A 56,599-nucleotide genomic window follows, 5' to 3' on the forward strand; every position below is an offset into this window, starting at 1 on the left:
CGTCCGAGCCGCGGCCGCTCCATACGTGCCGAACGTGAGCCGGGTACCGGGTCAGCCCAGCGCCCGCTCCAGGCTGCCCAGCGCCGACGTCAGTTCCTCGGCGGTGATCGTCAGCGGCGGGGCCAGCCGGATCGTCGAGCCATGGGTGTCCTTGACCAGGACGCCTTCCTTCAGCAGACGTTCGCTGATCTCCCGGCCGGTGCCCAGGGCGGGGTCGATGTCGACACCGGCCCACAGGCCGCGGGCACGGAAGCCGGTCACGCCCTTGCCGGTCAGCGCGGCCAGGCCGTCGCGCAGTACGGCGCCGAGTTCGGCGGCCCGGCGCTGGAACTCCCCGGTGGCGAGCAGCTCGGTCACGGCCGAACCCACCGCCGCGGCCAGCGGGTTGCCGCCGAAGGTCGAGCCGTGCTGGCCGGGGCCGAGCACACCGAGCACCTCGCGGCGGGCGACGACCGCGGAGACCGGGACGATCCCGCCGCCGAGCGCCTTGCCGAGCAGCAGCATGTCCGGCACCACGGACTCGTGCTCGACCGCGAGGGTGGTGCCGGTGCGGCCCAGCCCGGACTGGATCTCGTCGGCGATGAACAGACAGCCGTTGCGCCGGGTCAGTTCGCGTACGCCGGTGAGGTAGCCGTCATCGGGAATCAGGACGCCCGCCTCGCCCTGGATGGGCTCGATCAGCACGGCGGCCGTCGTCTCGTCCAGGGCCGCCTCCAGCGCGGCGAGGTCGTTGTAGGGGACGGTGCGGAAGCCGGGGGCGAAGGGGCCGAAGCCGTCCCGGGCGGAGTCGTCGTCGGAGAAGCCGACGATGGTGGTCGTCCGGCCGTGGAAGTTGCCGCCCGCCACCACGATCGTCGCCCGGTCCGCCGGGACGCCCTTGACGTCGTACGCCCACTTGCGGGCGACCTTGATGCCGCTCTCCACCGCCTCGGCACCGGTGTTCATCGGCAGGACCATGTCCAGGCCGGTCAGCTCGGCGAGGCCCTCGGCGAAACCGGCGAGCCGGTCGTTGTGGAACGCGCGGGAGGTGAGGGTGAGTTGATCCAGCTGGCGGTGCGCGGCCTCGATCAGGGCCGGGTGGCGATGGCCGAAGTTGAGGGCCGAATAGCCGGCCAGCATGTCGAGGTAGCGGCGCCCCTCGACGTCCTCGACCCAGACCCCTTCGGCGCGCGCGACCACCACGGGCAGCGGGTGGTAGTTGTGCGCGAGCACCGGGCTCTCGGCCTGGATGAGCTCCGCGGACGAACGGGGAGCCTGAGCCGGGACGGTACGGGTGGGAGCGGTCATCAGCGGATCTCCTGGGTGCAGCACTTGATGCCGCCGCCGGCCTTGTGGAACTCCGACAGGTCGACGGGGACGGGGACATAGCCGTGCGCGCCGAGCTGAGCGATCAGGCCGGCCGCCTGCGGGGCGACGAAGACATGGCGGCCGTCGGAGACGGAGTTGAGTCCGAAGGCCATGGCGTCCTCCCGGGTGGCGAGCACCGCGTCGGGGAACAGCCGCCGCAGCACCTCACGGCTGCCGGACGAGAACGCCTCGGGGTAGTAGGCGATATGCGCCTCGCCGGTCTCCGGGGATTCGCCGAGGACGAAGAGCGCGGTGTCCAGGTGGTAGAAGTACGGGTCCACCAGCTGGAGGCCGATCGTCGGCACGCCGAAGAACTCCTGCACCTCGCGGTGCGCCGCCGGGGTGGTGCGAAAGCCGGTGCCGGCCAGGATGAAGCGCCCGGCCGGGACGAGATCGCCCTCGCCCTCGCACGGTGACTCCGGCCGGTAGACGTCGTAGCCGGCCGCCTTGAACCAGGTCTCGTACTCCGTGGACTCCGGCCGCCGCTGCGGCGCGTGGAAGTGCGAGCCGAAGACCCGGCCGCCCACGACCAGCGCGGAGTTCGCCGCGAACACCATGTCCGGCAGGCCGGGCACCGGAGGCACCGTCTCCACGGTGTGCCCATGGGCGCGGTAGGTGCCCATCAGCGTCTCCCACTGGCGCCCGGCGAGCGCGGTGTCCACGGGCACGTCGGCCCGCATCCATGGGTTGATCGCGTAATGCACGGCGAAGTGTCTGGGCTCGCAGACCAGATAGCGCCGGGGGCGCGACACACGACTCATCGGCACGGGACGATCCCTTCGCTTCCTCGGGCAAATGCGGGGCGACCAGGGTCACAGAGCGTCACCCCGAATGCTTCCAAGGTAAGGAGCGAAGGATTCGGGCCACAAGAAACAAATGCTGCTGAACGGCGCAGTAATGCTGCGTGTCTGCGACCTCTCACGCAGCTTTGCTGCGCACTCCCGGCCCGGATTCCGCTTCTGCGGCCGGTGGGCCGGGACCGCGGCGGCGGTGACGGGCGGCGCGCACCGGGCGCCTCAGCGGACGGTCCCTTCGGATCAGCGGACGGTCCCTCCGGAGGACTGCCGGGCGCCCGCCTCCGGGCTGTCCGGCAGCAGATGGGACAGCACCATGTAACTGATCGTCTTGCGGATGAACGGCTCGGTCCGGATGCGTTCGAGCACCTCCTCGAAGTGCTCCACATCGGTCGCCCGGACGTGCAGCAGCGCATCCGCGCCCCCGGTGACCGTCATCGCCGCCGCGATCTCCGGGTGGTTGCGCACCACCTCCGCGAGCCGGCGGGGCGGCGCCGCGCTGTCGCAGTACACCTCGACGTATGCCTCGGTGAGCCAGCCCAGCGCGGCCGGGCGGACGGTGGCGGTGAACCCCGTGATCACGTTGTTCTCCCGCATCCGGTCCACCCGCCGCTTCACCGCGGTGGACGACAGCCCGATCGCCGCCCCGATCTCCGCGAAGCTCGCCCGGCCGTTGTCGATCAGCGCCGCGACGATCTTGCGGTCGAGTTCGTCGAACGGCACGGCCTTGTGGGTCACTGGGCCTCCCGATTGCTCCCGGTCCATGCCGGTCCTGCTCCATTGCGTCGCCTCACGGTAGCGACACCGGGAGCGGAGGCGGAGGCGGCCGCTCCGGTGGGCGGAGCGGGGCGGCCGGGTGGCGGGGGATGACCGGGATCCTTCGGGCGGCCGGGTGGCCGCCTCGCCGTCCGGTGGGCGGGGCGCGGGAAACCAGTTGCTCCGCGCGGGCGCCGCTGCCAAGGTCGCCGGCATGCCCACCTTCTCCGCGCACGACGGAACCACGCTCGCCTACCACGTGTCCGGAGACGGACCCCCGGTGATCTGCCTGCCGGGGGGACCGATGCAGGATTCCGCATACCTCGGCGACCTCGGCGGCCTTGCCGCGCACCACCGGCTGATCCGGCTGGATCTGCGGGGCACCGGCCGCTCCGCGATACCGGCGGATGCGGCCTCCTACCGCTGCGACCGGCTCGTCGACGATGTGGAGGCGCTGCGCGAACACCTCGGTCTGGAAAGCGCCGACCTGCTCGCGCACAGTGCCGGCGCGAATCTCGCGGTGCGGTACGCGGGCCGCCACCCGGACCGGGTCGGCAAGATGGCGCTGATCACGCCCAGCGTGATGGCCGTCGGGCTCGTCATCACCGGAGACCTCCGGCGCGAGACCGCCCGGCCGCGCCATGAGGAGCCGTGGTTCGCCCCCGCGTTCGCGGCCTTGGAGGCGCTCGTCGCGGGAAAGCCGGCGGACGACTGCCGAGAGGTCATCGCGCCATTTTTCTACGGGCGTTGGGACGCGGCGGCGCAGGCGCACCGGGCCGCGGAGGACGGCCAGCGGAACGCGGCGGCCGCGGCGGTCTTCGGCACCGACGGCGCCTTCGCACCGGAGGCCACCCGGGCGGCGCTCGCCGGATTCGAGCGGCCGGTGCTGCTGCTCGCCGGAGAGGTCGACCTGGGCGCCCCGCCGCCTGCGATGGCGGAGTTCGCCGGCCTGTTTCCGCACGCCCGGCTCGTCGTTCAGCCCGGCACCGGGCACTTCCCGTGGCTCGACGATCCCGAGCGCTTCCGGGCGGCCACCTCGGCGTTCCTGGCGTAGGCGCAGGGGGAGGCGCGGGCCGCCGGAGACGCCTCTGGACGGGCCGGGGCCCGGCGCGTGGGTGCACCGTCCCCGGCGGGCTCCGCATGGGATCCTGGTGTGTCATGGATCTGCCGGACGGTCGGTGGACGTGCGGCGATGACGAGGGTGCCCGATGAGACTCTGCTTCCTGGTGGAGGAGCAGTACCGCCATGACGGCATGCCGCTGGAGGTGATCCACCAACTCCGCGACTGGGGCCACCAGGTGGACGTGCTGTGGCCCGGCCGCTCGCTGATCCGGATGTCCGAGGCGGTCCGGGCCGGCAGCCACGATGCCTGGGTCCTCAAGACCGTCTCCGGCGGTCCGGGCCTGACGCTCCTGGAGGCGGCCGCTTCCGTCGGGCTGACCACGGTGAACGATGTCCGGGCCATCCGTGGCGTACGGGACAAGGCGCTGGCCGCGGTGATCGCCCGCGGCAAGGGGCTGCCGGTCCCCGTGACGTATGCGGCGGCCCGTCCCGAGGAGTTCGCGGAGATAGCCGAGGCGGAGTTCCCGCTCGTGGTGAAGCCCGCGGACGGCAGTTCCGGGCGCGCGGTGCGGCTGGTGGCGACGCCGGACCGGCTGCTGGAGCCGGGCGGCCCGGACGGACCGGCCGGCGGGCTGCTCATCGCCCAGCCGTATATCCCCAACTCCGGTACGGATCTGAAGGTCTACAGCGTCGCCGGTGAGCTCTACGCGACCGAGCGGTGCTCCCCGCTGCACCCCGCGCACGCCGTCCGTGAACGGCAGGTGCCGCTGACCCCCGAAGTCGCCCGGATCACCGCCGAGATAGGCGCCGTCTTCGGCCTCGATCTCTACGGGGTCGACATCCTGCTCGGGCCGGACGGCCCGGTGGTCGTCGACATCAATGACTTCCCCAGCTTCCGTCAGGTGCCGGACGCGGTCGCCCGGGTGTCCGCCGCGGTCCTGGACCTGGCCCGCCGTGGGGGGCGGGAGACGTTCACCACCGGGCAGACGGGCGCGAAGGCGACCCCGCCGCCCCCGTTCACCGCGCCGTCCGTTCCCCGTCCCACCCGGCCCGCGGCGTCGATCGGCGGCGGCCGGTGAGGATCTGTCTGCTCACCGCGGACCCCGGGCACCCGCTGCTGGCCGCGGTCACCGAGCTGCTGACGCCGGATCACCGGGTCGAAACCCTGGACCCGGGCGCCGAAGGGCCGGGTCCCGGCCTCTCCTCCCTCGCCGATGTCTATCTCCTCAAGGCACGGACGCCCCGGGCGCTGGCGCTCGCCGCGCTCCTGGAGGAGCACGGCGCACCGGTGCTCAACTCGGCCGCGGCGACCGCCCGGTGCCAGGACCGGGTGGCGATGGCCGCGGTGGCGCGCGCGGCGGGGCTGCCGTTCGCGGCCACCCGCTCCGTGGCCACCCTGGGGGAGCTGGCCGCGGCCGGTGCCCCGGACGGCCCGCTGGTGATCAAGAGCCGGTTCAGCCGCCGCCGGGACCTGGTGACCCGCGCCGACAGCGCCGTACGGCTGCGGGAACTGGCCGCCGACTGGGCCGAGGAGCCGGTGGTGGTCCAGGACTTCACCCCGAACAGCGGCTGGGACCACAAGCTGTGGGTGGTCGACGGGCAGCTCTTCGCCGCGCTGCGCCGCTCGGAGCTGGCCCCGGACGGCCGCGGTCCGAACCTGCCGCTGCCGGTCGGCGAGCTGCCCGCGAGCTGGACCGCCGCCGCGCTCCGGGTGGGCGAGGTCTTCGGCCTGGACGTCTACGGGGTGGATCTGCTCGACGCCGGGGGCGGTGCGCCGCTCATCGTGGACATCAACGCCTTTCCCGGCATCCGCGGCCAGGCCGGTGCGCCGGAGGCGCTGGCGGCGCTCGCCCTGCGGACCGCGGCGGCGCGCGGCCGGGGCGCCGGCGCGGACGAAAGAAAAGTGCCACAAGTCAGCGAGAAATGAACCCGGTTGGCGTCACCCCGGACCGAAGGAGAGCGGAGGCGGAAGCTCCTCCTCCGTAAGGTCTAAGGCGCCGGGCCCCGGGGTAGCGCAGCCCCGTCAGGGGGGCGTGATCCACCGCGCCGTCCCTCCGTACGCAGGGGAAGAGGCCAGCAACGGTGACCCAGCCATTTGAATTGCCCCACTTCTATACGCCCCATCCGGCGCGGCTGAACCCGCATCTGGAGACGGCGCGTACGCATTCCAGGAAATGGGCCCGCGACATGGGAATGCTGGCGGGCTCGGGCATCTGGGAAGAGCAGGACCTCGACGCCCACGATTACGCGCTGCTGTGTTCCTACACCCACCCGGACTGCGACGCCGACGCGCTTTCACTGGTGACCGACTGGTATGTCTGGGTCTTCTTCTTCGACGACCACTTCCTGGAGAAATTCAAGCGGACGCTGGACCGGAAGGGCGGCAAGGAATATCTGGACCGGCTGCCCGCCTTTATGCCGATGGACCTGACCGCGCCCCTTCCGGAGCCGGCCAACCCGGTCGAGGCCGGGCTCGCCGACCTGTGGCGGCGCACGGTGCCGCGGATGTCCATGGACTGGCGGCGCCGGTTCGCCGAAAGCACCGAGCATCTGCTCAATGAGTCGCTGTGGGAACTGTCCAATATCAACATCCACCGGGTGCCCAACCCCGTTGAATACATCGAGATGCGCCGCAAGGTCGGTGGCGCGCCCTGGTCGGCGGGGCTGGTGGAGTACGCGACCGGCGCCGAGGTGCCCGCGTCCGTCGCCGCGTCCCGGCCGCTGCGGGTGCTGCGGGACACCTTTTCCGACGCGGTCCATCTGCGCAACGACCTCTTCTCCTATCAGCGCGAGACGGAGGAGGAGGGCGAGCTGAGCAATGGCGTCCTGGTGCTGGAGAATTTCCTGCACTGCACCACCCAGGAGGCGGCGGACGCCGTCAACGATCTGATCACCTGCCGGCTCCAGCAGTTCGAGAACACCGTCCTCGCCGAACTCCCCGCGCTCTTCCTGGAAAAGGGGCTCGATCCGGTCTCCTGCGCGCAGGTGCTGGCGTATGCCAAGGGGCTCCAGGACTGGCAGTCCGGCGGCCACGAATGGCATCTGCGCTCCAGCCGCTACATGAACGGCGGCGGGGCGGCGGCCGGCAGCCCGCGGCCCTGGTCGCCCTTCTCCTTCGGCGGCCTCGGCACCTCGGCGGCCGACCTGAAAACCGCCCTGACCACGGCCGGTGCGCTCCGCCTCCGCAGCGGCACCCACGTCCCGCACCAGAAGGTCGGACCGTCCCGACTCCCCGACTTCTGCATGCCGTTCACCACCACCCTCAGCCCGCACCTGGAAGGCGCCCGGCTGCGGGTCATCGACTGGGCGCACCGGATGGGCCTCCTTCAGCCGCAGCCCGGTGTGCCGCTCTCCGACATCTGGGACGAGCCCGCGATGGTCCGGCACGATCTGGCGCTGTGCGCGGCGGGAATCCACCCGGACGCCACCCCGGAGCAGCTGGACCTGGACGCCGCCTGGCTGGCCTGGGGCACCTACGCCGACGACTACTATCCGGCGGTCTTCGGCCGCACCCGCGACCTCGCCTCGGCCAAGGTGTGCACCGAGCGACTGTCGGCCTTCATGCCGCTCGACGCCACCACGTCCCCACCCGAGCCGGTCAACGCCCTCGAACGCGGGCTGGCGGACCTGTGGTCCCGTACGGCGGCCGGTATGGCTCCTGAGGCGCGCCGGGCGTTCCGCGAAACCGTCGACACCATGACCGCCGGCTGGCTCTGGGAGATCGGCAACCAGATCCAGCACCGCATCCCCGACCCGGTCGACTACCTCGAGATGCGCCGGGCGACCTTCGGCGCGGACCTCACCATGAGCCTGAGCCGGCTCGCCCACGGCCGCCGGATCCCGCCGGAAATCCTCCGCTCCGGCCCGCTGCGCTCACTGGAGAACGCCGCCGCCGACTACGCCGGCCTGATGAACGACGTCTTCTCCTACCAGAAGGAGATCGAGTACGAGGGCGAGGTCCACAACGGCATCCTGGTCGTCCAGACCTTCTTCGGCTGCGACTACCCGACCGCGCTGCACATCATCGACGACCTCATGACCTCGCGCATGCGGGAGTTCCAGCATGTCGCCGCCCATGAACTCCCCGTCGTCTACGACGACTTCCAGCTCCCGCCGGAGACGCGCGAGGCGGTGGACGGCTATGTCCGCGAGCTGGAGCACTGGATGGCCGGCATCCTCATCTGGCACCGGGACTGCCGGCGCTACCGGCCCTCCGAGCTGCGCCACCCGACGGGTTCACCGGGCCGGCTGGGGGCGCCGACCGGCCTGGGCACCGCCGCGGCCGGCCTCTTCCGGCGGTCGGTCGCGCGGGCCGGGTAGCACCGGCATTCCGGGACGAGGCACGGCGGCAGGCCAGGACCGGTGGGGATGTAGACCACGCCGGATTCCACGTCCAGTGCTCCACCGTGCTTCGTCCACCACCCCTCGGGGCTCGCCTCGTACGGTGTGCCCGCGAAGGGGTCTGCGGCGACCTTCGCCGGGTCCGGGGGCGTCACGGTTCCCCCTCCCCCTCGGCCTCCCCCTCGGCCTTCCTCTCGGCCTTCCTCTCGGTTTTCTTCTCGACCGGTACGTCGTCGTGCTCCGGGTGCCGACGCAGCAGCACCCGGCAGTCAACGGCCTTCGACCGGTCACCGTTCCGCTCGGCCAACGCCAGCACGGCCCGCAAGGTGTCGCACGTCGTGCACCTCACAGCGACCTCCCCAGCTGTCCGTGGCGCTGCCGCCGCGCGTAGTCCTGGTGCACCCGCGCACGAAGGTGCGTGAGGGTCTCGCTGTCGCTGTCGCTGTCGCTGTCATCGGCCAGTTCGGGGCACTCCGGTTCCGTGTCGTCCGGTAAGCCGGTGTTCACCGCTACATCCTCTGGACCACTCAACGCCCACTCCTCTCCGTAGTCATTCCACTACCAAGGGCGGCCAGAGTGGCCTAGAGTCGGGAGCTACTCAACCTGTCGAAGGAGGGGGAAGCGTTGGTGAAAGCCCGGTGAATCGCAAGGAGTTGACGCCGGACAGTAGTCCGCAAGCGGCCTTCGGGGCGCGCTTGCGCAGCTCACGGGAGGCGCGCGGCTGGACGCAGGACGAGCTCGCCGAGCTGATGGGATATTCCAGTACTCATGTCTCGGCGGTGGAAACTGCGCGGAAACCCCCTACTCTGCGGTTTTCGCGTAGCGCGGACCGCACCTTCGGCACCGAAGGCACCGTGGACACGTTCGAGCGCCAGTGGCGCGAAATCCGCCACGGCAGCCTGCTGGAGGGCTTCCCGGAGTACGTCGGCCACGAGGGCCGGGCGGCGGAGATTCGGCTGTACGAAGTGGGTGTTGTCCCTGGTCTGCTTCAGACCTCGGAGTACGCATCCGTGATCGTCGGGAGTGCCGTCAAGCGAGGAGCGATCACGCCCGAGCAGGCGGACGAACGGGTGTCGCTCGTAGCCGAACGGCAGGCGACACTTGTCCGGACACGCCCGCCGCTGGTCTTCGTGGTGCTGGACGAGAGCTGTATCCGGCGGCCCATTGGCGGACCTGCTGTCATGGACGCGCAGTTGGCGCGGCTGATCGAGTTCGCCGAGCTGCCGAACACCGTGCTCCAGGTAGCGCCGTTCGAGCTGGGAGAACGTCGGCCGTTCAGCCTGCCGATCACTGTGCTGACGCTGCCGGATCGCTCGCTCATGTCGTATGCCGAGTCTGCCCACCGGGGTCATCTCGAACGGGAAAGTACATCGGTGCTCCCCATACTGACGGCCTACCATCAGCTACAGGCCGAAGCTTTCTCTCAGGCGGCATCTGTGGCCCTGATCAATCAGTTGCGAAAGGACATCCCGTGACCGACTCCCTTCGATGGGTCAAATCCTCGTACAGCGAAAACGGCGGACAGTGCATCGAGTGGGCTCCGGAACACGCGGTGGCCACCGGTGAGTTCCTGGTCCGCGACAGCAAGCACCCGGACGGTCCCTGCCTGGCTCTGTCCCGTCAGGGGTTTGCCGGGCTCGTGGAGTTCGCCAAGTCCTACGCGTAATCCGCCGCACCGCGGACCCTCCGCGCCATGCGCCCGTGCCCCGCCCGTGCGCACTTCCGCGTCATGTGCCATCGACCTATGGTTCATGACCCATGTGGTTCATGGCCCATGCGGTGCATGACCCGTGCCTTCGGGGCGAGCGGTGAGGGGGCGAAGGATGGCGGCAGGGAGTGCACCGGGCGGGGCGGCGGGTGCGTCGGCGGCCCGGCGGGCGCAGCAGGCGCGTCGGCAGGAGCGGCTGTTACGGGAGCAGTGGCAGGCCGCCAGGGCGCGGGCCGAGCGCTGGGAGGCGGCGAGCGAGGGGGAGCGGCGGGTCGCCGCCCAGCTGCTGATGCTGGCCGAGCGGGGCTGGCGGCTGCTCGTGGACCGGCGCTGGCCGGGCACCCGCGCGGCCAATGTGGACATGCTGCTGATCGGCCCCGGCGGAGTCTTCGTCATCGACGTCAAGAACTGGCGGGCCGCCCCGGAGACCTGCGCCGGCCGGCTGCGGGCCGGCGGATTCTCCCGTGACGAGCACCGCCGCAAGCTGCTCGCGGTCACCAAGGCCGCGGAGAGCGCGGTGGCGTCCCTGGGGATGTCCCCGGTGGCGGTGCGCCCGCTGCTGGCCTTCGCGGGGCATCAGGTCGACGCGGAGCTGGGCCGGGTGCGGCTGCTGGGCGAGCGCGAGATCGGGCCGGCGCTGCTGTCGGAGCGCACCCGGCTGTCCGCCCAGTCCGTCCGCGCCCTCACCGAGCATCTGGAACGGGTCTTCCCCGAGTACGAGGCCCCGCCGGCCGCCCCCACACCGGACACCGCCCCTCCGGGCACCACCACTTCGGACACCGTCGCCCGAATACCGGACACCGCATCCGACGGCCTCTTCGACCTCGACGGGCTGCGGGATGCCGCGCTCGACGAGGCGCGCCGCGCGCCCATCGAGCAGTGGATGACCTTCCTCGACCCGGACCAGCTCGCCCTCGTACGGCGCAACTGGGCCGGTCCGGCCAGGATCAGCGGCCCGGCCGGCACCGGCAAGACGGTCATCGCCCTGCACCGCGCCGCCTACCTCGCCCAGCGCACCAACGGCCGCATCCTGTACGTCACGTTCGCCAACAACCTGCCCCGCGTCCAGGCCACCTTCCTGAAGACCATGGCCCCGGCGGTGGCCGACCGGATCGACTTCCGCAGCCTGCACTCCTGGGCCCAGGACTATCTGCGCGACCGCGGCGTGCCGGTCCACCTGCACAAGGAGAAGGCGGAGACGGCCTTCAGCTTCGCCTGGAAGCACGTCGGCCGGAACAGCTGTCTGACCGAGATCGACCCGCTGCACCCGTATTGGCGGGAGGAGATCGACTACGTCATCAAGGGCCGCGGCATCACCTCCTTCGACGAGTACGCCGCGCTGCCGCGCCGTCGCCGCCGCGCCGGGCTGCGCCGCCCGCACCGGCAGGCCGTCTGGTCCCTGTACGAGGCGTACGAGGCGGAGCGCACCGAGCGTGCCGTCCACGACTTCAACGATGTGCTCTCCCTCGCGCTCGCCGAGGCGGCCGGCCGGATCGGGCACGGCGGCTACGCGGCCGTCGTCGTCGACGAGGTCCAGGACCTCACCCTCGTCGGGGTGCGCCTGCTGCACGCCCTGGTGGGCGACACCCCCAATGGCCTCCTTCTGGTCGGCGACGGCCAACAGGCCGTCTACCCGGGCGGGTTCCGCCTTTCGGACGCGGGCATCGACATCCGCGGCGACCGCGGCCAGGTGCTGCGGGCCAACTACCGCAACAGCAAGGAGATCGTGGACACCGCGCTCTCCGTCGTCGCCGAGGACGCCTTCGAGGACCTCGACGGGCTGCGTACCCCGGGCCGCCGGGACATCGACCTGACCTACCACGACGGCGAGGTGCAGCGCGCCGTACTGCCCACCCCCGCCGCACACGACGAGGCGCTGCTGACCGCGCTGCGCGGCCTGACCCCGCAGGAGCTGGCCGGTTCCGCCGTCCTCTGCCCCGCGAAGCGCGCCATCGAGCACTATCAGCGCCTCCTCACCCGGGCCGGCCTGCGGGTCTGCTCACTGGACCGCTACGACGGCCACCCGGTGGAGGCCGTCAAACTCGGCAGCTACCGCCGGGCCAAGGGCCTGGAATTCAAGCGCGTCTATCTGCCGCAGCACGACAACCCGCCGCCCATGGGCACCCCGGACGGCCGAACCCCCGCCGAAACCGCCCACGAGCGCGCCGAACTGGCCCGCAGTCAGCTCTACGTCGCCATGACCCGCGCCCGCGACGTCCTCTGGCTGGGCAGCGTCCGGCCGCTGCGGGAGAACTGAGCGACGGGGCCGGCCCCGGCCGTGTCGACCTCGCGGACCCTGCCGGCCCTGTCGACCTCGCCGACCCCGTCGGTCCCACCAGCCCCACCGACCCCACCGATGCCGCCCGTAATGTCCTGCTCCACGGTGAATCTCCCCTTCGGTGGGAATATCCCAAGAGGGCGTCGGGAACCCCACATGGCGACATCCCGTAAGGGCCAGGCCCAGGACCGGCCCGCCGCCATGGCTGACAGGAGTTCCGACTGTGCGACGCAAGATCGCTTTCCTTGGTGCGCTGGCTCTCACCGGGGGGCTCGTCGCGTTCGCTCCCTCCGGCGCGCATGCCGTCACTGGCGTCATCACGTACCACACCCGGCCCGACAACCGGCCGCACGAGATCCTCGACCCCGGCGACGACCACTGCTACGGAGTGGGGGACGGCTACGGCGAGGTGGACAACGACACCCCCACCGACCTCGTCCTGTACAACGGCCGCGACTGCACCGGCTCCGTGGTGACCGTTGTGCGCGCCCGCGGCTGGCTCACCGCCAGATTCGGCAGCCTCCAACTGAGCTCGGACGGCCCCCGGGAGGAGACTCCCTCCGCCGACGATCAGGATCGCCCGGACGATCAGGATCGCCCGGACGACCCGGACCGGTCGGATGACCCGGACCGGTCGGACAGCCCGGATCGCTCGGACAGCCCGGATTCCTCGGATGACCCGGACCGCTCCGACGACCGGGACCCCGCCGCCAACGACCGGGACCCTGCCACCGGCGACCGGGACCCTGCCACTGACGACCGTGACCCCGCCGCCGGCGACCGGGACACCTCCGGCTCCGACCGTCCGAACCGGGCCGATGGCCAGGACCCCGCGGACCGCCCGGACCGTTCCGACACCCCGAACTCCTCCGGCAGCTCCGACCCCTCGGACGACTTGGACCACTCCGACCACCCGGGGGACGCCCAGGCCCCCAACCGCTCGGAGAGGCGTGACCGGCCCGCCAGTTCGGCAAGCCCGGTGGACCCGGTCAACGCGGGGACCCCGGGACGCCATGGACGACCGGGACGCCCGGGGGCTGCGGGCTGAGGTGGGATGAGGTGGGGCTGAGGGGGCGGGCCTCTGGGGGCGTCGCAAGGGTGATCGCGTAGGAGGAACGCCGGCGTCCGGCCCCGGCAGGCCGGACGCCGCGTCAGATCGGGGATCTCACGCGGCCGGCGTTCCCTTCGGCGTTCCCCGCCCACGGCCGCCCTGCCACCAACGTTCCGCGTGGGTGCGGAAGCTGCGTGGGGGGTGGCCGGTGAGGTGTTCGACGGTGGGGGTGAGGTGGGCTCCGGCGCCGTGGGCGAGGGCGTGGTCCAGGTCGGCGAGGAGGGTGGCGAACTCCGTGGGCATGGTGGAGGCGAGGTGGTCGCGGAGCTGTGCGGGGGTGACGGGGTGGTGGCGGGCGGGACGGCCGGTGACCGTGGTGAGGGTGGCGGCGATGTCGTCGTAGCTCAGCGCCTCGGGGCCGGTGAGTACCAGGTCGTGGTCGGGGAGCGGGGGCGCGGTGAGGGCGTGGGCGGCGACCGCGGCGATGTCGTCGGCGTCGATGAAGCCGACCCGGCCGGTGCCGGTCGCGGTCATGAGGGTGCCGTGGGTGCGGAGGGCCTCCGCGTGCGGATGGCTGCCGGTGAAGTTCTGCATGAACCAGGAGGGTCGCAGGACCACCCACTCGTCGAAGAGGCCGGGGAGCGCGGCATGCACCTGCCCCACGCCCGGTCCGCCGGCCGGGATGGCGGAGGAGCTGAGGAGGACGACGCGGTGCACCCCGGCCGTACGGGCGCGGGCCAGGAACGGCAGCATGACGGCGGCCGGGTCCGGGGCGGCGGTGGGCGGGACGAGGTAGAGCCGGGCCGCTCCCCGCAGGGCCGCGTCGTGGGTGGCGGGGTCGTGCCAGTCGAAGGCGACGGGCCGGGTGCCGGGCGGCTCCGGGCCGCGGCGGCCGGCGGCGCGGACCTGGTGCCCGAGAGCGAGGAGCCGGGGGATGAGGCGGCTGCCGGTGGTGCCGGTGGCTCCGGTGACCAGGATGGTGTCGTGGCCGGGCGGGGTGGTGGCGTGGCTGGGTGGGACGGTGGCGTGGTCCGGCGGGGTGGTGTTGTGGCCGGGTGGGGTGGTGGCTTGGTTGCTCGCGGGGGTGTGGTGGTCGGGCATCGAGGCTCCGTCAGGAAGCTTGGAGGGGGGCGGACTTCGCTGTGCCCATGGAGGCCGGGAGGGCTAGTGGGTTCCAGTAGTCGCGGTAGTGCGTGATGCGGCCGTCTAGGACCGTGACGACGGCGATGTAGGGCATCTCATAGGGGGCGCCGGTGGCCACGATCCGGCCGGTGGCGCGCATTTCGACGACGACGGTGTCCGGGGCGTCGGTGTGGTGGATCTTCAGGGCGGGGAACGCCTGGAGGTCGATGTGGTCGGGATAGTCCTTGAGGTACGCGGCGAGCGCCGGCCGGCCCTCCAGGCGCTTCGGACAGCCGTCCGGGGCGAAGGGGAACTCGAAGATCACCTGCTCGTCGCAGAGGGCCACCCAGGCGTCCATGTCCTTGTCCAGGAGCAGTCGCAGGCCGTGGCGGTAGAGATCCGCCGGGGTGGGCGTCGTTGGGGAGAGGGCCCCGGTAGTTGCTGGCGTCCGGGTCGGGGTCCGGGTCGGGGCCGGGGTCGCGCTGCGGGCAAAGGGGGTGCTGTGTTCGCCGTGGGGCATGGGGAGGTCTCGCCTCTACACTGGGATGCGATGTGGACCAGTAGTCCGCTTAGCTGATGCCGAAACTATACGGACCGACGGTCCGCTTTGTGAAGAGAGGGCCGCAGATGGCCGAGCGCAAGGCGCGTGCGGACGCGCTCCGGAACCGCGAGACCGTGCTGGCGGCCGCTGACCGGCTGTTCGCGCGCAGTGCCAGCCCCCGCAGCGTGTCGATGGACGAGATCGCGGCGGCGGCCGGGGTCGGCAAGGGCACGCTCTTCCGCCGCTTCGGCGATCGCACGGGGCTGATCCGGGCGGTGTTCGAGGCGCGGATCGAGCCGCTGCGGCAGGCCGTGGCGGAGGGCCCGGCCCCGCTCGGTCCCGCCGCCGCACCGCGCGAGCGGGTGCCGGCGCTGCTCGACGCCGTCCTGTGCTTCAAGCTGGACCACCGTCATCTGTCGCTCGCCCTGGAGGAGGCCGGCAGCGGCAGCCCGTATCAGGGGGCGCACTACGCGTGGTGGCACGGCATCCTGCGGGAGTCACTGGAGCGGCTGTGGGGCACGGAGGGTGCGGAGGGCGGGGCAGGCGGGGCAGGAAAGGGAGCGGCGGCGCCGGGTGGTGACTTCGCGGCGCATGTGCTGCTGGCCGCCACCCGGGCCGATCTCATCGAGCAGCTCGTCGGCCGGGACGGGATGACCCGGGAGGGGATGCGGGCCCAACTGGCCGCATTCGTGGGGCGGGTGCTGGGAGAGGGGCGCACCCCCTGAGCCCGCCCCCGCTACCCCCGCGCGGGCGCGCCGGCCCAGTCGGTCAGGGCGGTCACCCGGGAGCCCCAGCCGGCGGTGACGGTGTGCCGTAGCTGCTCGTGCTGCTCGTCGCCCGCGAGGTCCAGCAGGACGAAGCGGCCGGGCGGGAGGGGCTCGTAGACGCGGATGGCCGCGGAACCGGCCGCCGTCAGGCCGATATCGGGCATCCGCCGTCCCATCAGGGGGTCGGCATCGGCGGCGGTGGGCGGATACACCGTGTCGAGCGCGGAAATCCGCCCGGCCAGACGGCGATTGACCTCCTCGATGCCCAGGAGTTCGGTCAGCAGCGTGCGCAGCGCGGCGGCCGGGCGCTGGTGCGGGGGAGCAGGGTCAGCTCCAGCAGCAGCGTCTGGACCTCGGTGTTCTCGGTGACCGCCCGCCGCCGCGCGCCCGTCCCGCCCGCCGTCGAAAGCGGCATCCATCGGCTGCCTCCTCGCATTTCTGCCCGCTATTTAGTGAACAATGTTCACGTGAACGCTGTTCACTATACTGAGAGTCATGAGCGCCGCGTCAACCCCCAGCCCGCCCGGCCCGATCAGCCCGACCAGCTCGCCCGGCCCTTCCGGCCCTTCCGGCACCCGGCCCGCCACCACGGGGCGGGGCCGGCCCCCGAAGCTCGACCAGGCGCGGACCGTCGAGGTCGCCCTGGCGCTGCTGGACGAGGTGGGGCTGGACGCGCTCACCATGCGGCGGCTGGCCGAGGCCATGGACGTACGGGCCGGTGCCCTCTACCGCTACTTCGCCACCAAGCACGAGCTGCTGACCGCGATGGCCGAGGTGCTGCTGGCCGACTGTGCCGACCGGCCGCTCCGGTCGCCGGACTGGAGCGAGCGGGTGGCCGAACTGGCCCACCGGATGCGTACGGCCCTCCTCGGCCACCGCGACGGCGCCCGCGTCTACGCCGGTACGCATGCCACCGGCGCGCACACCCTCGGCTTCGCCGACGCCCTGATCGGCGTCCTGCGCGAGGCGGGCTTCGCCGCCGATGACGCGGGCCGGGCCGCCCTCACGGTCGTCCGCTTCACCCTCGGCCACACCCTCGAAGAGCAGGCCGCCCGCCAGGGCACGGATGCCGGCCCGGCGGACCCGGAACGGCTGCGCGCGGCGGTGACCCCTGAGCAATACCCCCATCTCGCCGCCGCGTTGCCCGTAGTGGCCGGAACGGATTTCACGGCCCACTTCGCCTTCGGGCTGGGGCTGCTCCTCCAGGGCCTGCGCGCCCTCGGGCCCGGCGCCGCGCCCCCGGGGAACGGCGGGTGACGCCGTGCCCGAGCTGCCCGACGTCGAGGCGTTCCGGGGGATCCTGGCCTCCTGTGCGCAGGGGAGGCGGATCCGGGGGACCGAGGTGTACGACGCGGGCGTGCTGCACGGGGTGAGCGCCGGGCGGCTGCGCCGGGAGCTGACCGGCCGCCGGTTCGCCGAGCCGGAGCGGCGCGGCAAGTGGCTGCTCGCGCGCACCGACGGCCCCACCGTGCTGCTGCACTTCGGGATGACCGGGGAGCTGGTGTGCGCCACCCCCGCCGAACCGGCGCACGCCCATGACCGGGTGGTGTTCACGGTGACCGGCGGACGCCAGCTGCGCTACCGCGACCAGCGCAAACTCCAGGGCCTGTGGCTGGTCGACGAGGCCGGGCTGGACCGGATGCTGCGCGACCAGGGGCCGGACGCGGCGACGCTGACCCGTAAGGGGTTCGCGGCGGTGCTCGCCGGGCGGCGCGGCAGCCTCAAGTCGGTCCTCATGGACCAGTCGGCACTGGCCGGGCTGGGCAATCTGCTCGTCGACGAGATCCTGTGGCGCGCCCGGCTGCACCCCGCCCGACGGGCCGGTGCGCTCTCCGCCGGCGAACACGGCCGGCTGCACACGGAACTGCGCCGCACCCTGCGCTCGGCGGTCCGCGCGGGCCGCGTACCGCCGCGCAGCTCCTGGCTCACGGGACACCGCGACGACCCCGGGGCGAGCTGCCCGCGCTGCGGCACGGCCCTGTGCCGGAAGCGTCTCGCGGGCCGCGGCACGGTGTGGTGCCCCGACTGCCAGCCCGAGGGGACCGGCGAGGGAGAGACCTGAACCCCGTGCTGCCGCCTGCCGTCTGACGCCGTGGACAGGAGTGTGACGGGCCTCACCGGAAAAGGGTGACAGGGCGTTGTCGCGGACCGCTGCGAGCGTGGGCGGCATGACGCTCACCGATGAGGACTGCCTCGCCGAGACCCTGGCATTCAACAAGCAATTCGAGACCGCGGCCGCGAGCCGCCCGGCGCGCGAAGGAACGCCGGACGCAGCCCTGCTGGCCACGCTTCGGCGCAACCGGCTCGGTGGTGACACGCCACCGGTAAGACTGCCGCACGGCCAGGACCGCGTCATTGAGGGCGGTGTGAAGGTACGGGTCTTCGTGCCGGACCACCTGACGGGCGTGTACCTGCACTTCCACGGCGGCGGCTGGGCGTTCGGTGCCGCGGACGGACAGGACGAGCGGCTGTGGCGGCTCGCCGAGCAGGCCCGGCTGGCCGTGGTCAGCGTGGAATACCGCCTCGCGCCGGAACACCCGTACCCCGCCGGGCCCGACGACTGCGAAGCGGCCGCCCGGTGGCTGGTGCGGCACGCCGCGACCGAGTTCGGCACCCGACGGCTGCTGATCGGGGGCGAATCGGCCGGTGCCCACCTCGCCGTCGTGACGCTGCTGCGCCTGCGCGATCGGCACGGCATCACCGGCGCGTTCCGGGCGGCCCACCTGCTCTTCGGCCCCTACGACCTGTCCATGACGCCGAGCCAGCGCTCGTTCGGATCACGGCGGCTGCTGAGCAACACCGACACGCTGCGGCGGACCTACGAGCTGTTCACACCCGGCACGGGGCCGGAACAACGCCGCGATCCCGACGTCTCACCGCTCTTCGCCGACCTCGCCGGTCTGCCGCCCGCGCGGATCGTCGTCGGCACCGAAGATCCGCTGCTGGACGACTCGCTGTTCCTGGCCGGGCGGTGGCAGGCGGCCGGCGCGCCCGTGCGACTCGGTGTCGTCGCCGGCGCCATGCACGGCTTCACCCTCTTCCCGCTGACCATCACCGAGCGGGAACTGCGGCGCGAGCGGGAATTCCTGTCCGCCACGGGGCGGTAGCGTCACCCGGATGAACCGCACTGCCCGGCTCTATGCGCTGGTCGAAGAGTTGCGTGCGGCGGCGCCGCGGCCGCTGACGGTCGCGGCGCTCGCCGCGCGGTGCGAGGTGAGCACGCGCACGGTGCAGCGCGACCTCCAGGCGCTGATGGAGACCGGTGTCCCGGTACGGACCACCCCGGGGCGAGGCGGCGGCTGGTCGATCGACCCGGAAATGACCCTGCCCCCGATCCACTTCACCATCGAGGAAGCCTCGGCACTGGCCGTCGCCCTCGCTGCGGCCGACGCCGCCGCCCCGTATGCCGCGGCGGCCCGCACGGCGGCCCAGAAGATCGCGGCCTCGCTGTCCGGCCCCGTCTCGGCAGCGGCACAGGAACTCGCCGCACGGATCGTCACGTTGCCCCCGCCCGCCCCCTCCACGGTCCGCACCGCGGTGGAACAGGCCCTCACCACCCACACGGTGCTGCGGCTGTCCTACACCGACGCGGCAGGACACGAGAGCGACCGCGTGGTGGAACCGGCCGGACTGCTCACCGCCAACGGCAGGTGGTACCTCATCGCCTGGTGCCGCACCCGGCAGGCCGGCCGCGGCTTCCGGCTGGACCGCATCACCGCGGCAGCTCCCACGACGGAGCCGGCACAGCCCCACGATCTGACCGCGCTCCTGCGCGCCTCGGCGGCGGCCGACGCGGTGCGGCCCGTCACGCTGGCTCCTCTCACCTCCCCGCCGTGAGACACCTGGGAGCCGCTCCGGTGAACCTTTCCGGGACCGCCGCGTTGCTCGTACGCCGGGTAGTCCGCCCGCCCTCCCGGTCCATGGTGGAGTGCGCTCCACCACGAAGACGGGACCGTGCTCTCTCCTCCGCGCGCGCCGCCGTTTCTAGCGTCGTCAGTGGCCTGGTGATCCATCCGACCCATTGAGAGGGCGTGCGTATGTTCCGGCGGCGGCGCGGTGTGGTGACGGCTACCGCAGAGCGGGCGGAGGGGGTGTCCGACGCGCTCACCCTGGAGGGGGTCGGCCGGGAGTACCGGCGTGGGGCGGTCGCCCTGCATCCCGTCGATCTCGCGGTGGCCCGGGGGCGGTTCCTCGCGGTCATGGGGCCTTCCGGCTCGGGGAAGTCGACCCTGTTGCAATGTGCCGCCGGGCTCGACCGGCCGACGGCGGGGACGGTGCGCATCGGCGGTACGGAGGTGTCCTCGCTCCCCGAGGCCGCGCTGACCCGGCTGCGGCGCGAGCGCGTCGGGTTCGTGTTCCAGGCCCACCAGCTCGTGCCCTCGCTGAGCGTCGCGGAGAACGTCGCACTGCCGCTGCTGCTCGGCGGTACCCCCGGGACGGAGCGGGTGCGGCAGGGGCTCGCGGACGTCGGGCTGGGGGAGCGGGGGGACGCCGCGCCGGCGGAGCTGTCCGGCGGGCAGTGCCAGCGGGTCGCGATCGCCCGCGCGCTGGTCACCGGGCCCGACATCGTCTTCGCCGACGAGCCCACGGGGTCCCTCGATCCGGCCGCCGCACAGGACGTGCTCGCCCTGCTGCGCCGGGCCGTCGACCGGGACGGCCACACCGTCGTCATGGTCACGCACGATCCGGCCGCGGCGGCCTGGACGGATGAGGCCGTCTTCCTCACCGGGGGACGGATCGTCGGGAGCGCGACACGACCCGGTGTGGCACAAGTGGGCCGCATCATGCGGGACTTGGGGAGGGGGGAGGGCGCGGAGCGGGACGGGGGACGCGAGCGGGACGGGTGCGGGCGGGGCGAGGGGCACGCGTGGGACGGGTGCGGGCGGGGCGAGGAGCACGAGCGGGACGGACACGCGCGGCACGAGGCGCCGGACGGGGGCCGGGCGGCATGAGGGTGACCACGTTCCTCGCCGTCCGCGCCGCCCGTACGCACCGCAGGGCCTGGGCCGCCGTCTTCGCCGCGCTCGCCGTCACCTCCCTGCTGCTCGGCGCCCTCACGCTCGCCCTCGCCGCGGCCGGGCTCGGGCATCCGCGGGTGGCGCGCTACGTGGCGGCGCCGCTCGTCGTGGCCGGCGACCAGTACACCCGCTTCACCGCCACGCCGTGGGGCAGCAGGCCCCAGACCGCCGAGGCCGGGCTCACCGAGCGGGTGCGCGTACCGGCGGCCGCCCTCGGTGTGGTGCGGGCGGTGCCCGGGGTGCGGGCGGCCGTCGCCGACGCGGTGTTCCCGGTGGGGCGGGCCGGGCACGCCGCCGTCGGACGGCCCTGGACGGCCGCGCGGCTGGCGCCCCGTGCCCTACGGGACGGCCGTGCGCCGCGGCGTGCGAATGAGGTGGTGGTGGGCGGCGCGGGCCGGTCCGGGGCGCGCACGGTGCTGCGGGTGCGGGGCGTCGACACGGCGTACACCGTCGTCGGTGTCACGGACGGGCCGCGGGACGTCGTCTACTTCATGGACGGCGAGGCCCGCCGCCTGGCCGGGCATCCGGGCTCCCTGGACGCGGTCGGGGTGCTCGCCCGGCCCGGTGTGACGACGGAGCAGCTGGCCGTCCGGGTGCGGGCGGCGCTGGACGCGGCGGGGGTCCGGAGCGTCGGACCACGGGCCGACGGGGATGCGGCCGGGCTGCGCGTGCTGACCGGGAACGGGCGCGGCGCCGCCGAGTTCCTCGATGCCGGGCCGGCCCGTGCGGGACTCCTGGAGCTGCTCGGCTCGGTGGCCGCCACCGTCGTGCTGACCGCCCTGCTGGTGGTGTCGTCGACGGTGGTGCAGGCGCTGCGGCAACGCGCCGGTGAGCTGGGGCTGTTGCGGGCGGTCGGGGCGACGCCGCGGCAGCTGCGCGGGGCGGTGGGGAAGGAGGTGGGGCGGGTCGCGGTCGGTGCGGCGCTGGTGGGGGCCGTGGGCGCGGTCCCGGCGTATCTCGCGCTGCGCGGGGTGCTGGACGCGCGCGGGGCGCTGCCGGCCGGGCTCGAACTCCCCCTCCCGCCCTGGGCGTGGCCCGCGCCGCTGGTCAGCGCCGCGGTGACCGTCCTGATGGCGCGGCTCGCGGCGGTGCTCGCCGGGGCCGGGGCGGCGAAGCTGCGGCCGGCGGAGGCGCTGCGTGAGGCGGCGCCCGGCACGGCCCGCAAGGTCACCGGGTTGGTGCTGCTGTTCGCCGGCGTCAGCTCGGCGGGCACCGCGGCCCTCCAGAGCGGGGCGGCCGCCGGGTCCGCGGCCGGGGCGGCGGCGGTGACGATGGTGAGCGCCTGTGCCCTGCTCGGGCCGTGGATCGCGGACGGTGCGATGCGGGTGCTGGGGGCGCCGCTGCGGAGGTACGGCGGTCCGGCCGGTTATCTCGCCGCCGCCAACTGCCGTGCCGCGGCCCGCCGTTCGGGCGCCGCGCTGACGCCCGTCGTGCTGGTCACCGCGTTCATCGGCGTCCAGCTCTCGGCGGGGGCGACCCTCACCCACGCGGGGGCGGCGCAGGCCCGCGAGGCGCTGCGGGCCGGTCTGGCGGTACGGGCGGACGGCGGGCTGCCGTCCGGTGCCCTGGAACGGATCCGCGGCATACGGGGGGTGCGGGCGGCGACGGACGTGGTGCCCGGCACGGTGGTGCTGGCCCGGCGCGAGGCCGGCGAGCCCCGGCTCGACCGGCTGCCGGTCCTCGGCGTCACACCGCAAGCGCTGACGCGGACCCTCGACCCGGGGGTGCGCGAGGGGACGGTACGGGAACTACGGCCCGGCACGGTCGCGGTCGGTGCCGACCGGGCGCGCTCGCTCGATCTGCGGCCCGGCGCGACGGCGCATCTGCGCTTCGGCGACGGGGCACCGGCCCGGCTCCGGGTCGTCGCGGTCTACGAACGGTCGCCGGCCCTGGGGGACTTCCTCTTCTCCCGGGACGAGCTGCTGCGGCACGGGTCGCCGCCGGCCGGCGCACGGGTGCTGGTCACGGTCGCACCGGGCGGTGACCGCGCGGCGGTCGCGGCGGCGCTGGCGGCGGCGGTGCCGGGTGCGCGGGTGGAGAGCTCACCCGCACCGGTACGGGTCGCGGCGGAGGACCAGGCGCTCACCGAAGTGGTCACGGTGGCGGCGGTGTCGGCGATCGGGGGCTTCACGGTGATCGCGGTGCTCAGCACCCTGTCGCTGATCGCGTTCGGCCGGCGCCCCGAGCTGCGGCTGCTGCGGCTGGCGGGGGCGGGGCGGCGCACCCTGCGGCGGATGCTGCGGCTGGAGGCGGCGGCCCTGACGCTGACCGGCCTGGCCGTGGGCGCCGCGGTGGCCACGGTGCCGCTGCTGGCGTTCAGCCTGGGCGTGGCCCGTACGGTGCCGTACCTGCCACCCGCACCGGCCGTCGTGCTCGTCGCCGTGGTGGCCGCGACGACGGCCACGGGGACACTGCTGCCGGCACGGGCGGCGCTGCGGGGTCGGTATCCGGGGAGCGGGGGGACGGGCGGGTGAGGGGGGCGACGGCCGCCGGGTGAGCGGGCCGGGTGGCCGCGGGTGAGTGGGCTGGGCGGCCGCGGACGGCACATCCCGCCCCCGCCCTACCCCCCATTCAAATACGCCAGCACCGCCAGCACCCGTCGATGGCCGCTGTCGCCGGCCGGCAGGCCCAGCTTCGCGAAGACATTGCCGATGTGCTTGCTGACCGCCCGGTCCGACACCACCAGCAGCCGGGCGATGGTGGTGTTGTCCCGGCCCTCCGCCATCAGGTGCAGCACCTCGCGCTCGCGCGGTGTCAGCGTGTCGAGCGGGTCGTCCCGGCGCCGGGTGAGCAGCTCCGTGACGACTTCCGGGTCCAGCGCGGTGCCGCCCGCCGCGACGCGTTCCAGCGCGTCCAGGAACTCGTCGACCCGGCCGACCCGGTCCTTCAGCAGATAGCCGACCCCGCTCGCGCCGCCGCCCAGCAACTCCGCGGCGTACGCCTCCTCCACGTACTGCGACAGCACGAGGACCGGCAGCCCGGGGATCTCCCGGCGGGCCGCCAGCGCCGCCCGCAGCCCCTCGTCGCGGAAGCCGGGCGGCATCCGGACGTCCAACACGGCGGCGTCCGGGCGGTGTTCCAGGAGCGCGGGCAGCACCTCGGGCCCGCTGGCCGCCACCGCCGCCACCTCGTGTCCGGCGGAGCTCAGCAGCAGCACCAGCCCCTCCCTGAGCAGGGCGTTGTCCTCGGCGATCACCACACGCACGGCAGCTCCACATCGATCACGGTCGGGCCCCCGGCGGGGCTGGTCACTTCCACGGTCCCGTCGAGCGCCGCGACCCGGCGCCGGATGCCGAGCAGCCCACTGCCGCCCGAGGCCCCCGGTGAGCCGGTCTCCGCGCCGCCGCGGCCCTCGTCCCGTACCGACAGGGTCAACCCGCCGGGCCCGCGGGCCAGTTCCACCCGGGCCCGGTCCGCCCCGCTGTGTTTGGCGGCGTTGGTCAGGGCCTCGGCGACGACGAAGTACGCGGCCGCCTCGACCGCCGCCGGTGCGCGCGGGCCCTCCGCCAGCTCCTCCTCGCACACCGTCACCTCCAGGCCGCTGCTCGCCGCGAGCGCCCGTACCGCCCCCACCAGGCCCCGGTCGGTGAGGATCGGCGGATGGATGCCGCGGACCACCTGGCGCAGCTCGGTGAGCGCCTCCTCGGCCTGGTTCTGCGCGTCGTCGAGGAGTGTGCGGGCCGCCTCGGGGTCCTTGTCGTAGGCCCGCCGGGCCAGCCCCACCCGCATGGAGAGTGCCACCAGCCGGGCCTGGGTGCCGTCGTGCAGATCCCGTTCGATACGGCGCAGTTCGGCGCCGTGCGCGGCGACGGCGCCGGCCCGGGTCACGGTCAGCTCCTCGACCCGCTCGGCGAGCCGGGCCCGGTGCCCGCTGTCCGGCGACGGCCGCAGCAGCGCGTGCGACCAGGCCGCGTCGAGGTCGGCGAGGCGCCCGATCAGCGGCAGGACGACGGCCCGGCGCCGCAGCAGCCCGCACCACACCCCGTCGATGAGCAGCCCGACGGCCCACAGCGGCAGTGCGAGATACGCCAGCAGCCAGCCGTAGCCGAAGTGGGCGGCGAGCCAGCGCAGATCCCGATAGGTGCCGGGGTCCGCGAGCGCGGTACGCACCCGCGTGGACAGCTGCCCGTCGAGCGACAGATACGCCTCCGGCACCGGCACCCCCGACCAGGCCGCCACCCGCCGCCGCTTGAACCCGGCCATCCTGCGCAGCAGCAGCACCGTCTCGGGCAGCACACCCGCGCCGACCACGATGACCGTCACCACGGCGGTGAACAACAGCAGCCCGAGGAAGAGATACGACAGCAGCGCCAGCCCGCCCGCCGTCATCAGCTGGGCCGTGGCCCGCCCCGCCCGCCGCACCGTCTCCCCCATGGGGCTCAGGCTAAGGGACCGTCACCCGGGGCGCGGGCGGGTGCGCTCCCCTGCCGGGGTGTAGCGCGCTACACCCCGCATTCGGGAGGGCGCTCCCTCGAACCGGCGGCCGGCGGCGAGCAGTCTGGGTCGCAGCGATATCCGCCGCGGCTCGGTGCGGCGGGTGACCCTCCGGAAGGAAGAACTCCCATGAAGGCCCTGCTCTGGTGCGTGCTCGTGCTCGCCCTGCTCTTCAACGTCGCCACCAGCTTCGCCTTCGACGGGGTGCAGCAGGTGCTGGTCAGCGTCGGCAGCGGGGTCGTGGTGATCGGGTCGGGGGTGGGCCTGTTCCTGATGCGGACCAAGCGGTCGTGAGGCGGACGAGCGGGCCCGGGGGCGCATGAGCGAGGCGTACAAGCGAGGCGGACATGCGCTCCTGAGGCAGGCGGGGCCCGTCAGGTGCCGATCAGCCGGAGCGAGGCCCAGAGCTCCGGCCCGGGGCTCAGCGCCCCAGGAACTGCTGGCACTGGTACGGCCCGGCGCGTCCCTGCTCGCCGACGATGCTCACCTGGACCTTGTCCGGACGGGTGCCGTGGAGGAGGACCTCGGCCCGGGCGAGGGTGCAGACCAACTGGCCGGTGCCCTGGTCCTGGGGGGAGGTGACGGCGAGGCGCGGGGCGGTGACGGTGACATGGCCCCGGCGGGCGGTGGCGTGGTATTCGCCGTCCGGGAGGACGTCGGTCAGCCCCTCGTCCCGCTCGCCCGGCGTCGGGCCGTCGGCCAACAGCTTGAAGGCGTCGTCGAGTTGATCGACCGTCACATCGGGCCGGGGCACCCCGCGCGGACCGCGGTCGGAGGCGAAGTAGATCCGCATGCCCTGCGAGATCCCCGAAGGGGCGGTGCCGCCGTCCGTGACGCCGGTGGGACGGATGCCGCAGCCCGTGGTGGCGAGGGCGAGCAGACAGCAGATGAGGGCGGAGCGCGCACGCGTCATGAGGCGGATTCCGTACGGTGGGGGAGGCGGAGGACGAAGACGGCGCCGATATCCGGCGCCGGGGGCGCGAGCTCGATCGTGCCGCCGTGCAGCCGGGCGTTCTCCAGGGCGATGGCCATCCCCAGCCCGCTGCCCTCGGAGCGGGTACGGGCGCTGTCGGCCTTGTAGAAGCGGTCGAAGACATGCGGGGCGACCTCGGGGGCCAGCCCCGGGCCGTGATCCGCGACCGTGAGGGTGAGTTGCCCGTCCGCCGCCCGTACGGTGACGGTCACCGGCGGGGCACCGTGCCGGAGGGCGTTGCCGACGAGGTTGGCGATGATGACATCGAGCCGTCGGCGGTCGAGCCGGGCCCGTATGCCCGGCGGGAGATCGGCCTCGACCCGGTCGGTCCAGCCGCGGGCCGCGAGCGTGCCGCGCACCGCCTCGGCCAGATCCACCCCGTGCACCGTGAGCGCCACGGCGCGGGCGTCGAAGCGGGATATCTCGATGAGGTCGTCGACCAGCCGGGCCAGCCTGGCGGTCTCCGCGCTGACCGTACGGGCGGCGTGCGCGGCATCGGGGGTGAGCTGGTCGGCGTCCTCCTCCAGGACGCTGGAGACCATGGTCATGGCCGCCAGCGGGGTGCGCAGCTCATGGGAGACATCGGCGACGAACCGGCGGGCCAGGGCCTCCTGCGCGCGCAGTTCGCCCACGGAGTGCTCCAGCGCACCGGCCGTTTCGTTGAAGGTGTGGGCGAGTTCGGCCAGTTCGTCGCGGCCCTTCTCCTCGACCCGGATGCTCAGCTCGCCGGTGGCCAGCCTGCGGGTGGCCCGCGCCAGTTTGCGGACCGGCCGCAGCACCGTGCGCGCCGCGAGCAGCGCCAGGAGGGCGGACAGCAGCACCACGGGCGCCAGGCCGTGCTGCACACTGCGCACCAGATCGGCGGTGTCGCGTTCCTCCTCCGCCAGGGAGACCACCGCGAACATCTCGACCCCGGACAGCTGGCCGGAGCCGCCGCGCCGGCCGGCGGAGTCCAGGCCGACCGGGGCGCCGAGCACCAGCCAGGGCTTCCCGCCGTGCTCCACCCGCTGGAGCGAGATCCGGGACCGGGTGCGCACGGCCGCCCGCAGCTCGGGGGTGATCCGGGTGTGGTCGGCGGACGGGTCGGAGGAGGCGGTGTAGTCGCGGTACTGGGCGACGACCAGCGCACCGCGCAGGCCGGACGAGACATCGGTGGCGAACCGGGCCATGGTGCGGGGGTCGGTGGGGACGTCGAGATCCGCCGCGAGCTGGTCGACGCGGCTGCGGAAATCCTCGACGGCGGCGCTCTGCGCCCGCTTGAGGACCGCCTCACGCGATTCCTGGTACGCCCGCCCGGTGGCCGTGACCGTGCTGATCAGGGCGACCACGACGACGGTGATGACGAGCCGGCCGCGGAGCCCGTCGAGCCGCGGAAGCCGCGAACGCACGCGCGCGGCGGCCCCCGCGGCCGCCGTCGCGGCGGGCTTCCCCCGGCTCCTCGTCCTCATCCGCATCGCTCACACCGGCCCGAAGCGGTAGCCGAATCCGCGCACCGTCTGGATGTAGCGCGGCTTGCCGGGGAGATCCTCCAGCTTGGCGCGCAGCCGCCCGACCGCCGCGTCCACCAGCCGGGAGTCGCCCAGGAAGTCGTGCTCCCAGACGGAGGCCAGGAGCTGCTCCCGGCTGAAGACCCGGCCGGGGGCGGCCGACAGCTCCAGCAACAGCCGCAGTTCCGTGGGCGGAAGGGGGACCGGGGTGCCGTGCTTGGTGACGCTCAGGCCGGCCCGGTCGATGACGAGTCCGGCGAAGTCGTCGGTGTCCGTGCGGGCCACCGGGCCGGCCCGGCGCAGCGCCGCCCGGATACGGGCCTCCAGCACCCGGCCGGTGATCGGCTTGACCACATAGTCGTCGGCCCCCGCCTCCAGCCCGCTGACCACGTCCAGATCGTCGCCGCGGGAGGTGAGCATGATGATCGGCAACTGGCTCCGGCCGCGGATGCGGCGGCAGACCTCGAAGCCGTCGATACCGGGCAGCATCAAGTCGACCACCGCGATCTCGATGCCCCCGGCCCGCGGGCGGGACAGCAGCTCCAGGCCCGCCTCGCCGGTGCCGACGGCATCGACCTCATGGCCGTGCCGGCGCAGCACCAGCTCCATTCCGTCGCGTACGGAGGTGTCGTCCTCGATCAGCAGCACATGAGGCATAAAGCCGATTATGGGCGAGGGTTTGTGCAGCTCAGGAGTTATCCACAGGGCGGAAATCGGATCCGGCGGCATTGTTACGTCCTCATCATGCGGCGATGGAGCGGCCACCAACTCCGGCCCGGAAATTGGCCGCATGACGCAGAAGACCGGCCCCTGGCGCCGCCCCCGCTCCCGTGCCGCACGCCTCGCGCTGCTGCTCGCCGTCCCCGTCCTCGCCCTGACCACCGCCTGCGGTGGCACCGAGCCGTCCGACGACGGGGTCGCCTCCGTCAGCGACGCCCCCGCCACCAGCCGCTCCAAGGACGGCGGCGACGCGTCCCCCGGCGGCGGGGCCCAGGGCAAGAGCGCTTTCTACGACGCCCAGATGAAGTACGTCCAGTGCATGCGCAAGGAGGTCGACAAGGACTTCCCCGATCCCAAGCTGAGCGGCTATCTCGACTGGGCGAAGATCGACGACCTCGTGCAGCGGACCGGCAAGAACGAGATCTTCAAGGGCGGTGCGGGCGGCGTCTGCACGAGCGACATGATGAAGGCATCGAAGCTGGAGCCGCGCCGCGACACCCAGAAGGAATACGAGTCGATGCTCGCGCACGCCAAGTGCATGCGGGCCAACGGCGTATCGAAGTTCACCAACCCGCAGCTCCAGGACGGCAATGTCATCCCCGGCGGTGACCCCAACCCCGCCTCGCCGGAGATCTCGCAGGACTCGCCCGCCTACAAGCAGGCCCGCCAGGCGTGCAAGGACAAGCTGCTCGACGGCCTGGACGGCATGCAGTGAGCGAGCCACGAAAGCGCCGCCGGTGGGGGATCGCGGTGGCGGCCGCGGTCACCGCGACCGCCGTGACCGCCGGCGTCATGATCGCCACCGGCCCGGGCAAGGACACCGCGGCCGGCGCCCGTAAGGCGAAGGCACCGGCCCGCACCACCGAGATCACCCGGACCGACCTCGTCCAGAGCAAGACCGTCGACGGACGGCTGGACTACGCGCAGCGCCGGGCGGTGAAGTCCCCCGTGGCGGGCACCGTCACCAAGGCCGCCGAGGTGGGCCGGACCGTCGCGCTCGGCCGGCGGCTGTACGAGCGCGACGCCCGCCCGGTGGTGCTCCTCTACGGCGCGACACCGATGTTCCGCACGATGAAGACCGGCGACCGCGGCCCGGACGTCCTCCAACTGGAGCGCAACCTGCGCGATCTGGGCTTCGGCTCCGGCCTGTATGTGGACATCCGCTTCGACGCGGCAACCAAGGCGGCCGTCAAGGCGTGGCAGAAGTCCCTCGGCGTGACCGAGGCCGACGGAGAGGTCGGCAAGGGAGACGTCGTCTTCCAGCGCGGCCCCGTGCGGGTGGTCTCCGCCGATGCCGCCCTCGCCGACGGGATCGCCCCGGACAAGACGGTCCTGACGGTCGCGTCCACCAAGCCCGTCGTGCGGGCCTCGCTCGACGAGGCCGACCGGGCGCTGGCCGCCAAGGACACCGCGGTGGAGATCTCGTTGCCCAGCGGCGGCACCCGGCGCGGCAAGGTCAGCGGGACCGCGGTCCCCGAGGGCTCCGGGGACGCCGAGGGTGCCGGTGCCGCCTCCGGCGGCTCGTCCCGCGACGGTGGCGTCGAGGTCGAGATCACCCTCGACGGCGGCGGGGAGCTCCGCGAGAAGGACCGGCAGGGCACGCTGAGCGTGAAGTTCGTCAGCGAGAGCCGCAAGGACGTGCTGACGGTTCCGGTCGAGGCGCTCGTCGCGCTGCGCGAGGGCGGCTACGGGCTGGACCTGGTCGAGGGCGGCACGAAGCGCACGGTGCGGGTCGAGGCGGGGCTGTCGGCCGACGGCCGGATCGAGGTCAGCGGTGCCGGTCTGCGCGCGGGCATGAAGGTCGGGACGGCCGAGCAATGACCCCAGCCGTGATCGAACTGCGGGCGGCCACCAAGACGTACCCGGGCGGGGTGCACGCCCTGCGCGGCGTGGACCTCCGGGTGGCGCGCGGCGAACTGGCCGCCATCGTCGGCCCGTCCGGCTCCGGCAAGTCCACCCTGCTCAACCTCCTGGGCACCCTCGACCGGGCCACCTCGGGCGAGGTGCGGGTGGCCGGGTACGACGTGAGCCGGCTGTCCGACGCCCAGCTCTCCGCGCTGCGCGCCCGGCACATCGGCTTCGTCTTCCAGCACTTCCACCTCGCCCCCGGCCGCAGCGCCCAGGACAACGTCGCCGACGGGCTGCTGTACGGCGGCACGGGCCTGCGCGAGCGCCGGGCGCGCGCCCGTACGGCCCTGGAAGAGGTGGGGCTCGGGCACCGTATCGGCCACCTCGCCCACCAGCTCTCGGGCGGTGAGAAGCAGCGGGTGGCGATCGCCCGCGCGCTGGTCGGCGAACCCGATCTGCTGCTCGCGGACGAACCGACCGGCGCGCTGGACACCGCCTCCGGCGCGCGGGTGATGAGCCTCATCCGCGAGCTGCACGCGGCCGGCCGGACGGTCTGCGTGATCACCCACGACCACGAGATCGCCGACTCGCTGCCCCGCCGGATCCGCTTCCGCGACGGCGAGATCGTCGACGACTCCGGTGCCGCCCCGGCCGCACCCGGCTCCCCGGCGGAGCCCACCGAGGAGGTGACCCGATGACCGGCCCCGCGCTCCGCGCGGCCCGGCTCTCCCCGGCCGATGTGCTGCGGGTCGGCGCCGAGGGCCTGCGCAGCCGCCGTACCCGGGTCGTGCTGTCCGCCCTGGGCATCGCGATCGGGATCGCCACGATGGTCGCGGTGATCGGGCTGTCCACCTCCAGCCGCGCTGATCTGCTGGACCGGCTGGACCGGCTCGGCACCAATCTGCTCACCGCCGAGGCGGGCCGGGACGCGCTGGGCGACGAGATCAAACTCTCCAAGAGCGCGGTGGCGATGGTCGAACGGATCGGCCCGGTCCAGCACGCCACCGCCACCGGCGCGGTCGACGCCCGGGTGCGGCGCAGCGACGCCGTCCCGGAGGAGCTGGCGTCCGGCGTCACCGTCCAGGCCGCCCGCCCCGATCTGCTCGACGCCCTCAACGCCCGGGTCGCCCAAGGCAGCTGGCTGAACCGCGCCAGTGAACGCCTGCCCACGGTCGTGCTGGGCTCGGTGGCCGCCGACCGCCTCGGGGTCACCGCACCCGGCGCCAAGATCCTGCTGAACGACCGCTGGTACGTCGTCACCGGCCTCCTCGCCCCGGTCGAGCTGGTGCCGACCCTGGACCGGATCGCCCTGGTCGGATACCCCTCCGCCGAGCGCTACTTGGGCTTCGACGGCCATCCGACCACGGTCTTCGAGCGCTCCACGGACGCCTCGGTCGAGGCGGTCCAGGGGGTGCTGGCCCGTACCGTCGCTCCGGGCAACGAGAGCGGGGTGAAGGTCTCCCGGCCCTCCGACGCCCTCGCCGCCAAGGCCGCCACCGACAAGGGGCTGACCTCGCTGATGCTCGGCCTGGGCGCGGTGGCGCTGCTCGTCGGCGGGGTGGGCGTGGCCAACACCATGGTGATCTCGGTGCTGGAACGCCGCCAGGAGATCGGGCTGCGCCGGGCCCTGGGCGCGACGCGCGGCGCGATCCGGATTCAATTCCTCACCGAGTCGCTGTTGTTGTCGGCGCTCGGCGGGCTGGCGGGCGCGGCCCTCGGCGCCGCCGCCACCTTCACCTTCGCCCGCGCGCAGGGGTGGACCACCGTCGTACCGCCCTGGTCCCTGGCCGGCGGTCTGGGCGCCACTCTCGTCATCGGGGTCGTCGCCGGCCTCTATCCGGCCGTACGGGCCTCCCGGCTGCATCCGACGGTGGCGCTCAGCGCGACCTGACCGATGGCGACGGTGCCGGTCAGCGGCGCTCGGGCGGGCTCGGCGGGGGCCTTGCCGCGGGCGCCCGGACCGGCCTGTCGCGCTCTCCTTCCACGGTATGCGGAGAGTGATGATTCAGCACGCTTTGCCATGTTCACTAAGAATCTTGGCTTATGTCTGAATTTTCACGCAAATCAGCTTGTTGGAGACAGGTGAGCGTCGTAGCTTGGGAGTTGTCGAACTGGTAACGGTTCGATAACAAGGAACAAAATCCTAGGAGGCGAGAATGAGCTTCCGGAATGTCTTCCCGAGAAGGCGTAGGCACGACGACGATTACGACCACGACCACGGCCGCCGTCGGCGCCGCAGGAGGCGTGGACGCAGGTATCTGCGCAGGCGTCGTCACCACTGACTCGAAAACCTGAGTCCGAGGCAGGCTCGCGTACCGCGCGGGTCCGCCTCGTTGGTGTGAGGGGCCCCTTTCCGGTCCCGGTCAACCGCCCGAGCAGCGACGATATGACGTAGCGACCATGCACCTTCGCAGCTCACGCCGGCGCCCGGAGCGCCGTGCAGCGTCGCCTCAACCCGGCACGGAGCCACCGCCTGTGGGACAGGGGGCGTCCGTGTCGAAGGAGGACGGTGACGCGTCCGTCCTCTCCGCGGCCGGACCGCGGACCGCCGCGCAACCGCCCCTGGAGCCCGGTGCGGACCGGGTCCTGGGAAGCGGTCTCGTAGCGGCTGCCCCGATCCGCACCAGACGGGTGGGGTTCAAGGAATCCGTGCGGCGCTTCTGGCCGCTGACCCGGGGCGACCGGCGCTGGATCCTCCTGGTCTGTCTGAGCGCCATCCTGGCCGCGTTCGCGGAGACCGTGGCCATCCTGGTCTTCGCCAACCTCACCGACAACGCCCTTCAGAAGGGCTCGGTCAGCGCCTTCTGGGCACCGGCCGGTCTGTGGCTGGGCGTGGCCGTCACCGGCGGGGTGGTGGGGTATCTGGGCAACTCGCTCGCCGCATGGACGGCCGAGCGCTTCGTGATGCGGCTGCGGGCCCGCGTCTTCGCCCACCTCCAGAAGCTGCCGCCGCACTTCTTCCAGCGCAACCGCCGCGGTGACCTGGTCGAGCGGATGACGGGCGATGTGGACGCCATCGAGCAACTGGTGGTCACCGGGCTGGTCCAGGCGGCCACGGCCGTATTCGGCGTCATCTTCTACGCCGGCGCCGCGTTCTGGCTGCGCTGGGACATGGCCCTGGTCACCTTCGCCCTGGCCCCGCTCTTCTGGATCGCCACCCGCCGTTTCACCGGCCGGGTCAAGGAGGTCTCCCGACGGGAGCGCGCGGCCGACGGCGCCATCACCTCGGTGGTCGAGGAAGGGCTGGTCAATGTCGTCCTGACCCAGGCTTACAACCGGCAGCGCGACGAGCAGGAACGGCTCCGCCGCGAGGCCCGCAGCTGGCTGCGGGCGTCGGTGACCAGCGCCCGCCTCAACGAGCTGTACGAGCAGATCGTCGAGGTCCTCGAAACGCTCTGCGTCCTGGCGATCATCGGCCTCGGCGCGTGGGAGATCTCCGCGGGCCGGATGACGCTCGGCGAGCTGCTGGCCTTCGCCGCCTTCGTCGGCTACCTCTACCCGCCGATCCGCGACCTCGGCCAACTGGGGCTGACGGTCACCGAGGCCACCGCCGGGTCCGAGCGGCTGCTGGAGATCCTCGACGCCCGCCCCGCCGTCACCGACCCGGACCCCGCCACCGTCGTCCCGGCGCCGAGCCGCGCGGTCGGCGCGGTGGAAGCCTGCCGGGTGCACTTCCACTACCCCGGCAGCGAACGGGAGGTCCTCCAGGACTTCTCGTTCAGCGCGGTGCCCGGGGAACTGGTGGTGATCACCGGGCCCAGCGGCGCGGGCAAGTCGACGCTCGCCGCCCTGCTGCTGCGGTTCTACGACCCGGACGCCGGCAGCATCCGGCTCGACGGCGTCCCCGTGAACCGGATGCCGCTGGCCCGGCTCCGCCGCAACATCACCCTGCTGCCCCAGGAGACCCTCGTCCTGCACGACACCGTGGAGGAGAACATCGCCTGCGGGCGCGACGACGTGACCCACGGCGATGTCGTCCGCGCCGCCCGCGCCGCCGACGCCGAGGTGTTCATCGACGCCCTCCCCGACGGCTACGAGACCGTCATCGCGCCCGGCACCTCCCGGCTCTCCGGCGGCCAGCTCCAGCGCGTCGCCATCGCGCGGGCCATGCTGCGCGACGCCCCCGTACTCGTCCTCGACGAGCCCACCACCGGCCTGGACACCCTCGCCACCCAGCGCATCCTCGGGCCCCTGCGACGCCTCGCCGAGGGCCGCACCACCATCGTGATCACGCACGACCTCGACCTCGCCACAGACGCCGACCGCATCCTGGTCCTGGACGAGGGACTCCTGGTGGAATCCGGCACCCACGCCCAACTCCTCGCCCGCCACGGCCTGTACGCCACCCTGTTCCACGCCCACCCCCCGCCCCACAACGGCTCGCCGCAGCCCCTGGCCCACCCGTCACGCAGTCACTGGCGGTAACCAAAAGCGGCGTCGCGCCGGCACCCCGCCGGGGTCCCGCTCACGGCCGCGATTTCCACGGGGCGAGGGCTTGTACGGACCCGTCGCCACCCCGCCGCACTGCGCCCGTACGCCCGTCACCGCCCCATAGGCGCACGCCTGCCCGGCACCGGGCCGCCCGCTCGGCACTGGGCCGCCCGCTCGGCACCGCGGGCCGCCTGCCCGGCACCGGGCCCGCCCGCCGACACCGGCCCACACGGCCCGACGAGGGAACTCACCGCCCAAACCGGAACCTGACGCGCCGCTACGCGTTTACTCTCCGTACACGGGCGACGCGCCGCGCGCCGGCAGCGCGGGGCCCGCGTCCCAGGACGAAGCCGGCCCGGTGAACCAGGAGCGCGCGTGAGCAAGGCAGCCGTAGCGGGGAGCGAGAGCGCGGGCGGTGGCCGTCATCTGCGCCGGGCGGTCGGATTCTGGGGGCTGATGTTCCTCTCCCTGGGGTCGATCATCGGCTCCGGCTGGCTGCTGGGCGCGCTCACCACCGCCGTCATCGCCGGTCCGGCCTCGCTGATCTCCTGGGTGCTCGCCTCCGCGATGCTCGCCGTGCTCGCGCTGGCCCACGCGGAACTGGGCGCCACCTACCCGATCGCGGGCGGCACCGCCCGGTTCCCGTTCTTCGCCTTCGGCCCGCTGACCGGCTTCACCGCGGGCTGGATGTCCTGGCTGCGGTCGGTGCTGATCTCCCCCATCGAGGTCGAGGCCACGCTCTCCTACCTGGACCGCATCGGCTGGATCCACGACCGGGTGCAGATGCTGCACCCCAACGGCACCCTCACCACCCCGGGCCTGGTGATCGGCACCGTCTTCATGATGATCTTCACGTTGATCAACGTCCTCGGAGTCCGGCTGATGGCCGGGATCAACTCGGTCACCGCCGTGTTCAAGACGGCCGTACCCCTGCTGACCGTCATCGTCCTGATGACGCTGTCCTTCCACAGCGCGAACTTCACCGCCGGCGGCGGCTTCGCCCCACACGGCGCGCACGGGGTCTTCGCGGCCCTGCCCGCCGGAGTGGTGTTCGCGCTGCTCGGCTTCGAGCAGGCCATCCAGCTGGCCGGTGAGGCCCGCAATCCCCAGCGCGACATCTCCCGGGCGGTGGTCGTGGCCATGGCCGTCGGCACCGCGCTCTACCTGCTCCTCCAGATCGCCTTCATCGCCGCCCTGGACCCCAGCGCGCTCGCCCGCAGCTGGGACAACCCCGTCGGGGCGGGCAACTTCGGCCCCTACGCCACCCTGGCCACCGCCGTCGGCGCCGGCTGGCTGGCGACCATCCTCTACGTCGACGCCGTCATCTCCCCGGCCGGCACCGGCCTCGTCTACATGGCGGGCGCCGCGCGCCTCTCCTACGCCATGGGACGCGAGCGGGTGCTGCCCCGGCCCCTCACCCAGGTCGGCCGCAGCCAGGTCCCCGTCATCTCGACCCTCCTCGCCTTCGTGGTCGGCGAGCTCGCCTTCCTGCCGTTCCCCAGCTGGCAGGCCCTGGTGGGCCTGGTCACCTCGGCCGCAGCGATCATGTACGCGTTCGCCCCCGTGTCCCTGCACGCCCTCCGCATCCGGGACGGCGACCGCAACCGCCCCTACCGACTGCCCGCCGGACCGGTCATGGCCCCCCTGGGCTTCGTCTTCGCCAACTTGATCTTCTACTGGTCCGGCTTCGAGGCGGACTGGAAACTCGGCATCGCCGCCCTCCTCGGCTTCGTCTTCCTCGCCCTCACCCGCCGCGGCATCCCGGCCGCCGAACGCAGCGGCCTGCGCGCCCGCTCCGCCCTGTGGGTGTGGCCCTGGCTGTGCGGCATGATCCTCATCGCCCGCTTCGGCCGCTACGGCGGCACCAACGGACTCCCCGACTGGTGGGACCTGGTCATCGTGATCGTCTTCAGCCTGGCCATCCACTACACCGCAGTACGACTCGCCATGCCCCCCGAGGCAGTGAACGCAGCCGTCGAGCACGAGGAAGCGGAGGAGTCGGTACCTCCGGCGCCGGGCGGCTCCGCTCGCTGACGACCGGATCAGCGGCCGGGAAGCCCGTACGGGTCAGACGCTTGGCGGAGGTGAGTGGATAACTGCCGTCAGGAGCCGGGACGTTGATGGCGGTGCGGAGCTTGCCGGTCCGCAGACCGGCGGTGACGGCGAGCACCCACGGCAGCCGGCGCCGGCGGCGCCTTGCCCTCGGACCCCGCTTTCCCTGCGCTGCCGTCCGCGGAACGACGACCGCCCCGGACGCCGGAAGTCCCGGCGTCCCGGGTCGCGCGACGCACCCATGGCTCCCCGCCCCGTATGGAGAGACCATGGAAGGGCATGGAGCCGAGGTCCCCTGCGGGCACCGGGCCCGCACCCCGTGTCGCGCGGGAGGTGGAGGGCGATGTTGTGTTGGTACGGACGCCATGGCGGCGGGTGGGCCTGGCTCGCGATGTCGATCAGCATCTTCCTGTTCCTGGCGCTGCTCTTCGTCATCGCCCTGCTGATCGTCCGCGCCCTGGGCCACTCGGCCCCCACCCGCGCCGAGCCCCCGGTGACCCGCGGCGGACCGGCCGCCGAACAGATCCTCGCGGAGCGGTACGCCCGCGGTGAGATCGACGAAGAGGAGTACCGCCGTCGGCTGGCCACGCTCCGGGGGGCACCGCCGGGTGGGCCGCCTCCGGGTGGTGCGTCACCGGGTGGGCCGCCGCCTTGAGGCGACTCCGCACTCCGCACTCCGCACTCCGCCGCCGATGCCTGACTGTCGCCCGTCGGCCCGCCGTCTGCACGGGGGGCCGACGGGCCGACGGACAACGGTCAGGCGGCACCGGCTAGCTGCCGGCGGCCGCACTAGTAGTTACCGGCTGCCGCGGAAGTGGCGGGCGGCTCACCCCTTCTCCTTCCCCAACAGCCCGTTCATCCGCGCGATCTCCGCCTCCTGGGCCTTGATGACGGCGTCGGCCAGCGTCTTCGCCGGGCCGTAGGCACCCTTCTCCTTCTCGGTGCCCGCCATCTTCACCGCGCCCCGGTGATGCCCGACCATCATCTCCATGAAGGCCGTGTCGAAGCCCTTGCCGGACTTCTTCTTCAGCGCGGCCATCTCCTTGGCGCTCATCATCCCGGGCATGCCCGAGTGATCCATGTGATCCATGCCGGGCATCTCCTCCGGCACCTGCTCGCCCCAGGCCGTCAGCCACCCGGACATGGTCTTGATCTCCGGGGCCTGGGCTTGCTTGATCTTGGCGGCGAGTTCCTTCACCTGGCTCGACGAGGCCCGGCCGGCGGCCAGGCCGGCCATCTCCACGGCCTGCCGGTGGTGCGGAATCATCCCCTTCGCGAACGCCACATCGGCCGCATTGTGCGCGCCGGCCGAGGCGCCGGCCGCGGAGCCGGACTTCGACGGGGAGTGGTGGGCGGACGGGCCGCCGCTGTCCTTGCCGCCACAGGCGGCCAGCACCACCGCGGAGGCGGCGGTAGCCGCCACGACTGCGAGGCGACGCGTGAACGAACGGTGGGAACGGTTGGTCTTGAACCTGCTCATGACTGGCTGAACTCCTGGAAAAAGCAGCGGTATCGGAACATGCCGAACGGCGGCACCGCGCCCTTGAGCGGGACGTCCGTGCCGTCGGGGTGTTCCTAGATCCGCAGGAGTTGGAGTTCGGCCAGATCGGGCGGCGCCCGCCCGCCGTCCCGCTTGTTCGGTGCGCCCACGCCGACCGCGCCGGCGGGCTGAACGGGGCGGTCGAGCGAGGGAGTCAGCGCCGGTGGCGCGGGCGCTGCGTGCAGCGCAGCGGACGCACAGGTCGAGTCCGCGTGATGGACATGTCCGGTGTCACCGCAGTCACCGTCTCCGGGGCAGTGCGCCTGGACCGTGGCCACCACGGGCGCCATGGTCATCCGGTGCTCGTGCGCGGACGACGGCGCGGCGACGGCAGGGCCGAGCCCGTGCATACCCAGCAGCCCCGCGAGCAGCCCCAGCACACACCACACACGCCACCGCCGTGCGGCGGCCCGTGGCGGAACGAACGGGCGGCTGGACATCACGCCATCATGCTAGGCAGCAGCCGAAAAACGCGAACGAGCGGCTCCCCCCAGGGAAGTCGCCCCACCCCGGGGGCCCGCGCCCGCGCCGCATCCGCCTCGGCAATCGCCTCTGCTTCCGCCTCCGCCTCCGCCTCCGCTTTCGCTTCTGCTTCCGCCTCCGCCCGGTCCGATCACGGACCCCTCAAGCCCACCTGGTGGCGGAATCCGGTCAGATGCGACGAACCCGAGCGGCGATCCCATGCCCCAGCAGCAGGTAAAGCCCCGCAGGCAGACCGTAATTGAGGAATACCCGCACCCCTTCGCCGTCCATGGTGAAGATGTCCTGCGACCACCAGGCGAGCGCGTCAGCCACGCCATGGACGAATTCGACGAAGACATTTCCCTGGTTCGCTTCGAGCAGGTACAGCAGTATCCACAGGCCCAGGAAGCCGGCGGCCACATCCCCGATCGTGTGGATGATCAGCGCAGCCCGATTTGCGCCGAGACCGGGCCGGTTGTGTCCATAGCCGTCAGAGGAGTGGTTTGCGGGCATGGGTTCGTGGGTGTTGTTCATGTCTTCGTGGTTGCCGCGGCCGAGTAAGTGAAACCACCCTTCTGCCTGCGATTCGATAACCACTCGGCAACATCAGCGACCATCCGCTTTCCCGCGCCCCACCGCGCCGCATTTCGACGTCTTCCCTTTCCCTCGAGAAGTCAGTCCGCCGTTACACCGATTTCCCCACCCGAAACGGGAGTTGACGCGTCCCCGCGCGCTGAGCTTGGCTCGCCGCAGCCAGTTGCGTGCGTTGTACTTCGTCGTCCCCTACTTGCGGAAGTCAGCCGCGAAGGTATCGACGAGGCTCCGCGTCGACCGGCGGACTGGGGATCTTGGATGAGTTCCTCGCCCCGGATACGCCCCAGGCGTCCGAGGGGGAGCCCGACGAATGTGCCGGGCCGCGGGAGGAAACCGGGTGAACTCTCACGCGAGGCGACTTTCGCAGTGGCTCTCCCAGCCCATTCCGCTACAGACGGTGGCAGTTCTCCTCGGCTTTGACGCGGCAAAGGCGGCGGGGCTGGTGTGAGCGGGACGATTCCCTTGCCGTGTCACAAAGGTGAGGGGAAGGTACGTGTCCTTCGTCCCGGACGTGATGGAGGAAATGGGGATCGAGGATCCCGTCGTGCGGGCAGGCGATCTACTGGAAGGGGCTGAATTCGCGAAGCGATGGGGCTGAGGGCCCGGTTCGCCGGTGGCTGAAGCTAGCGCCAGGAGGGCGGGCGGTCTGTCCGAGCGGGCCGGCCTCCTGGGTGGTGCCGGAGGTCCGCTCGGTCCGGGCGCCGACTTCCACGTCGGGAAACGGCTGCTTCGGGATGCTCGTCACGCGGCGGGGATCCCGGGAACCGCGAAGGGCCCCACCGTAAGCGGTGAGGCCCTTCAACGTTGTGCCCGGTGAGAGCACTGGCGGAGGATACGAGATTCGAACTCGTGAGGGGTTGCCCCCAACACGCTTTCCAAGCGTGCGCCCTAGGCCACTAGGCGAATCCTCCGCCGCAAACAATACAAGACGTTGGGGAGTGCTCGCGACCATGATCCTTGGGAGGGGATCGCGAGGGGTGGGGAGTGGGCCGGGGGCGGGGTCGGGTTCGTTTCTTGGGTGGGGGATCCGCTACTCTGGTGCGCAGCCCCTCACGTGGCGCTATCTGACTGAACTCCCCCAGGGCCGGAAGGCAGCAAGGGTAGGTCGGCTCTGGCGGGTGCGTGGGGGGCGCTTGCGTTTGCGGGGCCCCGTCGGTTGTCAGTGCGGCCCGATATCGTCGTATGCGTGTCGTCCCTTGCGCTGTACCGCCGCTACCGGCCCGAGACCTTCGCCGAGGTCATCGGGCAAGAGCACGTGACCGATCCGCTCCAGCAGGCTCTGCGGAACAACCGGGTCAACCACGCCTATTTGTTCAGTGGCCCGCGCGGCTGCGGCAAGACGACGAGCGCGCGGATCCTGGCGCGCTGCCTCAACTGTGAGGAAGGTCCCACCCCCACACCCTGTGGAAAGTGCCAGTCGTGTGTGGACCTGGCCAGGAACGGCCGGGGATCCATCGATGTGATCGAGATCGACGCGGCGTCGCACGGTGGTGTGGACGACGCCCGTGAGCTGCGGGAGAAGGCGTTCTTCGGGCCGGCCAGCAGCCGCTACAAGATCTACATCATCGATGAGGCGCACATGGTGACCTCCGCGGGCTTCAACGCCCTGCTGAAGGTCGTCGAGGAGCCGCCGGAGCATCTGAAGTTCATCTTCGCGACGACCGAGCCCGAGAAGGTCATCGGGACGATCCGGTCGCGTACGCATCACTATCCGTTCCGCCTGGTGCCGCCGGGGACCTTGCGGGAGTACCTCGCCGAGGTGTGCGGGCGGGAGGACATCCCGGTCGAGGACGGGGTGCTGCCGCTGGTGGTGCGGGCCGGGGCCGGTTCGGTGCGGGACTCGATGTCCGTGATGGACCAGCTGCTCGCCGGTGCCGGTGCGGACGGTGTGACGTATGCCATGGCGACGGCGCTGCTCGGGTACACCGACGGGTCGCTGTTGGATTCGATCGTGGAGGCGTTCGCCGCGGGGGACGGCGCGGCGGCCTTCGAGGTCGTGGAGCGGGTCATCGAGGGCGGTAATGATCCTCGGAGGTTCGTCGCCGATCTGTTGGAGCGGCTGCGGGATCTGGTGATCCTGGCGGCCGTGCCGGACGCGGGGGAGAAGGGGCTGATCGACGCCCCCGTGGATGTCGTGGAGCGGATGACGGCGCAGGCGTCCGTCTTCGGGGCGGCCGAGCTGAGCCGGGCCGCCGACCTGGTCAATGCGGGTCTGACGGAGATGCGCGGGGCGACCTCGCCGCGGCTCCAGCTGGAGCTGATCTGTGCCCGGGTGCTGCTGCCCGCGGCGTACGACGACGAGCGGTCGGTGCAGGCGCGGCTCGACCGTCTGGAGCGCGGTGCGGGCGCGGCGCTGCTGGGCGGGGCCGGCGGCATGGGCGGCGGTGCGGGCTCCGGGGGTGGCCCCGGGCTCGGGGCGCCGCCCGTGGTGGCGTCCGGTGGCGGGCCCGCGGCCGGTTATGTGCCGGGGCCGGAGGCCCATCCGCCGATGCCGGCGGGACCGTCCGGCCCGGCCGCCGCGCGGGCCGCGGTGCGGGGCGCGGTGAGTGGCGGGTCGGCCGGTGGGGCAGGGGCTCCGGCTGCCGCTCCGACGGCGGCGCCGACGGCTGGTGCCGGGGCGTCCGGCGGGCCGGTGGGCGCGCACGGTGGCGGGCAGCAGCAGCAAAGCGACAGCGGTGGCGCGGGCGCGCCCCAAGGCGGCCCGGCGGACGCTCCGCACGGCGGCCAGGGCACTCAGGGCGCCCAGGCCGGCGAGGCAGCGGCCCCCCGGCCCGGTGCCTGGCCCGGGAGCACGGGCAAGGGCCCCGGCGGCGCCCCGGCGGACGCCCCACAGGGCAACCAGGGCGGCCAAAGCGGCCAAGGCGCCCAGAGCAGTGAGGCAGCGGCCCCCCGGCCGGGCGCCTGGCCCGGCAGCGCGGGCGGTGCGGGCAGCGCGGGTAACGCCACCGGCGGCGCCCCCACGCCCGGCAATGGCGGTGGTGCCGGACGCCAGCCCGGTGGCTGGCCCACGGCCGTGGCGCCGGGGCAGGGCGGGCAGGCGCCGCAGAGTGCGGCCCCCGCGCCGCCGGCCGCGTCCGGACCGCCGGCCGGGGCGGCCGCGCCCGCGTCCCCTCAGCCGCCGGCGGCCGCCGCGGCCCCGGGGGCGGCGCAGGGTGCCGCCCAGGTGCGGCAGATGTGGCCGGACATCCTGGAAGCGGTGAAGGACCGCCGCCGTTTCACCTGGATCCTGCTGAGCCAGAATGCCCAGGTCTCCGGCTTCGACGGCACCACGCTCCAGATCGGCTTCCCCAATGCCGGTGCCCGCGACAGCTTCGCCAACGGCGGCAGCGAGGACGTCCTCAAGGACGTGCTGGCCGAGCGGTTCCAGGTGCAGTGGCGGGTCGAGGCGATCGTCGACCCGTCGGGCGGCGCCGGTCCCGCGGCCGGTGGTGGCCCCCGCGGCGGCGGGGGCGGCGGCTTCGGCGGCGGTGCGCCCGCCGCGCCGCAACAGAGCGCGCCGCAGCCCCCGCCCCAGCAGAGCGGCCCGTCGGCGTCCCCGTCGTCCGGCGGCCAGTACGGACAGGACGGCAACAGCGGCGGTAATGGCGGCGGTGGCGGGAGCCAGGGTGCGCGGATGGCCCGGGAGGCCGTCTCCGCCCCGTCGTCCGGGGGCGGCGGGCAGAGCGCGCCCGCGGCGGAGTCCTCGTACCGCGCGCCGGAGCCCCCGCCGACCTCGATCGAGTACGACATGCCGGCCGAGGACGACGCCGATCTCGTGGACTCCGCGCTCAGCGGACACGACCTGATCGTGCGCGAACTGGGCGCGACGGTGCTGGAGGAGTTCAACAACGAGTAGGCGCCGCCCGGCACCGCGTAGGCGGGGTGGGCGGGGCGAAAGCGGGTAACCGGGCGTACGCCCGGCGTACACCCGTGCTCCTCCCTACGGCGTAGGGCGCGGGGCCCGTGAAACACGTAGGCTCGGGCTACCGCACCAATCGTTGTCGTATGGCAGGAGTCACGTCGTGATCCCCGGTGGTCAGCCCAATATGCAGCAGCTGCTTCAGCAGGCTCAGAAGATGCAGCAGGACCTCGCGGCAGCCCAGCAGGAACTGGCGGAGACACCCGTCGAGGGTTCCGCGGGCGGCGGTCTGGTCAAGGCGACGGTGACCGGCTCCGGAGAGCTCCAGGGCCTGGTCATCGACCCCAAGGCGGTCGACACCGACTCCGCGGAGGAGACGGCCGAGACGATCGCCGACCTCGTGCTGGCGGCGGTCCGGGACGCCAACGCCAGCGCCCAGCAGCTCCAGCAGCAGAAGCTCGGCCCGCTCGCCCAGGGTCTGGGCGGTGGCGGAATCCCTGGTCTCCCCTTCTGAGGAGTAGCCAACTAGCGTACGCACCACGGCAGAAGAGAGAGAAGACGTTCCGTGTATGAAGGCGTGGTCCAGGACCTGATCGACGAGTTGGGCAGGCTGCCCGGCGTCGGTCCCAAGAGCGCGCAGCGGATCGCCTTCCACATTCTTCAGGCCGAGCCGACCGATGTCCGCCGGCTCGCGAACGCGCTGATGGAGGTCAAGGCGAAGGTCCGGTTCTGCGGTACCTGCGGCAATGTGGCGCAGGAGGAGCAGTGCCGGGTCTGCCTGGACCCGAGGCGCGATCCGGCGGTCATCTGCGTCGTGGAGGAGCCCAAGGACGTCGTGGCGATCGAGCGGACCCGCGAGTTCCGCGGTCGCTATCACGTCCTCGGTGGGGCGATCAGCCCGATCGAGGGCGTGGGCCCCGACGACCTGCGGATCAGGGAACTGCTGGCCAGGCTCGCGGACGGCACCGTCACCGAGCTGATCCTGGCCACCGACCCGAATCTGGAGGGCGAGGCCACGGCCACGTATCTGGCCCGCATGATCAAACCCATGGGCCTGAGAGTGACGCGACTGGCGAGCGGTCTGCCGGTCGGCGGCGATCTGGAGTACGCGGACGAGGTCACGCTGGGGCGGGCCTTCGAAGGGAGGAGACTTCTCGATGTCTGATGCCACGCTGCACAACGCGACACAGGACCCGGACGACTTCGCGGTATCGATCTCCGATTCGATCGAGAGCTTCATCGTCGCCGTGACGGAAGTCGCCAAGGGCGACGAGCCGGACAGCGCGGTGCCCTTCCTGCTGCTGGAGATCTCCCAGCTGCTGCTCACCGGCGGCCGTCTGGGCGCTCATGAGGACTTCGTCCCGGACGAGCGGTACGAGCCGGACATCGGCCCGGAGCCGGATGTCGACGAGCTGCGCGAGCGCTTCGCGAACCTGCTCGACCCGGTGGACGTGTACTCCGAGGTCTTCGACCCGTATGTGCCGCGCAGCGAGCCGGTCGCCAGCCGGATCTCCGACGACCTGGCCGACATCATCACCGATCTGCGGCACGGTCTGGCGCACTACCGCGCGGGCCGGGTCAGCGAGGCCCTGTGGTGGTGGCAGTTCTCCTACCTCTCCAACTGGGGCCCGACCGCCTCCGCCGCCCTGCGGGCGCTCCAGTCGCTGGTCGCCCACGTACGCCTCGACCAGCCGCTGGACGAGCTGGACGGCCTGGACACCGACAGCGGCGTCACCGGTGGCGAGGAGCGGCTGGCCGAGGAGGCCGGGAAGGTCATGGCGGCGGAGATCGCCGGGCCGCTGGGACTGCGGGGGATGTGAGCCCGGGGGACGGCCACCGGGGCGGGATTCTCCGGCTCCATGGGCGTCCCAGCCGTGGCCGGACCCTGTGACCTGGGTTACGTTTCCGTGTGTACCGGCCTGGAGCGGGCATGTGCTCGCCGAGCGGGCGCAACGGTGCGCCTTGTGGAGCCGCCGCGGGACGTGGAACGCACGAGCCAGGTGAACACGGTGAGGTTGCCGTGATCAATGGGTGAGTCCCATGTCTCACGATGTGGTATCAGCAGGGCGGATTCCGCCTGCTCGATAGACTGAGCCGACCGCAGTACCCCCATTTCCGGGGGTCCGGGAGGAAACTCCCGAAGAGACAGTTGCGAGGAGCGCACGTGGGCCTTGTCGTGCAGAAGTACGGCGGCTCATCCGTTGCGGATGCCGAGGGCATCAAGCGCGTTGCCAAGCGAGTCGTCGAGGCCAAGAAGAACGGCAACCAGGTTGTCGTGGTGGTTTCGGCGATGGGCGACACGACGGACGAGCTGATCGATCTCGCGCAGGAAGTGTCCCCGATCCCGTCGGGGCGCGAGTTCGACATGCTGCTGACCGCCGGAGAGCGGATCTCCATGGCCCTGCTGGCGATGGCGATCAAAAACCTCGGCCATGAGGCGCAGTCCTTCACGGGCAGCCAGGCCGGTGTCATCACCGATTCCGTGCACAACAAGGCACGGATCATCGATGTCACGCCGGGCCGGATCAAGACCTCCGTCGACGAGGGCAATATCGCCATCGTCGCCGGCTTCCAGGGCGTGTCCCAGGACAAGAAGGACATCACGACGCTGGGGCGCGGTGGGTCGGACACGACCGCCGTCGCGCTGGCGGCCGCCCTGGACGCCGATGTCTGTGAGATCTACACCGATGTGGACGGTGTCTTCACCGCCGACCCCCGGGTCGTGAAGAAGGCCCGGAAGATCGACTGGATCTCCTTCGAGGACATGCTGGAGCTGGCCAGCTCCGGCTCCAAGGTGCTGCTGCACCGTTGCGTCGAATACGCACGCCGTTACAACATCCCGATCCATGTCCGCTCGTCCTTCTCGGGACTGAAGGGCACCTGGGTCAGCAACGAACCGCAAGGGGACCAGCCGATGGAGCAGGCAATCATCTCGGGCGTCGCACACGACACCTCCGAGGCGAAGGTCACGGTCGTCGGAGTCCCGGACAAGCCGGGCGAGGCCGCGCGCATCTTCCGTGCGATCGCGGACTCCGAGGTCAACATCGACATGGTCGTGCAGAACGTGTCGGCCGCCTCGACCGGTCTGACCGACATCTCCTTCACGCTGCCCAAGGCCGAGGGCCGCAAGGCCGTCGCCGCCCTGGAGAAGACCCGGGCCGCGGTCGGCTTCGACTCGCTGCGCTACGACGACCAGATCGCCAAGATCTCGCTGGTCGGCGCGGGGATGAAGACCAACCCGGGCGTCACCGCGACGTTCTTCGAGGCGCTGTCGAACGCCGGCGTGAACATCGAGCTCATCTCGACCTCCGAGATCCGCATCTCGGTCGTCACCCGTGCCGATGACGTCAACGAGGCCGTGTGCGCCGTGCACACCGCCTTCGGTCTCGACACCGACAGTGACGAGGCCGTGGTCTATGGCGGCACCGGTCGATGATTCCGGCCGAGGCGGGCCGTCCGTCCCTCGCTGACACGCTGGGGACGGACGCCCGTACGGCCGCCAAGCCGCAGCTCGCCGTCGTCGGTGCCACCGGCGCCGTCGGCTCGGTCCTGCTGGGCATCCTGTCCGAGCGGGCCGACATCTGGGGCGAGATCCGGCTGATCGCCTCCCCCCGCTCGGCCGGCCGCAAGCTGACCGTGCGGGGCGCGGAGGTCGAGGTCGTCGCGCTGAGCGAGGAGGCTTTCGACGGGATCGACGTCGCGATGTTCGACGTCCCCGACGAGGTCTCCGCGCAGTGGGTGCCGGTCGCGGTCGCCAAGGGCGCGGTGGTCATCGACAACGCGGGCACGTTCCGGCTGGACCCGGACGTGCCCCTCGTCGTGCCCGAGATCAATGCGCACGCCGCACGGGTCCGCCCGCGCGGCGTCATCGCCAACCCGAACTGCACCACGCTCTCGATGATCGTCGCGCTGGGTGCGCTGCATGCCGAGTACGGGCTGAGCGAGCTGATCGTCTCCTCGTACCAGGCCGTGTCCGGGGCGGGCAAAGCAGGCGTCGACACCCTGCGGGCGCAGCTGTCCGCGGTCTCCGGTACGGAGCTGGGGAACACGCCCGGCGATGTGCGGCGGGCCGTCGGGGACACCCTGGGGCCGTTTCCGGCGCCGATCGCCCTCAATGTGGTGCCCTGGGCCGGCTCGCTCCGGGAGGACGGCTGGTCCTCCGAGGAGCTCAAGATCCGTGATGAGTCCCGCAAGATCCTGGGGCTGCCGGAGCTCCCGGTCACCGCGACCTGTGTGCGGGTGCCGGTGATCACGACCCACTCGCTGACCGTGCACGCCCGGTTCGAGAACGAGGTCACGGTCGCCGGCGCGCACGAGATCCTGGCCGCGGCCCCCGGCGTCGTCCTCAGCGACGACCCGGCCGAGGACGAGTACCCCACCCCGGCCGATGTCGTCGGGACGGATCCGACCTGGGTCGGGCGGGTGCGGCGCTCGCTGGACGATCCGCGGGCGCTGGAGCTGTTCGTGTGCGGGGACAATCTGCGCAAGGGGGCGGCTCTCAACACCGCGCAGATCGGCGAGCTGGTGGCGGCCGAGCTCCAGGGGTAGGCCCCGGTCCCGGACCGGTTTCCCCGTGCCTTACTGTCTTGCTGGCCGGTGCTCCGCCGGTCCCGTTTTCCTGGTCTGCCCGCGTCCTGCTGCCGCGCGTTCCGTCGTGGCGGGCGCCGTGGTGGGCGAGTTGGCGGGATCGGCCGTCGTGCATCGTCCGCCTGGGAGATACTTTGTGGAGCGTGTGAAGATTCTGTGAGCGAATTGCCGGTCCCGACCTCTTGATCTGGGCTGACGATCTGTTCGACCATTCGCTCCCCGCCGCACTGCAACCGGCAGTTGGGTGGGGAGCGTCTTTGTGGCCGCCCTCAGGGGTGGCCTCAGGGGTGCCCGTCGGTCACAGGTGAGCCCTCGGGTGTCGGGTCTTCACGTAGGGGCAAATCGGGGCATTCAGGAAGAGCTGGTACGCATGAGGGCATTTGATGCATCGTCAAAAGCGGTGCCTTGCGCGTACAACCCTTATAGGGGGAAGCGTGTCCAACAGGCGTGGCAGAGGTACTCGGATTCACCATCGCCCCAGTGGGCGCAGCCGGCGCGGCAGTGCACCCACCGCGCCCCCGTGTGTCCGGGGGCATGCCGGTGATCGCTCCCTGGCCCACCACGCGTCCCGCACAGATTCCCCCTCAGCGTGGGGACACTGACGACGCGATGGCAGCGGGCACCACAGTCGACCACCTCACCGAGACCTATCGCGCGCACTACCGCTCGCTGCTCGGTCTCGCCGCGCTGCTCCTCGACGACACCGCCTCCTGCGAGGACGTCGTCCAAGAGGCGTTCATCCGCGTGCACTCCGCGCGCGGACGGGTGCGCGAACCCGAGAAGACCCTCGCCTACCTCCGGCAGACCGTCGTCAACCTCTCGCGCTCCGCGCTGCGTCGGCGCATCCTCGGGCTCAAGCTGCTCTCCAAGCCGATGCCCGACATGGCGAGCGCCGAGGAGGGCGCGTACGACCTGTTGGAGCGGGACCAGCTGATCAAGGCGATGCGGGGACTCCAGCGCCGGCAGCGCGAAGTGCTGGTGCTGCGCTACTTCGCCGATATGACCGAGGCGCAGGTCGCCGAGACGCTGGGCATATCGCTCGGTTCCGTGAAGGCCTACGGGTCGCGGGGCATCGCGGCGCTCCGCGTCGCGATGGAGGCTCCGGCATGAGTGGCACGACGTTTGGCCGGCACCACCCGTACGACGCCCGCGGCTCGTACGGCACGCTCCACCCGAGCACCCCGCAGTCCCCCAGTACCTCGATCGACCCCATGAACCACAACGGCACCCGCACCCCCGGGCCCGGCCCGCTCAACTCCGCCCGCCCCGGCACCCCGTACGGCCGGATCCACGAAGCATCCGGCGTCCGTGGCGCTCCCGGCATCGGGGCGCGGCGCGACGCGGACGACCCGGCCGGCCTGCGCGCGCGGGCCGCCGATGTGACGCGTGGGCTCCCTGCGGCGCGTGCGGCGCAAGGGCGCCCTGGCGGTGAGCCGGAGGGCGGCACTCAGCCCGAGCAGGGCGCGAAAACCGGCCAAGTATCCGGCAGCGGCGATGACATCGCTGTCACGGACCGTGCGCCCGACGCCACGGAGGGTGCCCCGGGCCCCGGTGACGACCCCGACAGTCATGCGTACGGCAGCGACGGGCCCACCGGCTCCGGCTTCGACGGCGGTACCGGCAACGGCGGTGGCGACGGCCCCGGCCGAAGCCACCCCACCGGCGGCGACTTCGGCGGCGAGGACGATCTCCGGCGGCTGCTGCACTCCCGCGTCGGCGACCTCGAACCCGCGCCGGACGCGCTGGAGCAGCTGCGCCGCGCGGTGCCCGCCCGCCGCCAGCGCCGCCGGCACGCCGTCGTGGGCGCCGCGGCCGCGCTGCTGCTCGGCGGCACCTCTATCCCCGCCATGGTCCACGTGGCCCACCTCGCCGCCAGCTCCGACGAGCGGACCGCCAACGCGGCCGGCAGCCCGCACCCCCAGGGCGGCGCCGAGGGGCCGCACGGCGAAGGCACCGAGCAGGCCGGTCCGCAGCCGGCCGGCAAGAACGGCGAGAAGCGCGGCAAGGGCAAGCCCGCGGACAAGAGCAGGAACGCCGGGAAGACCGGCGCGGGCCACGGCGCGGGCGCCGGCACCCCCGCACCGGACGAGACCATGGACGTCACCTCGCCGGTCTGCGGGCGGGAACAGCTCGGCCAGGGCACCAGCACGGTCGGCGCGGCCGACTCCACGGGCCGCGTCTACGGCGCGTTCCGGGTGGTCAACACCTCCGGCACCGCATGCTCCGTCGAGGGCGGCGGCACCATCGGCCTGGTCGCCCAGGGCTCCACCAGCCCCGACCGCATCCATGTCGTCGACCACACCTCAGGCGACGAGGCCACCGGGCTGCCCGACCCGGCCACCACCCCTGACCAGCTGGTTCTCAAGCCGGGGGAGGCGTACGAGGTCAAGTTCGCCTGGATCCCGGAGTCCGGCGGCGGCACCACCGGGTGCGTCAATCCCGGCCCGTCGCCGACGCCCGACGCCTCCAAGGACCCGGGGCAGTCCCCGGACGGCGCGACCCCGCCCGGCGAAGGCGGCGGCGAGGCGGGCGGCGGCGAGGGCACCGGCGACGGCGGCACCGCGCCCGGCGGCATCGTGCTCAGCCACACACCGGAGGCCGGTGAACCCGCCGCGGCCGATGCCAAGGTCACGGACGCGTGCGCGGGAACGGTCTACCGCACCGAGGCGCTCGCGGCGCAGTGACACCGACGGCCCAGGTCCCGGCCATCGGGGCCGGACCGCGGAGGGGTCGGTGCGGCCCCGTGGGCCGGGCCCCGTACCGTTGAGGGCGTGTACCGGTTCCTGCTGACCCCGCGGTGGTGGGGAATCAACGTCTTCGCCGTACTGGCGATCCCCGTCTGCATCTTCATGGGCAGCTGGCAGCTGAGCCGCTTCGAGGACCGCGTCGACAGCCACCGGCAGCAGGAGGACCGCTCCGCCCGGGCCAAGACCGCGGCCGCCCGCCCCCTGGAGCGGCTGCTGCCCGTCGACCAGGTGACCTCCGGCCGCCAGGCCAGCGCCCGCGGCCACTACGACACCGGACACCAACTGCTCGTACCGGGCCGCACGTTGAAGGACAAGCACGGCGAGCGGCAGGGCTTCTACGTCCTCACACTGCTCCGCACGGACGGCGGCAAGGCCCTGCCGGTCGTCCGGGGCTGGCTGCCCGGCGACGCCGGCGACAAGGCCGACACCGCGAAGGTGCCCGCGCCGCCCAAGGGCGAGGTGACGGTCACCGGCGCACTCCAGGCGTCCGAGACCCAGGGCACCGACGGCGTACCGGGCGGCGGCGGGCCGGCACCGGGCCGGCTCACCATGATCAGCGCGGCGTCGCTGGTCAACATCGTGCCGTACGACGTGTACGACGCCTGGATCACGCTCACCGACACCCAGGCCCCGCTGCGCGCCGTCCCCCCGGCCGCGGCCGAGGGCAGCGGCCTGGACCTCAAGGCATTCCAGAACCTCGGCTACACCGGCGAGTGGTTCGTCTTCGCCGGCTTCGTCGTCTTCATGTGGTTCCGCCTCTTCCGCCGCGAGTCCGAGGCCGCCAGGGACGCGGCGTTGGGGATCGTGGCGGGGGTTGAGGGGGCGGATGGTGGCCTGGGGCCGGAGGTGTCGGGCCGGGGTGAGGGCGGCCGGGGTGAAGGCGGCCGGGGTGAGGGCGGCGGTGAAGGCCGCGGTGAGGGGCATGGCGACGGCCACGGTGCGACGCACGGCGACGGCCACGGTGAGGGGCACGGTGAAGGACACGGTGAGGTGGCGGGGGTCGGGCGGGGCTGATGTCCCGGGTTGGTGCGGGGCCTGTGCGGGGCTTGTTTCTGCGACGTGGTGAGGTGGCGGGGGTCGGGCGGGGCTGATGTCCCAGGTCGGCGCGGAGCCCGCACGGGGCCTGCGCGGGGCCTGTTTCTGCGACGAGGTCGCACCTGGTCAGCGGGCGTATCACGCTGGTAGCCGCAATCGGATCGGCGTGCCACGGTAGGGCCTATGGCAGGCAAGGGCACTCAGCCGCAGGGCAACAATCACCTGCCCGGCCAGGGGCAGCCGCAGGGGGGTGGCCACGGCCATGCGCAGGGACACGGTCACGGCCACGTGCAGGGTCACGGCGATGGCCACGTGCAGGGGCACGATTCCGCGCAGGGGCGTGAGCATGCGCATGGCCACGGTGGCGTACAAGGTCACGGCCTCACGCAAGGCCATGCCTCTGAGCCCCCACAGCCCGCGCACCACCTGCACCCCCCGCACCCGCACCACTCCGGCCGCTTGGCGCGGATGCGGCACCGGCTCGGCCACCTGGTCACACCGCACAGCCATGCGGCCACGGACAAGGTCGACGCCGCGCTGGAGACCTCCCGCGAGGGCCTGCGCACGCTGTGGCTCTCGCTCGGCATCCTGGGCCTGACCAGCCTGATCCAGCTGGTGATCGTCGCCCTGTCCGGCTCGGTGGCACTGCTCGGCGACACGATCCACAACGCCGCCGACGCACTGACCGCCGTGCCGCTGGGCGTCGCCTTCCTCCTCGGCCGCCGGGCCGCGAACCGCCGTTACACCTACGGCTACGGCCGCGCCGAGGACCTCGCGGGCATCGCCATCGTGCTGACCATCGCCGCCTCCTCGGTATGGGCCGCGTACGAGTCCGTGGACCGGCTGCTGCACCCCCGCGATGTCACCCACCTGTGGGCGGTGGCCGTGGCCGCCGTGATCGGGTTCCTCGGCAACGAATGGGTCGCCCGCTACCGCATCCGCACCGGCCGCAGGATCGGCTCGGCCGCGCTCGTCGCCGACGGCCTGCATGCCCGTACCGACGGCTTCACCTCCCTCGCCGTCCTGCTCGGCGCGGGCGGCGCGGCGCTCGGCTGGCAGCAGGCCGACCCGCTCATCGGCCTGTTGATCACCGCCGCCATCCTGATGGTGCTGCGTGACGCCGCCCGGGAGGTCTACCGGCGGCTGATGGACTCCGTCGACCCCGCACTCATCGACGCCGCCGAGACGGCACTACGTGCGGTGGACGGTGTCCACGGCGTCGGGCAGGTCCGTATGCGCTGGATCGGCCACACCCTGCGGGCCGAGGCGGACATCGTCGTCGACTCCCGGCTGACCGTGGTGCGGGCCCATGCCCTTGCCGTAGCCGCCGAACACGCCCTCATCCACGCCGTCCCCCGCCTCACCGCCGCAACCGTCCACACGGACCACACCCCCGACAACACCCCCGACAACACCCCCGAGGGCCGCAACCCCCACGCAGCCCTGACCCACCACACGACCCCCTGACTTCCCGTCCCCCTCCCCCCGGGGCCCCTCCCTCCGCCCCACCCTCCCCTCACCACCACCCACCCACAGCGCGACACCGTGCCTGAGTCCCGCCCCGCCCCGGCAACCGCGCTCACGCCGGCTGCCGCGGCCGCACCTAGGCCACGTCCCCGCAGCTGCGCTCACGCCCGGCGCCACGCCTGCGGCCCCGCCCCACCCCGAGGCCACGCCCACGCCCCGGCCAGGCTCACGGTTCGCCCCCCAGGGGCGCGGGGAACGGCGCGACCAGCCGCAGCCGCAGCCGCAGTCGCCGGACAGCCGCACGACGGACGAAGATCGCCTGGCCCCTCCCGCTCCCGCCGCTCCCCGCTGAGGCGCCTCAGTCCCTCTCGTTCCTCCCGTTCACATGCCGCTGGGCGAAGTCGAGTTCCAGGCGGACCTGCTTGATGCGTTCCTCCACCACGAGGGAGCCGTGGCCGGCGTCGTAGCGGTAGACCTCGTGCGGATGGCTGCGGCCTGCCAGGCGCTGGACGTAGTTCTCCACCTGCTGGATGGGGCAGCGTGGGTCGTTGACACCCGCGGAGATGTAGACCGGGGCCCGCACCGCGTCCACATACGTCAGCGGTGAGGACGCCTCGAAGCGCTCCGGGACCTCCTCGGGCGTGCCGCCGAGCAGGGTCCGGTCCATCGCCTTGAGGGCTTCCATCTCGTCGTTGTAGGCCGTGACATAGTCCGCGACCGGAACCGCCGCCAGGCCCACGGCCCAGGCGTCCGGCTGGGTGCCGAGCCCCAGCAGCGTCAGGTAGCCGCCCCATGAGCCGCCCGCCAGCACCAGCCGGTCCGGGTCGGCCAGCCCGGACGAGACCGCCCATTCGCGCACCGCGGCGATGTCCTCCAGCTCGATCAGCCCGACGCGATGCTTGAGGGCATCGGTCCAGGCGCGGCCGTAGCCGGTCGAGCCGCGGTAGTTGACGCGTACGACCGCGAAGCCGTGGTCCACCCAGGCCGCGGGGGACGAGGCGAACGCGTCGCTGTCGTGCCAGGTCGGACCGCCGTGGATGTCGAAGACCGTCGGGAAGGGGCCCTCGCCCGCCGGCTGCTGCACCAGGGCGTGGATACGGCCACCGGGGCCCTCCACCCAGACGTCCCGCACCGGCACCGACCCGGGCGCCTTCATACCGGGCGGGTCCAGCACGACCTCGCCGCTCGTCGACCGCACCTCCGGGGGCTGCGCGGCCGACGACCACAGGAACTCCACCGTGCCGTCCGGTCGCGCCGTGGCTCCCGAGACCGTGCCGGCCGGGGTCTCGACCCGGGTCAGCGGGCCGGCGGACCCCGCGGCACCAGCGGCCGCATCACCGGCAGCGGCATCGGCACCGGCGCCGCCCGGGGCGACGTGGCCGCCCGGCGTGCCCAGCTCGTAGCGCCACAGTTCGCTCCGGGCCTGGTACTCGTGCTCCACCAGCAGCGCCGAACCGTCGGGGTACCAGTCGGCGCCCACATCTCCGGGGAGGTCGATGTCCAGGGCGGTCTCCACGCCGGTCAGCGGGTCCCAGATCATCGGCTCCCAGCGGCCCCGCCGCTGGTGTCCGACCAGCAGCCGGGCGTCCCCGTCCACCGGGGCGAAGCCCATCACCGACAGGCCCAGCTCCTCGGTCCCGCCCTTGGTGTCGTCCAGCTCCGCGACGGTGGAGCCGTCGGGCCGTACGACGCGGATCGCGGAGTGCATCGCATCGCCGTGCTCGGTGTGTTCGAGGGCGATTAGCGAGCCGTCGTGCGAGAGATCGCCGACGCCCGCGGACTCGCGGTGCCGGTAGATCTCCACCGGCGGCTCGCCCGGCCGCACGACATGGACCGTCGAGCCCTCCTCGTCCGTCGAGCACCCCACGACCGCCGTCCCGTCCCGGCCGATCGCCAGCCCTCCCGGGTACGAGGGGGCGAGACCCGGGGTCGCCGGCTCATCCGGGCCGCCCTCGAAGGGCTGCCGCATCCAGACACCGAACTCGTCCCCGTCGGTGTCCGAGAACCACCAGATCGACCGGCCGTCCGGCGACAGCGTGCCGTCCGTCGTGCCGTTCGGCCGGTCCGTGGCCTGCCGCTGCTTGCCGGTGGCCCGGTCCCAGGCGTAGAGCTCGAAGGTGCCGGTGGCGTTCGAGACGAACAGGGAACGGTCCGGGGCGTCCTCGGCCCAGTCCGGCAGCCCGATCCGCGGTGCGCGGAAGCGCTTCTCCCAGTCCGGCATCGAGGCGTCCGCGCCGCCGCGGGCCGACGAGCCGGTCGCGCCCGTCGCCGAGCCGTCCGCCCCTGTTATCGGGCGGGCCGAGCCCGTCCCCGTTCCGGCGGTGGGCCGGGCGTCGGTGGTCGAAGGGTGCGCAGCGGTGGTGTCGGGGCCTGGGGCTGGGGTCGTCTCGTCAGTCATGGGCCCATTCTGCGCCCGGGGCGGGAAATCCGTTGGCGAGGGCCGCAAGGCTGTGGATAACTTCGCCGAATGCGCAGAATTACGGGTGCCGAGGACTGGCGGGAGGCGAATCGTGCGAGGTGGGACGAGCGCGTCGCCATCCACACCGCGAGTGATTATTACGACCAGGACGGGTTCCGGCGGGCCCGGGACGTGCTCCGTGATTTCGAGATCGCGGAGGTCGGCGACGTCACCGGCCGGTCCCTCCTCCACCTCCAGTGTCACTTCGGCCAGGACACCCTCTCCTGGGCCCATCGCGGTGCGGCCCGCGTCGTCGGCCTGGACTTCTCCGAACCGGCCATCGACACCGCCCGCGCCCTCGCCGCCGAGCTCGGCTACGGCCCCGACCGCGCGGCGTTCGTCGCCGCCGATGTCTATGACGCCGCCGAAGCCGTACCCGACGCCGCGTACGACATCGTCTACACCGGCATCGGCGCCCTGAACTGGCTCCCGGACCTGGAACGCTGGGCCGACACGGCCGCCTCCCTCGTCGCCCCCGGCGGCTTCCTCTACCTCGCCGAATTCCATCCGCTCTGCGACGCCCTGGACGACGAGACCGGCTCACGTATCGTCCACGACTACTTCAGCCGCGACGCCTGGGTGGATGAAGTCCCCGGCACCTACACGGACTTCGGCGCACCGACGGTCAACAACCGCAGCGTCGAATGGCAGCATCCGATCGGCGATGTCGTCTCCGCCCTGGCCGCCGCCGGCCTGCGCATCGACTTCCTGCACGAGCACGACAAGACGATGTTCCAGCGCTTCACCGCACTGAGCCGCCACGATGACGGCTACCACCGATTCCCCGCCGACCGCCCCCGCATCCCCCTCATGTACTCGCTGCGGGCGGGCCGCCCGAGGTGAGGAGGGGCGGATAGCCGGGCCGTCAATCCCACGCCGGCCCTTCGGCCGCCGGGCCCGCCCCGACCCGGTGGCCGACGATCCCACCCCGTCCCGGCGGCGGAGGATCCCGCCCCGCCCCGGCCGTATCCCCATCCCGGCCGTATCCCCGCCCCCCGTACCCCCACCCCGGGCGCCCGACGGGCCAGGGGCCGCCGCCCACCCGCCGCCGCCGGGCGGCTAAGTTCGGGCGTCGAGTGACGTGACAACGGCCGTGTGGTGCGGCACCCCACAACGGTCGTGTGGGGGGACACCACGCGGC

The 56,599-nt window shown here is 72.7% G+C and carries 51 protein-coding genes, 1 tRNA gene, 1 other RNA gene and 1 pseudogene; 35 read left to right on the plus strand and 19 right to left on the minus strand.

Annotated features, from left to right (window positions below):
• Positions 1 to 51: 51 nt before the first annotated feature.
• The 3 genes from rocD to ACFWJW_RS24720 form a co-directional block, all read right to left on the minus strand.
• Positions 52 to 1,287, minus strand: a complete 1,236-nt coding sequence (gene rocD, locus ACFWJW_RS24710) for an ornithine--oxo-acid transaminase (protein ID WP_387245340.1) — start codon at positions 1,285 to 1,287, stop codon at positions 52 to 54.
• Positions 1,287 to 2,099: a dimethylargininase gene (ddaH, locus tag ACFWJW_RS24715; RefSeq protein WP_387245531.1), complete on the minus strand. Its 813-nt coding sequence runs from the start codon at positions 2,097 to 2,099 to the stop codon at positions 1,287 to 1,289. Before ddaH ends, rocD begins: the two co-directional genes overlap by 1 nt.
• A gap of 285 nt (positions 2,100 to 2,384) precedes the next feature.
• On the minus strand, positions 2,385 to 2,879 hold the full coding sequence (locus tag ACFWJW_RS24720) for an Lrp/AsnC family transcriptional regulator (RefSeq protein ID WP_387245343.1): 495 nt from the start codon (positions 2,877 to 2,879) through the stop codon (positions 2,385 to 2,387).
• Between the two features lie 232 nt (positions 2,880 to 3,111).
• Here ACFWJW_RS24720 and ACFWJW_RS24725 point away from each other — a divergent pair, with 232 nt between their 5' ends.
• From ACFWJW_RS24725 to ACFWJW_RS24740, 4 genes are all read left to right on the plus strand, one after another.
• Complete coding sequence (locus ACFWJW_RS24725) at positions 3,112 to 3,951, plus strand: alpha/beta fold hydrolase (protein WP_387245346.1); 840 nt, start codon at positions 3,112 to 3,114, stop codon at positions 3,949 to 3,951.
• A gap of 154 nt (positions 3,952 to 4,105) precedes the next feature.
• A complete protein-coding gene (locus tag ACFWJW_RS24730) occupies positions 4,106 to 5,038 on the plus strand; it encodes a RimK family alpha-L-glutamate ligase (RefSeq protein ID WP_387245349.1) in 933 nt (310 codons plus the stop codon).
• Positions 5,035 to 5,886: a RimK family alpha-L-glutamate ligase gene (locus ACFWJW_RS24735; protein ID WP_387245352.1), complete on the plus strand. Its 852-nt coding sequence runs from the start codon at positions 5,035 to 5,037 to the stop codon at positions 5,884 to 5,886. Before ACFWJW_RS24730 ends, ACFWJW_RS24735 begins: the two co-directional genes overlap by 4 nt.
• 155 nt (positions 5,887 to 6,041) lie before the next feature.
• Positions 6,042 to 8,279, plus strand: a complete 2,238-nt coding sequence (locus ACFWJW_RS24740; RefSeq protein WP_387245355.1) for a germacradienol/geosmin synthase — start codon at positions 6,042 to 6,044, stop codon at positions 8,277 to 8,279.
• A gap of 172 nt (positions 8,280 to 8,451) precedes the next feature.
• Here the strand turns inward: ACFWJW_RS24740 and ACFWJW_RS24745 are convergent, their stop codons facing one another.
• Entirely contained in the window at positions 8,452 to 8,649 is a 198-nt protein-coding gene (locus tag ACFWJW_RS24745) for a hypothetical protein (RefSeq protein ID WP_387245358.1), read from the minus strand.
• Positions 8,646 to 8,807: a hypothetical protein gene (locus tag ACFWJW_RS24750; protein WP_387245361.1), complete on the minus strand. Its 162-nt coding sequence runs from the start codon at positions 8,805 to 8,807 to the stop codon at positions 8,646 to 8,648. The genes ACFWJW_RS24745 and ACFWJW_RS24750 overlap by 4 nt, the downstream gene beginning before the upstream one ends.
• A 131-nt stretch (positions 8,808 to 8,938) precedes the next feature.
• On the opposite strand from ACFWJW_RS24750, the gene ACFWJW_RS24755 reads away from it, so the two are divergent.
• From ACFWJW_RS24755 to ACFWJW_RS24770, 4 genes are all read left to right on the plus strand, one after another.
• On the plus strand, positions 8,939 to 9,775 hold the full coding sequence (locus ACFWJW_RS24755; protein ID WP_387245364.1) for a Scr1 family TA system antitoxin-like transcriptional regulator: 837 nt from the start codon (positions 8,939 to 8,941) through the stop codon (positions 9,773 to 9,775).
• Positions 9,772 to 9,966: a DUF397 domain-containing protein gene (locus ACFWJW_RS24760; RefSeq protein WP_387245367.1), complete on the plus strand. Its 195-nt coding sequence runs from the start codon at positions 9,772 to 9,774 to the stop codon at positions 9,964 to 9,966. Before ACFWJW_RS24755 ends, ACFWJW_RS24760 begins: the two co-directional genes overlap by 4 nt.
• A 157-nt stretch (positions 9,967 to 10,123) precedes the next feature.
• On the plus strand, positions 10,124 to 12,265 hold the full coding sequence (locus ACFWJW_RS24765; protein WP_387245370.1) for a UvrD-helicase domain-containing protein: 2,142 nt from the start codon (positions 10,124 to 10,126) through the stop codon (positions 12,263 to 12,265).
• Between the two features lie 244 nt (positions 12,266 to 12,509).
• Positions 12,510 to 13,334, plus strand: coding sequence for a chitin-binding protein (locus tag ACFWJW_RS24770; protein WP_387245373.1), 825 nt, complete (start codon positions 12,510 to 12,512; stop codon positions 13,332 to 13,334).
• Positions 13,335 to 13,451: 117 nt separating this feature from the next.
• On the opposite strand, the gene ACFWJW_RS24775 is transcribed toward ACFWJW_RS24770, so the two are convergent.
• Positions 13,452 to 14,438: an NAD-dependent epimerase/dehydratase family protein gene (locus tag ACFWJW_RS24775; RefSeq protein WP_387245375.1), complete on the minus strand. Its 987-nt coding sequence runs from the start codon at positions 14,436 to 14,438 to the stop codon at positions 13,452 to 13,454.
• A gap of 10 nt (positions 14,439 to 14,448) precedes the next feature.
• Positions 14,449 to 14,979, minus strand: a complete 531-nt coding sequence (locus ACFWJW_RS24780) for a nuclear transport factor 2 family protein (RefSeq protein ID WP_387245378.1) — start codon at positions 14,977 to 14,979, stop codon at positions 14,449 to 14,451.
• A gap of 107 nt (positions 14,980 to 15,086) precedes the next feature.
• Here ACFWJW_RS24780 and ACFWJW_RS24785 point away from each other — a divergent pair, with 107 nt between their 5' ends.
• Positions 15,087 to 15,725 carry a TetR/AcrR family transcriptional regulator gene (locus ACFWJW_RS24785; protein WP_387245381.1) on the plus strand — a complete coding sequence of 213 codons (639 nt, stop codon included), beginning with the start codon at positions 15,087 to 15,089 and terminating at the stop codon, positions 15,723 to 15,725.
• Between the two features lie 41 nt (positions 15,726 to 15,766).
• Here ACFWJW_RS24785 and ACFWJW_RS24790 read toward each other — a convergent pair.
• Positions 15,767 to 16,158, minus strand: a pseudogene (locus ACFWJW_RS24790) (monooxygenase); the annotation flags it as partial.
• A 104-nt stretch (positions 16,159 to 16,262) separates the two neighbouring features.
• Between ACFWJW_RS24790 and ACFWJW_RS24795 the strand changes: the two are divergent.
• The 6 genes from ACFWJW_RS24795 (at position 16,263) to ACFWJW_RS24820 (ending at position 23,259) form a co-directional block, all read left to right on the plus strand.
• Complete coding sequence (locus ACFWJW_RS24795; protein WP_387245384.1) at positions 16,263 to 17,024, plus strand: TetR/AcrR family transcriptional regulator; 762 nt, start codon at positions 16,263 to 16,265, stop codon at positions 17,022 to 17,024.
• A gap of 4 nt (positions 17,025 to 17,028) precedes the next feature.
• Complete coding sequence (locus ACFWJW_RS24800) at positions 17,029 to 17,829, plus strand: Fpg/Nei family DNA glycosylase (RefSeq protein WP_387245387.1); 801 nt, start codon at positions 17,029 to 17,031, stop codon at positions 17,827 to 17,829.
• A gap of 106 nt (positions 17,830 to 17,935) precedes the next feature.
• Positions 17,936 to 18,874, plus strand: coding sequence for an alpha/beta hydrolase (locus ACFWJW_RS24805; RefSeq protein ID WP_387245390.1), 939 nt, complete (start codon positions 17,936 to 17,938; stop codon positions 18,872 to 18,874).
• Positions 18,875 to 18,884: 10 nt separating this feature from the next.
• Complete coding sequence (locus ACFWJW_RS24810) at positions 18,885 to 19,604, plus strand: helix-turn-helix transcriptional regulator (protein ID WP_387245392.1); 720 nt, start codon at positions 18,885 to 18,887, stop codon at positions 19,602 to 19,604.
• Positions 19,605 to 19,804: 200 nt separating this feature from the next.
• The gene (locus ACFWJW_RS24815) at positions 19,805 to 20,719 is read left to right on the plus strand and encodes an ABC transporter ATP-binding protein (protein ID WP_387245534.1); all 915 of its coding nucleotides are present in this window, start codon (positions 19,805 to 19,807) and stop codon (positions 20,717 to 20,719) included.
• Positions 20,716 to 23,259 (plus strand): FtsX-like permease family protein, encoded by a 2,544-nt coding sequence (locus ACFWJW_RS24820; RefSeq protein WP_387245395.1) that lies wholly within the window; start codon positions 20,716 to 20,718, stop codon positions 23,257 to 23,259. Before ACFWJW_RS24815 ends, ACFWJW_RS24820 begins: the two co-directional genes overlap by 4 nt.
• Positions 23,260 to 23,345: 86 nt before the next feature.
• On the opposite strand, the gene ACFWJW_RS24825 is transcribed toward ACFWJW_RS24820, so the two are convergent.
• Complete coding sequence (locus tag ACFWJW_RS24825) at positions 23,346 to 23,990, minus strand: response regulator (protein ID WP_387245398.1); 645 nt, start codon at positions 23,988 to 23,990, stop codon at positions 23,346 to 23,348.
• Positions 23,978 to 25,159 (minus strand): histidine kinase, encoded by a 1,182-nt coding sequence (locus ACFWJW_RS24830; RefSeq protein WP_387245401.1) that lies wholly within the window; start codon positions 25,157 to 25,159, stop codon positions 23,978 to 23,980. The genes ACFWJW_RS24825 and ACFWJW_RS24830 overlap by 13 nt, the downstream gene beginning before the upstream one ends.
• 189 nt (positions 25,160 to 25,348) lie before the next feature.
• Between ACFWJW_RS24830 and ACFWJW_RS24835 the strand changes: the two genes are divergently transcribed.
• Positions 25,349 to 25,513 carry a hypothetical protein gene (locus ACFWJW_RS24835; protein WP_387245404.1) on the plus strand — a complete coding sequence of 55 codons (165 nt, stop codon included), beginning with the start codon at positions 25,349 to 25,351 and terminating at the stop codon, positions 25,511 to 25,513.
• Between the two features lie 127 nt (positions 25,514 to 25,640).
• Here the strand turns inward: ACFWJW_RS24835 and ACFWJW_RS24840 are convergent, their stop codons facing one another.
• The 3 genes from ACFWJW_RS24840 to ACFWJW_RS24850 are packed head-to-tail and all read right to left on the minus strand — an operon-like array spanning position 25,641 to position 28,336.
• The gene (locus tag ACFWJW_RS24840; protein ID WP_387245407.1) at positions 25,641 to 26,132 is read right to left on the minus strand and encodes a hypothetical protein; all 492 of its coding nucleotides are present in this window, start codon (positions 26,130 to 26,132) and stop codon (positions 25,641 to 25,643) included.
• Positions 26,129 to 27,646, minus strand: a complete 1,518-nt coding sequence (locus ACFWJW_RS24845) for an ATP-binding protein (protein ID WP_387245410.1) — start codon at positions 27,644 to 27,646, stop codon at positions 26,129 to 26,131. Before ACFWJW_RS24845 ends, ACFWJW_RS24840 begins: the two co-directional genes overlap by 4 nt.
• Before the next feature lie 3 nt (positions 27,647 to 27,649).
• Positions 27,650 to 28,336, minus strand: coding sequence for a winged helix-turn-helix domain-containing protein (locus ACFWJW_RS24850; protein WP_387245413.1), 687 nt, complete (start codon positions 28,334 to 28,336; stop codon positions 27,650 to 27,652).
• A 133-nt stretch (positions 28,337 to 28,469) separates the two neighbouring features.
• Here ACFWJW_RS24850 and ACFWJW_RS24855 point away from each other — a divergent pair, with 133 nt between their 5' ends.
• The 7 genes from ACFWJW_RS24855 (at position 28,470) to ACFWJW_RS24885 (ending at position 37,385) form a co-directional block, all read left to right on the plus strand.
• Positions 28,470 to 29,114, plus strand: coding sequence for a hypothetical protein (locus ACFWJW_RS24855; RefSeq protein WP_387245416.1), 645 nt, complete (start codon positions 28,470 to 28,472; stop codon positions 29,112 to 29,114).
• Positions 29,111 to 30,220: a peptidoglycan-binding protein gene (locus ACFWJW_RS24860; RefSeq protein ID WP_387245419.1), complete on the plus strand. Its 1,110-nt coding sequence runs from the start codon at positions 29,111 to 29,113 to the stop codon at positions 30,218 to 30,220. Before ACFWJW_RS24855 ends, ACFWJW_RS24860 begins: the two co-directional genes overlap by 4 nt.
• Positions 30,217 to 30,945 (plus strand): ABC transporter ATP-binding protein, encoded by a 729-nt coding sequence (locus tag ACFWJW_RS24865; protein WP_387245422.1) that lies wholly within the window; start codon positions 30,217 to 30,219, stop codon positions 30,943 to 30,945. Before ACFWJW_RS24860 ends, ACFWJW_RS24865 begins: the two co-directional genes overlap by 4 nt.
• Complete coding sequence (locus tag ACFWJW_RS24870) at positions 30,942 to 32,138, plus strand: ABC transporter permease (protein WP_387245425.1); 1,197 nt, start codon at positions 30,942 to 30,944, stop codon at positions 32,136 to 32,138. The genes ACFWJW_RS24865 and ACFWJW_RS24870 overlap by 4 nt, the downstream gene beginning before the upstream one ends.
• Before the next feature lie 602 nt (positions 32,139 to 32,740).
• The gene (locus tag ACFWJW_RS24875; RefSeq protein WP_387245428.1) at positions 32,741 to 34,672 is read left to right on the plus strand and encodes an ABC transporter ATP-binding protein; all 1,932 of its coding nucleotides are present in this window, start codon (positions 32,741 to 32,743) and stop codon (positions 34,670 to 34,672) included.
• Between the two features lie 381 nt (positions 34,673 to 35,053).
• Positions 35,054 to 36,712, plus strand: coding sequence for an APC family permease (locus ACFWJW_RS24880; RefSeq protein ID WP_387245431.1), 1,659 nt, complete (start codon positions 35,054 to 35,056; stop codon positions 36,710 to 36,712).
• A gap of 361 nt (positions 36,713 to 37,073) precedes the next feature.
• A complete protein-coding gene (locus ACFWJW_RS24885) occupies positions 37,074 to 37,385 on the plus strand; it encodes an SHOCT domain-containing protein (RefSeq protein ID WP_387245434.1) in 312 nt (103 codons plus the stop codon).
• A gap of 171 nt (positions 37,386 to 37,556) precedes the next feature.
• Here ACFWJW_RS24885 and ACFWJW_RS24890 read toward each other — a convergent pair whose 3' ends face one another.
• From ACFWJW_RS24890 to ACFWJW_RS24905, 4 genes are all read right to left on the minus strand, one after another.
• The gene (locus ACFWJW_RS24890; RefSeq protein ID WP_387245437.1) at positions 37,557 to 38,210 is read right to left on the minus strand and encodes a DUF305 domain-containing protein; all 654 of its coding nucleotides are present in this window, start codon (positions 38,208 to 38,210) and stop codon (positions 37,557 to 37,559) included.
• Between the two features lie 95 nt (positions 38,211 to 38,305).
• Positions 38,306 to 38,710: a DUF6153 family protein gene (locus tag ACFWJW_RS24895; RefSeq protein ID WP_387245440.1), complete on the minus strand. Its 405-nt coding sequence runs from the start codon at positions 38,708 to 38,710 to the stop codon at positions 38,306 to 38,308.
• A 211-nt stretch (positions 38,711 to 38,921) separates the two neighbouring features.
• The gene (locus ACFWJW_RS24900; RefSeq protein ID WP_387245537.1) at positions 38,922 to 39,245 is read right to left on the minus strand and encodes a hypothetical protein; all 324 of its coding nucleotides are present in this window, start codon (positions 39,243 to 39,245) and stop codon (positions 38,922 to 38,924) included.
• Between the two features lie 904 nt (positions 39,246 to 40,149).
• Positions 40,150 to 40,237: transfer RNA gene (locus ACFWJW_RS24905), tRNA-Ser, on the minus strand.
• A gap of 130 nt (positions 40,238 to 40,367) precedes the next feature.
• Here ACFWJW_RS24905 and ffs point away from each other — a divergent pair.
• From ffs to ACFWJW_RS24955, 10 genes are all read left to right on the plus strand, one after another.
• Positions 40,368 to 40,466, plus strand: an RNA gene (gene ffs, locus ACFWJW_RS24910) — signal recognition particle sRNA small type.
• A 46-nt stretch (positions 40,467 to 40,512) separates the two neighbouring features.
• Positions 40,513 to 43,161 carry a DNA polymerase III subunit gamma and tau gene (locus ACFWJW_RS24915; RefSeq protein WP_387245443.1) on the plus strand — a complete coding sequence of 883 codons (2,649 nt, stop codon included), beginning with the start codon at positions 40,513 to 40,515 and terminating at the stop codon, positions 43,159 to 43,161.
• A gap of 166 nt (positions 43,162 to 43,327) precedes the next feature.
• Positions 43,328 to 43,678 (plus strand): YbaB/EbfC family nucleoid-associated protein, encoded by a 351-nt coding sequence (locus tag ACFWJW_RS24920; protein ID WP_078889642.1) that lies wholly within the window; start codon positions 43,328 to 43,330, stop codon positions 43,676 to 43,678.
• A gap of 51 nt (positions 43,679 to 43,729) precedes the next feature.
• Complete coding sequence (gene recR / locus ACFWJW_RS24925; RefSeq protein WP_018089931.1) at positions 43,730 to 44,329, plus strand: recombination mediator RecR; 600 nt, start codon at positions 43,730 to 43,732, stop codon at positions 44,327 to 44,329.
• Positions 44,322 to 44,984: a DUF5063 domain-containing protein gene (locus ACFWJW_RS24930; protein ID WP_387245446.1), complete on the plus strand. Its 663-nt coding sequence runs from the start codon at positions 44,322 to 44,324 to the stop codon at positions 44,982 to 44,984. The genes recR and ACFWJW_RS24930 overlap by 8 nt, the downstream gene beginning before the upstream one ends.
• A 344-nt stretch (positions 44,985 to 45,328) precedes the next feature.
• Entirely contained in the window at positions 45,329 to 46,600 is a 1,272-nt protein-coding gene (locus ACFWJW_RS24935) for an aspartate kinase (protein ID WP_042150611.1), read from the plus strand.
• Positions 46,597 to 47,712 (plus strand): aspartate-semialdehyde dehydrogenase, encoded by a 1,116-nt coding sequence (locus ACFWJW_RS24940; protein WP_387245450.1) that lies wholly within the window; start codon positions 46,597 to 46,599, stop codon positions 47,710 to 47,712. The genes ACFWJW_RS24935 and ACFWJW_RS24940 overlap by 4 nt, the downstream gene beginning before the upstream one ends.
• A 486-nt stretch (positions 47,713 to 48,198) precedes the next feature.
• Positions 48,199 to 48,861: a SigE family RNA polymerase sigma factor gene (locus ACFWJW_RS24945; protein WP_387245453.1), complete on the plus strand. Its 663-nt coding sequence runs from the start codon at positions 48,199 to 48,201 to the stop codon at positions 48,859 to 48,861.
• Positions 48,858 to 50,435: a hypothetical protein gene (locus ACFWJW_RS24950; protein ID WP_387245456.1), complete on the plus strand. Its 1,578-nt coding sequence runs from the start codon at positions 48,858 to 48,860 to the stop codon at positions 50,433 to 50,435. The genes ACFWJW_RS24945 and ACFWJW_RS24950 overlap by 4 nt, the downstream gene beginning before the upstream one ends.
• Positions 50,436 to 50,522: 87 nt before the next feature.
• Complete coding sequence (locus tag ACFWJW_RS24955) at positions 50,523 to 51,512, plus strand: SURF1 family protein (RefSeq protein WP_387245459.1); 990 nt, start codon at positions 50,523 to 50,525, stop codon at positions 51,510 to 51,512.
• Positions 51,513 to 51,671: 159 nt separating this feature from the next.
• Here the strand turns inward: ACFWJW_RS24955 and ACFWJW_RS24960 are convergent, their stop codons facing one another.
• The gene (locus ACFWJW_RS24960; RefSeq protein WP_387245463.1) at positions 51,672 to 52,022 is read right to left on the minus strand and encodes a hypothetical protein; all 351 of its coding nucleotides are present in this window, start codon (positions 52,020 to 52,022) and stop codon (positions 51,672 to 51,674) included.
• On the opposite strand from ACFWJW_RS24960, the gene ACFWJW_RS24965 reads away from it, so the two are divergent.
• Entirely contained in the window at positions 52,002 to 53,000 is a 999-nt protein-coding gene (locus ACFWJW_RS24965) for a cation diffusion facilitator family transporter (protein ID WP_387245466.1), read from the plus strand. The two genes, ACFWJW_RS24960 and ACFWJW_RS24965, sit on opposite strands and share 21 nt — an antisense overlap.
• Positions 53,001 to 53,358: 358 nt before the next feature.
• Here ACFWJW_RS24965 and ACFWJW_RS24970 read toward each other — a convergent pair whose 3' ends face one another.
• Positions 53,359 to 55,221, minus strand: a complete 1,863-nt coding sequence (locus tag ACFWJW_RS24970) for a S9 family peptidase (RefSeq protein WP_387245540.1) — start codon at positions 55,219 to 55,221, stop codon at positions 53,359 to 53,361.
• 246 nt (positions 55,222 to 55,467) lie between these two features.
• On the opposite strand from ACFWJW_RS24970, the gene ACFWJW_RS24975 reads away from it, so the two are divergent.
• Positions 55,468 to 56,301, plus strand: coding sequence for a class I SAM-dependent methyltransferase (locus ACFWJW_RS24975; protein ID WP_387245469.1), 834 nt, complete (start codon positions 55,468 to 55,470; stop codon positions 56,299 to 56,301).
• Positions 56,302 to 56,599: the final 298 nt, after the last annotated feature.

The sequence above is a fragment of the Streptomyces sp. NPDC127097 genome (assembly GCF_042724075.1).
Lineage (GTDB): Bacteria > Actinomycetota > Actinomycetes > Streptomycetales > Streptomycetaceae > Streptomyces.

Bases quoted from the DNA above. Each gene is read 5' to 3' on its own strand.
- rocD (WP_387245340.1), bottom strand. From the start codon at position 1,287: ATGACCGCTCCCACCCGTACCGTCCCGGCTCAGGCTCCCCGTTCGTCC.
- ACFWJW_RS24725 (WP_387245346.1), top strand. From the start codon at position 3,112: ATGCCCACCTTCTCCGCGCACGACGGAACCACGCTCGCCTACCACGTG.
- ACFWJW_RS24730 (WP_387245349.1), top strand. From the start codon at position 4,106: ATGAGACTCTGCTTCCTGGTGGAGGAGCAGTACCGCCATGACGGCATG.
- ACFWJW_RS24765 (WP_387245370.1), top strand. From the start codon at position 10,124: ATGGCGGCAGGGAGTGCACCGGGCGGGGCGGCGGGTGCGTCGGCGGCC.
- ACFWJW_RS24775 (WP_387245375.1), bottom strand. From the start codon at position 14,438: ATGCCCGACCACCACACCCCCGCGAGCAACCAAGCCACCACCCCACCC.
- ACFWJW_RS24780 (WP_387245378.1), bottom strand. From the start codon at position 14,979: ATGCCCCACGGCGAACACAGCACCCCCTTTGCCCGCAGCGCGACCCCG.
- ACFWJW_RS24785 (WP_387245381.1), top strand. From the start codon at position 15,087: ATGGCCGAGCGCAAGGCGCGTGCGGACGCGCTCCGGAACCGCGAGACC.
- ACFWJW_RS24795 (WP_387245384.1), top strand. From the start codon at position 16,263: ATGAGCGCCGCGTCAACCCCCAGCCCGCCCGGCCCGATCAGCCCGACC.
- ACFWJW_RS24805 (WP_387245390.1), top strand. From the start codon at position 17,936: ATGACGCTCACCGATGAGGACTGCCTCGCCGAGACCCTGGCATTCAAC.
- ACFWJW_RS24810 (WP_387245392.1), top strand. From the start codon at position 18,885: ATGAACCGCACTGCCCGGCTCTATGCGCTGGTCGAAGAGTTGCGTGCG.
- ACFWJW_RS24815 (WP_387245534.1), top strand. From the start codon at position 19,805: ATGTTCCGGCGGCGGCGCGGTGTGGTGACGGCTACCGCAGAGCGGGCG.
- ACFWJW_RS24820 (WP_387245395.1), top strand. From the start codon at position 20,716: ATGAGGGTGACCACGTTCCTCGCCGTCCGCGCCGCCCGTACGCACCGC.
- ACFWJW_RS24830 (WP_387245401.1), bottom strand. From the start codon at position 25,159: ATGGGGGAGACGGTGCGGCGGGCGGGGCGGGCCACGGCCCAGCTGATG.
- ACFWJW_RS24835 (WP_387245404.1), top strand. From the start codon at position 25,349: ATGAAGGCCCTGCTCTGGTGCGTGCTCGTGCTCGCCCTGCTCTTCAAC.
- ACFWJW_RS24840 (WP_387245407.1), bottom strand. From the start codon at position 26,132: ATGACGCGTGCGCGCTCCGCCCTCATCTGCTGTCTGCTCGCCCTCGCC.
- ACFWJW_RS24845 (WP_387245410.1), bottom strand. From the start codon at position 27,646: ATGCGGATGAGGACGAGGAGCCGGGGGAAGCCCGCCGCGACGGCGGCC.
- ACFWJW_RS24850 (WP_387245413.1), bottom strand. From the start codon at position 28,336: ATGCCTCATGTGCTGCTGATCGAGGACGACACCTCCGTACGCGACGGA.
- ACFWJW_RS24855 (WP_387245416.1), top strand. From the start codon at position 28,470: ATGACGCAGAAGACCGGCCCCTGGCGCCGCCCCCGCTCCCGTGCCGCA.
- ACFWJW_RS24865 (WP_387245422.1), top strand. From the start codon at position 30,217: ATGACCCCAGCCGTGATCGAACTGCGGGCGGCCACCAAGACGTACCCG.
- ACFWJW_RS24870 (WP_387245425.1), top strand. From the start codon at position 30,942: ATGACCGGCCCCGCGCTCCGCGCGGCCCGGCTCTCCCCGGCCGATGTG.
- ACFWJW_RS24885 (WP_387245434.1), top strand. From the start codon at position 37,074: ATGTTGTGTTGGTACGGACGCCATGGCGGCGGGTGGGCCTGGCTCGCG.
- ACFWJW_RS24890 (WP_387245437.1), bottom strand. From the start codon at position 38,210: ATGAGCAGGTTCAAGACCAACCGTTCCCACCGTTCGTTCACGCGTCGC.
- ACFWJW_RS24895 (WP_387245440.1), bottom strand. From the start codon at position 38,710: ATGTCCAGCCGCCCGTTCGTTCCGCCACGGGCCGCCGCACGGCGGTGG.
- ACFWJW_RS24900 (WP_387245537.1), bottom strand. From the start codon at position 39,245: ATGCCCGCAAACCACTCCTCTGACGGCTATGGACACAACCGGCCCGGT.
- ACFWJW_RS24930 (WP_387245446.1), top strand. From the start codon at position 44,322: ATGTCTGATGCCACGCTGCACAACGCGACACAGGACCCGGACGACTTC.
- ACFWJW_RS24940 (WP_387245450.1), top strand. From the start codon at position 46,597: ATGATTCCGGCCGAGGCGGGCCGTCCGTCCCTCGCTGACACGCTGGGG.
- ACFWJW_RS24950 (WP_387245456.1), top strand. From the start codon at position 48,858: ATGAGTGGCACGACGTTTGGCCGGCACCACCCGTACGACGCCCGCGGC.
- ACFWJW_RS24965 (WP_387245466.1), top strand. From the start codon at position 52,002: ATGCGGCACCGGCTCGGCCACCTGGTCACACCGCACAGCCATGCGGCC.
- ACFWJW_RS24970 (WP_387245540.1), bottom strand. From the start codon at position 55,221: ATGCCGGACTGGGAGAAGCGCTTCCGCGCACCGCGGATCGGGCTGCCG.
- ACFWJW_RS24975 (WP_387245469.1), top strand. From the start codon at position 55,468: ATGCGCAGAATTACGGGTGCCGAGGACTGGCGGGAGGCGAATCGTGCG.